Annotated in this window: 49 protein-coding genes and 1 pseudogene (1 of these 50 cut by a window edge); 20 read left to right on the forward strand and 30 right to left on the reverse strand. The window is 70.8% G+C overall.

The window, feature by feature from the left end; all coding sequences use genetic code 11:
- The first annotated feature begins 58 nt into the window (after positions 1–58).
- The 4 genes from wrbA (at position 59) to ACQP2H_RS30050 (ending at position 3966) form a co-directional block, all read left to right on the forward strand.
- On the forward strand, positions 59–667 hold the full coding sequence (gene wrbA / locus ACQP2H_RS30035; protein ID WP_219465217.1) for an NAD(P)H:quinone oxidoreductase: 609 nt from the start codon (positions 59–61) through the stop codon (positions 665–667).
- Between the two features lie 163 nt (positions 668–830).
- Positions 831–1508 carry a vWA domain-containing protein gene (locus ACQP2H_RS30040; protein WP_219465218.1) on the forward strand — a complete coding sequence of 226 codons (678 nt, stop codon included), beginning with the start codon at positions 831–833 and terminating at the stop codon, positions 1506–1508.
- On the forward strand, positions 1505–2359 hold the full coding sequence (locus ACQP2H_RS30045) for a protein phosphatase 2C domain-containing protein (RefSeq protein ID WP_363817279.1): 855 nt from the start codon (positions 1505–1507) through the stop codon (positions 2357–2359). The genes ACQP2H_RS30040 and ACQP2H_RS30045 overlap by 4 nt, the downstream gene beginning before the upstream one ends.
- Entirely contained in the window at positions 2356–3966 is a 1611-nt protein-coding gene (locus ACQP2H_RS30050; RefSeq protein ID WP_433229811.1) for a hypothetical protein, read from the forward strand. The genes ACQP2H_RS30045 and ACQP2H_RS30050 overlap by 4 nt, the downstream gene beginning before the upstream one ends.
- A gap of 832 nt (positions 3967–4798) precedes the next feature.
- On the opposite strand, the gene ACQP2H_RS30055 is transcribed toward ACQP2H_RS30050, so the two are convergent.
- Entirely contained in the window at positions 4799–5179 is a 381-nt protein-coding gene (locus ACQP2H_RS30055) for a hypothetical protein (protein WP_219465222.1), read from the reverse strand.
- Positions 5180–5262: 83 nt separating this feature from the next.
- Here ACQP2H_RS30055 and ACQP2H_RS30060 point away from each other — a divergent pair, with 83 nt between their 5' ends.
- Positions 5263–8103 (forward strand): CHAT domain-containing protein, encoded by a 2841-nt coding sequence (locus ACQP2H_RS30060; protein ID WP_433229814.1) that lies wholly within the window; start codon positions 5263–5265, stop codon positions 8101–8103.
- 29 nt (positions 8104–8132) lie between these two features.
- On the opposite strand, the gene ACQP2H_RS30065 is transcribed toward ACQP2H_RS30060, so the two are convergent.
- Both ACQP2H_RS30065 and ACQP2H_RS30070 read right to left on the reverse strand, forming a co-directional pair.
- Positions 8133–9977: a putative bifunctional diguanylate cyclase/phosphodiesterase gene (locus ACQP2H_RS30065; RefSeq protein ID WP_433229816.1), complete on the reverse strand. Its 1845-nt coding sequence runs from the start codon at positions 9975–9977 to the stop codon at positions 8133–8135.
- A complete protein-coding gene (locus tag ACQP2H_RS30070) occupies positions 9974–10780 on the reverse strand; it encodes an SAM-dependent methyltransferase (protein ID WP_208564992.1) in 807 nt (268 codons plus the stop codon). Before ACQP2H_RS30070 ends, ACQP2H_RS30065 begins: the two co-directional genes overlap by 4 nt.
- A gap of 243 nt (positions 10781–11023) precedes the next feature.
- Between ACQP2H_RS30070 and ACQP2H_RS30075 the strand changes: the two genes are divergently transcribed.
- Entirely contained in the window at positions 11024–11347 is a 324-nt protein-coding gene (locus tag ACQP2H_RS30075; protein WP_363817291.1) for a TraR/DksA family transcriptional regulator, read from the forward strand.
- A 51-nt stretch (positions 11348–11398) separates the two neighbouring features.
- Here the strand turns inward: ACQP2H_RS30075 and ACQP2H_RS30080 are convergent, their stop codons facing one another.
- The 5 genes from ACQP2H_RS30080 to ACQP2H_RS30100 all read right to left on the reverse strand — a co-directional run bounded on the left by ACQP2H_RS30080 (position 11399) and on the right by ACQP2H_RS30100 (position 17133).
- A complete protein-coding gene (locus tag ACQP2H_RS30080; protein ID WP_433229820.1) occupies positions 11399–12988 on the reverse strand; it encodes a cellulase family glycosylhydrolase in 1590 nt (529 codons plus the stop codon).
- Between the two features lie 227 nt (positions 12989–13215).
- Entirely contained in the window at positions 13216–14340 is a 1125-nt protein-coding gene (locus ACQP2H_RS30085; RefSeq protein ID WP_433229823.1) for a sensor histidine kinase, read from the reverse strand.
- A complete protein-coding gene (locus tag ACQP2H_RS30090) occupies positions 14333–15028 on the reverse strand; it encodes a response regulator transcription factor (RefSeq protein ID WP_219465226.1) in 696 nt (231 codons plus the stop codon). The genes ACQP2H_RS30085 and ACQP2H_RS30090 overlap by 8 nt, the downstream gene beginning before the upstream one ends.
- Before the next feature lie 50 nt (positions 15029–15078).
- Positions 15079–15771, reverse strand: coding sequence for a VanZ family protein (locus ACQP2H_RS30095; RefSeq protein ID WP_357538275.1), 693 nt, complete (start codon positions 15769–15771; stop codon positions 15079–15081).
- A 99-nt stretch (positions 15772–15870) separates the two neighbouring features.
- Positions 15871–17133, reverse strand: coding sequence for a serine hydrolase domain-containing protein (locus tag ACQP2H_RS30100; protein WP_363817303.1), 1263 nt, complete (start codon positions 17131–17133; stop codon positions 15871–15873).
- 312 nt (positions 17134–17445) lie between these two features.
- On the opposite strand from ACQP2H_RS30100, the gene ACQP2H_RS30105 reads away from it, so the two are divergent.
- The 4 genes from ACQP2H_RS30105 to ACQP2H_RS30120 all read left to right on the forward strand — a co-directional run bounded on the left by ACQP2H_RS30105 (position 17446) and on the right by ACQP2H_RS30120 (position 21912).
- Positions 17446–18249 (forward strand): ABC transporter ATP-binding protein, encoded by an 804-nt coding sequence (locus tag ACQP2H_RS30105; RefSeq protein ID WP_219465228.1) that lies wholly within the window; start codon positions 17446–17448, stop codon positions 18247–18249.
- A gap of 3 nt (positions 18250–18252) precedes the next feature.
- Positions 18253–20763, forward strand: coding sequence for an FtsX-like permease family protein (locus tag ACQP2H_RS30110; RefSeq protein WP_433229829.1), 2511 nt, complete (start codon positions 18253–18255; stop codon positions 20761–20763).
- A 339-nt stretch (positions 20764–21102) separates the two neighbouring features.
- Complete coding sequence (locus tag ACQP2H_RS30115; protein WP_208564995.1) at positions 21103–21243, forward strand: hypothetical protein; 141 nt, start codon at positions 21103–21105, stop codon at positions 21241–21243.
- Between the two features lie 189 nt (positions 21244–21432).
- Positions 21433–21912, forward strand: coding sequence for a GNAT family N-acetyltransferase (locus ACQP2H_RS30120; protein WP_219465231.1), 480 nt, complete (start codon positions 21433–21435; stop codon positions 21910–21912).
- 291 nt (positions 21913–22203) lie between these two features.
- On the opposite strand, the gene ACQP2H_RS30125 is transcribed toward ACQP2H_RS30120, so the two are convergent.
- Positions 22204–22653 carry a VOC family protein gene (locus ACQP2H_RS30125; RefSeq protein WP_357538282.1) on the reverse strand — a complete coding sequence of 150 codons (450 nt, stop codon included), beginning with the start codon at positions 22651–22653 and terminating at the stop codon, positions 22204–22206.
- Positions 22654–22772: 119 nt separating this feature from the next.
- Here ACQP2H_RS30125 and ACQP2H_RS30130 point away from each other — a divergent pair, with 119 nt between their 5' ends.
- The 3 genes from ACQP2H_RS30130 to ACQP2H_RS30140 all read left to right on the forward strand — a co-directional run bounded on the left by ACQP2H_RS30130 (position 22773) and on the right by ACQP2H_RS30140 (position 25029).
- On the forward strand, positions 22773–23717 hold the full coding sequence (locus tag ACQP2H_RS30130) for a helix-turn-helix domain-containing protein (RefSeq protein ID WP_433229833.1): 945 nt from the start codon (positions 22773–22775) through the stop codon (positions 23715–23717).
- Between the two features lie 116 nt (positions 23718–23833).
- On the forward strand, positions 23834–24331 hold the full coding sequence (locus tag ACQP2H_RS30135; protein ID WP_363817317.1) for an SRPBCC family protein: 498 nt from the start codon (positions 23834–23836) through the stop codon (positions 24329–24331).
- A gap of 44 nt (positions 24332–24375) precedes the next feature.
- Complete coding sequence (locus tag ACQP2H_RS30140; protein ID WP_363817320.1) at positions 24376–25029, forward strand: SRPBCC family protein; 654 nt, start codon at positions 24376–24378, stop codon at positions 25027–25029.
- 61 nt (positions 25030–25090) lie between these two features.
- Here the strand turns inward: ACQP2H_RS30140 and ACQP2H_RS30145 are convergent, their stop codons facing one another.
- On the reverse strand, positions 25091–27778 hold the full coding sequence (locus ACQP2H_RS30145; RefSeq protein ID WP_433229836.1) for an AAA family ATPase: 2688 nt from the start codon (positions 27776–27778) through the stop codon (positions 25091–25093).
- A gap of 245 nt (positions 27779–28023) precedes the next feature.
- On the opposite strand from ACQP2H_RS30145, the gene ACQP2H_RS30150 reads away from it, so the two are divergent.
- The 3 genes from ACQP2H_RS30150 (at position 28024) to ACQP2H_RS30160 (ending at position 31293) form a co-directional block, all read left to right on the forward strand.
- A complete protein-coding gene (locus ACQP2H_RS30150; protein ID WP_433229839.1) occupies positions 28024–28950 on the forward strand; it encodes a site-specific integrase in 927 nt (308 codons plus the stop codon).
- A gap of 49 nt (positions 28951–28999) precedes the next feature.
- Positions 29000–30168, forward strand: a protein-coding gene (locus ACQP2H_RS30155) for an IS3 family transposase (RefSeq protein WP_357538599.1) whose coding sequence is annotated in 2 segments (ribosomal slippage) — positions 29000–29284 and positions 29287–30168 — 1167 coding nt in all. Because the reading frame shifts where the segments join, the coding sequence is not laid out codon by codon here.
- 411 nt (positions 30169–30579) lie between these two features.
- Positions 30580–31293: a peptidase inhibitor family I36 protein gene (locus tag ACQP2H_RS30160; RefSeq protein ID WP_433229841.1), complete on the forward strand. Its 714-nt coding sequence runs from the start codon at positions 30580–30582 to the stop codon at positions 31291–31293.
- 147 nt (positions 31294–31440) lie between these two features.
- Here the strand turns inward: ACQP2H_RS30160 and ACQP2H_RS30165 are convergent, their stop codons facing one another.
- Together ACQP2H_RS30165 and ACQP2H_RS30170 are read right to left on the reverse strand one after the other, a co-directional pair.
- Entirely contained in the window at positions 31441–32001 is a 561-nt protein-coding gene (locus ACQP2H_RS30165; RefSeq protein ID WP_363817570.1) for a hypothetical protein, read from the reverse strand.
- Entirely contained in the window at positions 31998–32519 is a 522-nt protein-coding gene (locus ACQP2H_RS30170; protein ID WP_363818238.1) for an RNA polymerase sigma factor, read from the reverse strand. The genes ACQP2H_RS30165 and ACQP2H_RS30170 overlap by 4 nt, the downstream gene beginning before the upstream one ends.
- 253 nt (positions 32520–32772) lie before the next feature.
- On the opposite strand from ACQP2H_RS30170, the pseudogene ACQP2H_RS30175 reads away from it, so the two are divergent.
- Positions 32773–33327 (forward strand): annotated as a pseudogene (locus ACQP2H_RS30175) (transposase family protein); the annotation flags it as partial.
- A gap of 4 nt (positions 33328–33331) precedes the next feature.
- On the opposite strand, the gene ACQP2H_RS30180 reads toward ACQP2H_RS30175, so the two are convergent.
- On the reverse strand, positions 33332–34033 hold the full coding sequence (locus ACQP2H_RS30180) for a hypothetical protein (protein WP_433229845.1): 702 nt from the start codon (positions 34031–34033) through the stop codon (positions 33332–33334).
- A 130-nt stretch (positions 34034–34163) separates the two neighbouring features.
- Between ACQP2H_RS30180 and ACQP2H_RS30185 the strand changes: the two genes are divergently transcribed.
- A complete protein-coding gene (locus tag ACQP2H_RS30185) occupies positions 34164–36986 on the forward strand; it encodes a BTAD domain-containing putative transcriptional regulator (RefSeq protein ID WP_433229848.1) in 2823 nt (940 codons plus the stop codon).
- A gap of 176 nt (positions 36987–37162) precedes the next feature.
- On the forward strand, positions 37163–38437 hold the full coding sequence (locus tag ACQP2H_RS30190; protein WP_363817562.1) for a hypothetical protein: 1275 nt from the start codon (positions 37163–37165) through the stop codon (positions 38435–38437).
- A gap of 275 nt (positions 38438–38712) precedes the next feature.
- Here the strand turns inward: ACQP2H_RS30190 and ACQP2H_RS30195 are convergent, their stop codons facing one another.
- The 7 genes from ACQP2H_RS30195 to ACQP2H_RS30225 form a co-directional block, all read right to left on the reverse strand.
- The gene (locus ACQP2H_RS30195; RefSeq protein WP_363817559.1) at positions 38713–39171 is read right to left on the reverse strand and encodes a DUF4262 domain-containing protein; all 459 of its coding nucleotides are present in this window, start codon (positions 39169–39171) and stop codon (positions 38713–38715) included.
- A gap of 14 nt (positions 39172–39185) precedes the next feature.
- On the reverse strand, positions 39186–39554 hold the full coding sequence (locus tag ACQP2H_RS30200) for a hypothetical protein (protein ID WP_433229851.1): 369 nt from the start codon (positions 39552–39554) through the stop codon (positions 39186–39188).
- Between the two features lie 158 nt (positions 39555–39712).
- Positions 39713–41350 (reverse strand): VWA domain-containing protein, encoded by a 1638-nt coding sequence (locus tag ACQP2H_RS30205; RefSeq protein ID WP_433229854.1) that lies wholly within the window; start codon positions 41348–41350, stop codon positions 39713–39715.
- 25 nt (positions 41351–41375) lie between these two features.
- Positions 41376–42533 (reverse strand): AAA family ATPase, encoded by a 1158-nt coding sequence (locus tag ACQP2H_RS30210; RefSeq protein WP_433229857.1) that lies wholly within the window; start codon positions 42531–42533, stop codon positions 41376–41378.
- A gap of 352 nt (positions 42534–42885) precedes the next feature.
- A complete protein-coding gene (locus ACQP2H_RS30215) occupies positions 42886–43368 on the reverse strand; it encodes a hypothetical protein (protein ID WP_433229859.1) in 483 nt (160 codons plus the stop codon).
- 104 nt (positions 43369–43472) lie between these two features.
- Positions 43473–44567, reverse strand: coding sequence for a DUF4314 domain-containing protein (locus tag ACQP2H_RS30220; RefSeq protein ID WP_433229862.1), 1095 nt, complete (start codon positions 44565–44567; stop codon positions 43473–43475).
- Positions 44568–44634: 67 nt separating this feature from the next.
- The gene (locus tag ACQP2H_RS30225) at positions 44635–45297 is read right to left on the reverse strand and encodes a hypothetical protein (protein ID WP_433229864.1); all 663 of its coding nucleotides are present in this window, start codon (positions 45295–45297) and stop codon (positions 44635–44637) included.
- A 234-nt stretch (positions 45298–45531) separates the two neighbouring features.
- Here ACQP2H_RS30225 and ACQP2H_RS30230 point away from each other — a divergent pair, with 234 nt between their 5' ends.
- Entirely contained in the window at positions 45532–46371 is an 840-nt protein-coding gene (locus tag ACQP2H_RS30230; RefSeq protein ID WP_433229867.1) for a DUF4253 domain-containing protein, read from the forward strand.
- 132 nt (positions 46372–46503) lie between these two features.
- Here the strand turns inward: ACQP2H_RS30230 and ACQP2H_RS30235 are convergent, their stop codons facing one another.
- The 10 genes from ACQP2H_RS30235 to ACQP2H_RS30280 all read right to left on the reverse strand — a co-directional run.
- Positions 46504–47139: a hypothetical protein gene (locus tag ACQP2H_RS30235; RefSeq protein WP_433229870.1), complete on the reverse strand. Its 636-nt coding sequence runs from the start codon at positions 47137–47139 to the stop codon at positions 46504–46506.
- A gap of 97 nt (positions 47140–47236) precedes the next feature.
- Complete coding sequence (locus ACQP2H_RS30240) at positions 47237–48328, reverse strand: M23 family metallopeptidase (protein WP_433229873.1); 1092 nt, start codon at positions 48326–48328, stop codon at positions 47237–47239.
- A 356-nt stretch (positions 48329–48684) separates the two neighbouring features.
- Positions 48685–49725: a hypothetical protein gene (locus tag ACQP2H_RS30245; protein ID WP_433229875.1), complete on the reverse strand. Its 1041-nt coding sequence runs from the start codon at positions 49723–49725 to the stop codon at positions 48685–48687.
- Between the two features lie 54 nt (positions 49726–49779).
- Positions 49780–50175 (reverse strand): hypothetical protein, encoded by a 396-nt coding sequence (locus tag ACQP2H_RS30250; protein WP_433229878.1) that lies wholly within the window; start codon positions 50173–50175, stop codon positions 49780–49782.
- A 121-nt stretch (positions 50176–50296) separates the two neighbouring features.
- Positions 50297–50878, reverse strand: coding sequence for a hypothetical protein (locus ACQP2H_RS30255; protein WP_433229881.1), 582 nt, complete (start codon positions 50876–50878; stop codon positions 50297–50299).
- 103 nt (positions 50879–50981) lie between these two features.
- The gene (locus tag ACQP2H_RS30260; protein ID WP_433229883.1) at positions 50982–51659 is read right to left on the reverse strand and encodes a GGDEF domain-containing protein; all 678 of its coding nucleotides are present in this window, start codon (positions 51657–51659) and stop codon (positions 50982–50984) included.
- Positions 51660–51749: 90 nt separating this feature from the next.
- Positions 51750–52640 carry a hypothetical protein gene (locus ACQP2H_RS30265; RefSeq protein WP_433229886.1) on the reverse strand — a complete coding sequence of 297 codons (891 nt, stop codon included), beginning with the start codon at positions 52638–52640 and terminating at the stop codon, positions 51750–51752.
- Positions 52641–52895: 255 nt separating this feature from the next.
- On the reverse strand, positions 52896–54809 hold the full coding sequence (locus tag ACQP2H_RS30270; RefSeq protein ID WP_433229888.1) for a TniQ family protein: 1914 nt from the start codon (positions 54807–54809) through the stop codon (positions 52896–52898).
- A complete protein-coding gene (locus ACQP2H_RS30275) occupies positions 54806–56065 on the reverse strand; it encodes an AAA family ATPase (RefSeq protein WP_433229891.1) in 1260 nt (419 codons plus the stop codon). The genes ACQP2H_RS30270 and ACQP2H_RS30275 overlap by 4 nt, the downstream gene beginning before the upstream one ends.
- A protein-coding gene (locus ACQP2H_RS30280) for a hypothetical protein (protein WP_433229894.1) crosses the window boundary here: on the reverse strand, positions 56062–57671 show its 3' portion. 655 nt of this gene lie beyond the right edge of the window; 1610 of the gene's 2265 nt are visible here — the last part of the coding sequence; the start codon falls outside the window, past its right edge; the stop codon is at positions 56062–56064. The genes ACQP2H_RS30275 and ACQP2H_RS30280 overlap by 4 nt, the downstream gene beginning before the upstream one ends.

Consider the following 57671-nt stretch of genomic DNA (forward strand, 5'->3'; position numbering starts at 1 on the left):
GGCTGTGTCGTCGTATCAGTGCACCGAACACTATCCCAGCGACGGGGGAAAAACGATCATGGAACCAGTGAACCTGGCGATCATCTACTACAGCGCCACCGGCACCGTGCACACCCTGGCCGAGGCCGCGGCCGAGGGGGCGCGGCAGGCCGGCGCGAACGTACGCCTGCGCAAGGTGGCCGAGACGGCCCCGGCCGAGGCGGTCGACGCCAGGGCGGAGTGGGCCCAGCACGTCCAGGACACCGCCGACGTCGACGTGGCCAGCGGCGACGACCTGGACTGGGCAGACGCGGCCCTGCTCGGCACCCCCACCCGCTTCGGCAACGTGTCGAGCCAGCTCAAGGCGTTCATCGACACCCTCGGCCCGCTGTGGTTCCAGGGCCGGCTCGCCGGCAAGGTCTACTCGGCCTTCACCGCGTCGAACACCTCGCACGGCGGGCAGGAGTCGACCCTGCTGTCGCTGTCGAACGTCTTCTACCACTGGGGCGGGATCATCGTGCCTCCCGGCTACACCGACCCGATCCAGTTCCAGTCGGGTAACCCCTACGGCACCTCGCACGTGGCCGGCAGCGGCCCGCCCGGTGACGTCACCCTCCAGGCGGCCCGCTACCAGGCCCGGCGCGTGGTCGACACCGCAGCCGCACTGAAAGCCGGACGGCCCGCCTGAATCCCTCCCCGCCCCGACCGGGCGGATCGCCCGGCCTGAGCAGGCCGGCCGGAACGGGGGCGGTCGGGGCGGGGGCGCTCAGGGCCGTTGCGGAGCGCGAAACTCGCATAGACAGGCGGTGTTACGTTGAAGCGGTCCACCAGCGACGGTCGAGGGGGTGTGCATGGCCGAGACCATGGGGCGGGTCCTGCCGGTCTATCTGGTGGCGGACGAGTCCGTCTCCATGACTCCGGTCGTGGACGAGCTGAACGCCGGCCTCCAGTCACTCCACGACGCCCTGCTGCGTGAGCCGCTCGCAGCGGCCAAGGTCCGCTTCTCGATCATCGGGTTCTCCGAGGACGTGATCGTCCACTCCGCACTGTCCGACCTGCGCAACGAGTCGGCGCTGCCGCAGCTGTCCGTACGGGCCGGGACAGCCTACGGCGTCGCGTTCAGCCTGCTGGTCGACCGGATCCCGGCCGACGTGCGCGCCCTCAAACGGGAGGGCTTCGCGGTGCACCGGCCGGCGGTGTTCTTCCTCAGCGACGGCCAACCGACCGACCCGGGCGAGTGGGAGCCGGTCTATGCCGAGCTGACCGACCGGGAGCGCACCCCGACCGCGCCGAACATCATCGCGTGTGGCATCGGCGAGGCACGGGCCGAGACGATCCTGCACGTGGCGACCCGGCCGGAATTCGCGTTCGTGGCCACCCCCGGGGTCGAGGTGGGGTTCGCGATCGCCGAGTTCTGCACCGCCCTGACCCGCAGCGTCATCAGGTCGGGGCAGGCCGTCGGTGGCGACACGGCGGAGCTGGTCGTGGAGCGGCCGGACAGCTTCCGGATGGCCGTGGACGTGGTGTGAGCTTCGACTGGGCTCCTCCGCTGATCGGGGCGACGGGCCCGGAGCTGCCGGCCCGCGCGCCGCAGACGCAGCCGTACCGGCCGGACACCGTGCTCGACGGGTGGGCGACGGACGGCTTCGCGGTGCGGGCGGCCTCGGTGCGCGGGCCCGGCCACCGGGCGTCCGACGTACCCCGGCAGGACGATTTCGCGCTGGCCACGGCGGACGGTTCGGTGATCGCGGTGGTGGCCGACGGGGTCTCCAACGCCCCGCTGTCCCACCTGGGCGCCACCATGGTGTGCCGGACGGTCGTCGACTACCTGCTGCGCGCCGACGACACCGTCGACTGGCACGACCTGCTGCGCTGCGCGGGCTGGGCCCTGGTGGAGTACGCCGGGCGGCAGCTGGGTGAGCCCGATCCGCAGCGGGCCGAGGCGCTGCTGGCCAGCACCGTGGTCGTCGCCCTCGTCCGGCCGGACGGGCCCGGTCGGGCCGTCGCCCACCTGGTCCGGGTCGGTGACTCGGCCGCCTGGCGGTTGCGCGACGGCACCTGGGAGCCACTGCTCACCGACCCGGCCGACCCGCAGGACGAGTTGCTGCCGGACGGCGTCGCCGCCCTGCCCCGGGTGCCCACCGAGGTCGACCCGGTGGCGGTGACCCTCGTCGCGGGCGACGTGCTGGTGCTGGCCACCGACGGTTTCGCCGAGCCGCTCGGGCACGGCACCGGGGACCTCGGGCGACTGTTCGGCGACGGGCTGACCACGCCGCCCGCGCTGACCCGGCTCGCCTGGATGCTCGACTTCGCCGGCGGGGCCTGGGACGACGACCGTACCGTGCTGGCCGTCTGGCCGGTCCCGCCCGAACTGCCATGACCAGCCCACTGCCGCCCGAGGTGAGCCTGTCCGCCCTCGGCCCGCGTAACCGCATCGGGGTCGGCGGTCAGGGCACGGTCTACGCCCTCACCGAGGACCCCCGGTGGGTCTACAAGGAGTACGCGACCCGGCTCGTCGACGACGTCGACGTGACCACGCTGAACCGTTTCGTCCGACTCGCCGCCGACGCCGGACCGGACGCGGACGCGCTGCTCGGTCTCGCCGCCTGGCCCACCGCCGTCGTCCGTAAGGAGGGCGTGGTGCGGGGCTTCCTGATGCCCCGGGTGCCCGACCGGTTCCGGGTCCGGATCCAACTGCCACGCGGGCCGGACACCGTGCTGGCACAGGTGCAGTACCTACTCAACAACGACGACTACCTGCGCGGCCGTGGCCTGCACGTCGACGACCGGATGCGCCTCGAACTGCTGCGGGACACCGCCGAGGCGCTGACCCTGCTGCACCGCCTCGGGGTCTGCGTCGGTGACCTGTCGCCGAACAACCTGCTGTTCAGCCTCGACGCCCGACCCCGGTGCTACTTCATCGACTGTGACGCGATGCGCCTCGATGGCGACTCGGTGCTGGCGCAGGCCGAGACCCCCGAGTGGCACGTGCCGGACGCGGACGCCGAGGAACTGGCCACCCCGGCCACCGACGCGTTCAAGTTCGGACTGCTCGCGGTCCGCCTGTTCGCCGGTGACCAGCAGACCCGCGATCCGGCTGCGGCGCAGCGGCGGCTCGACCGGCAACTGGTCACCCTCGCCGGCCGGAGTCTCGACCCCGTCCCGGACCGCCGGCCGGCCCCGGAGCACTGGCTGGACGCCCTGGAGCGGGGCATCCGACGCACACCGCCGACGGCACCGGCTGCTTCCCCGACGGGCCCGGAGCCGCCCGGTCAGGGGTCGACGCGCCCGAACGCCCCCCGCCGGGACCCCGTACGCCGCAACGTCCCCCGGCCCGGGGTGGTCAACCCCCAGCCGGCCGGCCGGGGTTGGGGTCTGCTCGTCGCGGCGATCGCCGCGATCGCGGTGATGGCCGGCCTGATCAGCGCCAACAGCGACACGACGAGCACGGCCCCCCGGGCCCGGTCGAGTCTGCCGACGGGAGTGCGGTGGGACGCCACCATCGTGCCCTCCTACCCCCGGGTCCTGCCCACCCGCTACCCGGCAGGGGTGCCCGCAGCGCCCGTCCTGCCGCTACCGACCCGTTTCGACCTCGAAAAGCTCCTTTCCCTGGCCAGGCCCTGCCTGTTCAGCGACGTCACGGTGGGGCGCGGCCTCAACCGGACGTCCGCCCGGACGAAAGCGGCGGTCGCCGCCGTCGGCAGCTTCCTCTGCGGGATCAACATCGACTCACCACGCCTGGCCGACCGCAGCAGCACCCAGACCGCGCGCGCCGCCACGTTGGCGGACCGGGGCCCGTTCCGTGGCGCGACCATCATCGGGATCCGCACCGCGGCCAGCGGCAGCCCTCAGGTCAACGTGGTGTTCGTGCCGAGTGGTGAAGGCTCGTCATCCGATTGCTGGCGCTCCCGGCTGTCACTGGTCAAGGACGGTGCCGGATACCGCGTGGGCTCGCTCGCCGCCCCGGCCCGGGCCTCCTGCCCGTGACCGCTGGCACCCTTGTGCAGCAGGTCGTTGACGGCGGCAGCGGTGGACGGGGGCAGCGGACGACCCTCCTCGACGGGGAAGCCCAACTCGGCGACCAGGCTGCGGTGCCGCAGGTCGACGGTCGCCTCCACGGTGTCGGCGAACAGGCCCACCGCGGACCGGGCCCGCCACCAGAAGACGACACCGAGGGTCGCGCCGAGCGGTGCCGCCGGCCACCACCACGGGGTCAGCGCCAGGTAGAGCACCGCCCAGCCGGCCGAGGTGACGGCCCGGTCGAACCGGTCACGGGCCTGCATCACGTCGGTCCGGCCGTCGGCGGTGAGCAGCAGCCAGAGCCGTGGCCAGATCAGGCCCAGGCGGAGACCGTACTGCGCGGCGACCCGGTCGTCGGCGAGGCGGATCCGGTCACCGATCCACGTCGGCCGGGCCGGCAGGTACACCGTCGGGACCACCCGGTGTTGCGCGACCAGCCGACGCGCGGCAGCGGCCCGGCGGCGGGCGGTCAGCGCCGTCGCGATCCGCCCCGCCGGGCCGGCCCAGGACCCGAGCCAGAGGTGGCGGACGACCCGGCCGGCCGCCTGGGCGCCGACGGCGGCCACCGCGGCGACCGCGACGACGAGCGACCCGACCACCACGGCCAGGCTGACCCGGCCCTTCAGGTGGTCGAGCGCGTCAGCGGCGGCGAGCGCCGCGCCGGGCACGTCGAAGACACCACCGCGCCCCGGCAGTACGGCGAACGCGGCGACCAGGCACCACAGCAGGCCAGGGCCCAGCGCCCGGGTCAGCCACCGGTCGTTGAGGCGTCGGCCGACCTCGCCCAGCAGCACCTCGATCATGGCTCGGTCCGGTACGTCATCGGCGTACCGGCGAGCGCACAGTGCGGCACCCGACCCCGGTCGTCGCGGTGGGCCCGGCGTGCACAGCGGTGGTGTGGGCAGCGGTAGTCACCGTTGAGCACCACCGGCGCGAGACCCTCCAGTCGGGCGCCCCCGGCGTAGTCGGGAAGCGACGGGCCGGAGCCGATGCCGCGCTCGGTCTCGGGCTCCGGTCCGACGGTCCAGCCGAGCTGCCGGCAGACCTCCTCCACCGGCCGGCCGGCGGCCAGCTCGTCGAGCAGGTCGTCGAGCAGGTCGGTCCACATCCCCGCCTCGGCGCGTTCGCGCAGGGTCGGTACGGCGGCGCACAACGCGGCCAGCAGACGACGTTGCTCCATACACGACACTCCTGTCGATTGACGCCCGAGCTGCCGTCGAATCTACTGAATCCGTGCCATCCGAAGCAGGATCCGTCGATTCGATGGATCCGCTCATCGTCGCCTACAACGACAGTGGCGACGAGTCGCTGCTGGTCCGGGCCGAGGACGTGGCGCGGAGCCTGCTCGCGTCCGATCCGTCCCGGGTGGATGTGCTCGCCGCGCTCTCCACTGTCCTGATGTTGCGGGGCCGGGCCTCGGACCCGAAGCACCTCGACGCGGCGGTGGTCGCCGCCGAGCAGGCCACGGCGCTGACCTCGCCCGGTGATCCGTGGTGGCCGTACGTCAACGCCCAGCTGGCCCTGGTCGTCGGCTTCCGGTTCGAGCAGCGGCGTGAGGTGGCGGACCTGTCGACGGCGAAGCGGCACGCGGACGTCGCGGTGGCCGCCGTCGGCGCGGACGACCCGATCCGGATCGACGTGCTGGTCCGCTGCGTGAACGTGTACCGGCTCAGTTTCGAACGGTTCGGCCAGTTGGCGGACATCGACGCGGCCGTACGCCTCAGCCGGGAGGTCCACCGGTCCACCGACCCGGACCACGTGCTCACCGCCCGCCAACTGCTGGCGCTGTGCCTGGCCATGCGCTTCACCCGGACGGGCGGTCCACGCGACATCGACGAGGCGATCGAGCACTGCCGCAGCGGTCTGGCCGCCATGCCCGCGCGGCACGTGGACCGGGCCGCCCTCAACGGTGTGCTGGTGATCGCGCTGGTGCAGCGTTGGGTGAGCACCGACCACGCGGACGAAACCGACCTGCACGAGGCGGTCCGGGTCAGCCGGCAGGTCGTCGCGGACCTGCCGGCCGTCGGCACGGTCCGCGCGCAACTGCTGGCCACCCACGGGGTGCTGCTGGTCCTGCACGGCCTCAGCAACAACTCGTCGGTGCACCTCGACGAGGCGATCCGCAGCGCCCGGGAGGCCGTCGACGCACCGACCGCCGGCACCCAACGGGCCGGCCACCTGGTCAGCCTGGCCCACTCGCTGCTCATCCGGGCCCGGATGAGCAGCGACCCGGCCGGGGTCAGCGACGCCGTCGACACCGGTATGGCCGCCCTGGCCGGGTTCTCGCCGGGCCATCCGGACCGGGCACGGGCCCTCAACGTGCTCGGCACGGCGTTGCGGATCCGCTACCTGATCGATCACGACCCGGCCGACCTCGACGCCGCGGTCGGCATGTGGCGGTCGTCGTCGGCCTCCCGGGCGGGTGCGATCGAGATCCGGATGACCGCCGCCCGCACCTGGGCGCAGACCGCCGCCGAGGCCGGTGACGCGACGCTGGCCCTGGAGGCGTACGGCACCGCCGTGGGTCTGCTGCCGCTGCTGGCGTGGCGGGGCCTGGACCGTACCGTGCAGGAGAAGCGGCTGACCTCGGTGGCCGGCCTGGCCGGCGACGCGGCGGCCTGGGCCATCGCCGCCGGTCAGCCGCAACGCGCGGTGGAACTCCTGGAGCAGGGTCGTCAGGTGCTGTGGTCACAGGCCCTGCAGACCCGCAGCGACCTGTCCGCGCTGGCCGCGGTCGCACCCACGCTCGCCGACGAACTCGACCGGACGCGCCGGGAACTGGACGGCGCCGGGGCGTCCCCGATCGTCGCGCTGCCGTCCCGGCCCGGCTGGGAGCTGGGCCGGGACCTGCTGACCAGCGCGCTGGGTGGACCGCACCGTGCCGAGACCGAGGACGCCGGTCACCGCCGCCGGTTGGCGGAACGCTGGGAGCGGCTGGCGGCCGAGGCCCGCCGCCAGCCCGGCTTCGAGAACTTCCTGCACCCGCCGTCGTTCGCCGCCCTCCAGCCCGCCACCAGGGGTGGGGCCGCGGTGCTGGTCAACACCTCGCGGTGGCGCAGCGACGCGATCGTCGTCACCGCCGACGGGGTACGGGCCGTGCCGCTGCCGTGGCTGTCGCACGACACGGCGCAGCGGCGTGCCGCGGCGTTCCTCGAGGTGCAGCGGGCGGTGGAGGGGGGCGGCGGGCCGGCCGAGCGGGCCGCGTTGCACCAGACGCTGGTGTCGTTGCAGCGGTGGCTCTGGGACACCGTCGGGGAGTCCGTCTGTGCGGCCCTCGACGACCTGCTCGGCGTCGGGCCGGAGCGACGGCACCGCGTGTGGTGGTGCCCGACGGGGCCGCTGACGATGTTGCCGCTGCACGCCGCCGGCCGGTTCGGGGCGAGCGCCCCGCTCGCCGCGCGACGCCGGATCTCGATCGCCGCGCGTTGCGTGTCGTCCTACACCCCGAGCCTGTCCGCGCTGCTGCGCGCCCGCACCACCCCGGCGCCGCCCGGGCCGCCGCGGGCGTTCGCGGTGGGGCTCGGCACCCTGCCCGGCCAGCCGTCGCTGCCGGCGGTCAGCGACGAGCTGCGCGCGGTCAGCTCGCACGTGCCCGGCCTGCGGGTGTTGTCCGGTCGCAGCGCCACCGTCGAGGGTGTGCTGAGCGCGCTCGAACGGCACAGCTGGGCGCACTTCGCCTGCCACGGCGACCAGGACTTCAAGCGGCCCAGTGCGGCCGCCCTCCGCCTGGTCGACGGCAGGCTCAGCGTCCTGGACCTGGCCGGCCGCCTCGCCGCCCGCAGCCAGTCGGCCGGTGGGGCCGACCTCGCCTACCTCTCGGCGTGTCGCACCGCGGCGGGCGGCCGGGACCTGCCCGACGAGGCGATCCATCTCACCGCGGCGCTCCAGATGGCCGGCTTCCGGCACGTGATCGGCAGCCAGTGGGCGGTCTCCGACCGGGTGGCGGCCCAGGTCGCCGGCGACGTCTACGCCGGGCTGAGCGCCGGGGACCACCTGGACGCCGACGGTGCGGCCGTCGCGCTGGACGCGGCCATAGATCGGGTACGACGGGCGCACCCGGACCGCCCGGAACTGTGGGCGGCGCTGGTCCACACCGGCCCCTGACCCTCCGGCAGCAGCGGCCGGCGGGGGCGTCAGCGCCGCTGGACCGGGATCACCGGCAGCTCGGGGCCGGGTGGCACAGCTTCGCGGTGCTGCTGCGCGACGATGCCGGCGGTGATCTCGTCGGGTGGCACCGGACGACCGAAGTGCCAACCCTGCCCGTTGTCGCAACCGGCCGCGGTCAGCCGGTGGGCCTGCTGGGCGGTTTCGATGCCCTCGGCGGTCACGACGAGACCGAGCCTGTGCCCGAGCGACACGACGGTGCCGAGGAAGTCGTCATCCGTGCCGGGGCGGCGGGCCCCGGGCCAGCGGGCCGGCTGCGCCGACGGCCGGGTCAGACTGGCGTCGAGTTTGAGGCCGTACAGGGGCAGGGAGCGGAGGTTGGCCAGATTCGCATAGCCGACGCCGAAGTCGTCGATGACGATCCGGACGCCGAGTTGCATCAACGCCGCCAGGGTCTGCGTCACCACGCCGGTCAGGTCGATCACCGCCTGCTCGGTGACTTCCAGGTGCAGCAGGTGCGGCGGCAGACCCGTCCGGTCGAGAATCTGCGCCACCTCCCCGGCGAGGCCGGTGCGGTGCAGTTGGCGTACCGAGACGTTCACGCTCACGTACAGGCCGGGTTGGATCCGCTGCCAACTGCTGGCCTGCCGGCACGCCTGCTCCAGCAGTTGGCTGCCGAGCGCCACCACGAGGCCGGTGCGTTCGGCCAGCTCGATGAAGCGGGCGGCGCTCAGCAGCCCGAGCTGGGGATGCCGCCAGCGGGCCAGGGCCTCCACCCCGGCCAGCCGTCCGGAGCGTAGCGCGGTGACGGGCTGGTAGGCGGCGGTGAACTCGCCCTGTCGCAGCGCCGCCGGCATGGCCGCCGACAGCCGGTAACGCTCGGCGTCGGCGTTGCTGCGGTCCTGGTCGAACAGGCGCAGGGTGGCCTTGCCGTCCGCCTTGGCCCAGTGCAGCGCGATCTCACCGGCGCGCATCAGGCGCGCGGCGCCGCCGTCGGCGACGGTGCCCTCGGCCACCCCGGCGCTCACCGTCAGCGGCACCTCGGTGCCGCTGACCCGGAACGGGGCGGCGAGCACGGCGAGCGCCCGATCAGCGATCTTGACGACGTCCCCGGCGCAGGTGGTGTCGCGGACCAGGATCGCGAACCGGTCGCTGTCCAGCCGCGCCACCAGGTCGACCCGCCCGTCGGCGAGCGCGCCGAGCCGGGCGGCGATCTCGCGCAGGAGCAGGTCGCCCACCTGGTACCCGAGTACGTCGTTGACCGCCGCGAAGTCGTCGACGTCGAGGCAGCAGACCCCGACCCGGTCGGTCGGCGCCTCGGCGGTGGACAGCCGTCCCAACTGCTCGGTGAGCAGTGTCAGGTTGGGTAGTCCGGTCAACTGGTCGTGCGTGGCGAAGCGACGGAACCTGGCCTCGCTGACCCGTAACGCCTCCTCGGCCTGGGTACGGGCGGCCAACGCGGCAAGCCGGACCGTGTCCTGGGCCCGCAGGCTGTGGTCGTGCGCGGCCGACGTGAAGCCCGTCGCGAGTTCCGCCAGCAGGTCGTTCAGCCGGGCCGTCCGGGTGGGGTCGGCGGCGACGCCGAGGTCGCCGAGGAGCCGCGAGGTGAGGACCGCGATCGTCCCACCGAGCGCCTCCGGCGACCCGAAGCCGGCCGCCACCAGGTCGGCACCGATCCGACGGCCTTCGCCGGGCCCGCCCGGTCCGGCGAGGACCGCGGTGACCAGGCGGTCCGCGAGCCCGGTGACGATGCGGTGCCGTTGCTCGGCGCTGATCGGCACGTAGTGGGCCCGGTGCAGGGCCGTGGCCCACGCCGTCACGAACTCCCCGACGCCCCGGCCGTCGGCCCCGTCGGCGGCGGGCCGGTCGTTCACCTGCGGCGTCCGACTCCGACGTAGAAACTCATCCGTTCCGGGTGCTCGCCGACGTCGGCCTCCGACTCGGGACGCCACAGCGGGGACCACACCACGCCGGGTTCGACCAGGTCGAGGCCGGTGAAGAAGTCCTCCACCTGGGCGCGGGTCCGGGCGGTGACCGGGGTGTTCGTCCGGCCGCTGAGCCGGGCGCCCTCGCCCATCTCGTCCGGCCGGCTGTCGGTGGTGACGTGGCTGATCGCCACGCAACTGCCGGGGGCCAACGCGGTCCACAGCCGCCTGATCAGTCCGTACGGGTCGTCGTGGTCGGGGACCGCGTGGACCACCGAGACGAGCAGCAGGCCGACCGGTCGGTCCAGATCCAACAGCCGGCGGACCTCCGGATGGTCCAGGATGGCCTCCGGATGGCGCAGGTCCTCGAGCAGGGCGACCGCGTTCGGTTGGCCGGCGAGGATGTGCGTGCTGTGCGTCACCGCCACCGGGTCGATGTCCACGTAGGCGACCCGGGAGTGCGGGTCCACCTGCTGGGCGATCTCGTGCACGTTGCCCACCGTCGGAATACCGGACCCGATGTCCAGGAACTGACGGATCCCCTCGTCGAGCATGAACCGCACCGCCCGGTGCAGGAACTCGCGGTTGGCCCGCGCGACCAGGCGGAGATCGGGCACCGCAGCCAGTGCCTGGCGGGCGAACTCCCGGTCGACCTCGAAGTTGTGCGAGCCGCCGAGCCAGTAGTCGTAGGCTCGGGCCACGCTCGGCCGGCTGAGATCCACATCTGCTGGTGCCCATTCCGGCCGTTCCATCGCCACCCTCCAGCACCACACATTGACGAACCGCCGCCACTATAATCGGAACTTTGCCACCATTGCACCGCGCCGAGATCCCTACGCCGGTCCGCAGGTCGACGGGTGTGTCGATGTCGGCGGGAGCCTGACCGTCGGCGTGGTGCTGCCCAACCGGCCGGCTGATCCCGGCGTCGGAGACCTCGGTGCACGCCCGCCCACCGGGAGCCGTACGACCGCCACGTCCGGCACCAACCTGGGCAGATGATCCGGGAGGCGCTGCTGCGGTTACGGGCGGGTGCGGAGGTCGAGGCGGCGACGCTGGCGCGGGATCTGGAGGCGCTGTTCGCGGCATCGCGGGATTCGAACGCCGACGACGAACACGATCCCGAGGGTGCCACCGTCGGCTTCGAACGCGCCCAGCTGATCGTGCTGCTCGCCGCGACGCGGGCGCGGATCGCCGAGGTCGACGACGCCCTGCTCAGGCTGGCGGCGGAGACCTACGGGAGCTGCGAGCGCTGCCAGCAGCCGATCGGTGCGGAACGACCCCCCGTGCGGCCGTCCGCCCGCCACATCTCGTGTGCGTAGGACCGACGGGCCGGGCGTCCGTGACGCCCGGCCCGTCGGCTCACGGCCTGCTCAGCTCGCCGCGCAGGACAACGCCGGTACGCCGTTGACGGCACCCGACGATCCGAGGAAACCGAAGGTCGTGCTGCCACCGGCACCCAGCGCCCCGTTGTAGCCGACGTTGCGGGCGGTGACGGTCGAGCCGCTGGTGGTCAACGTCGCGCTCCACGCCTGCGTCACCTGCTGCCCGTTCCCGAACGTCCAGGTCACCGTCCAACCGTTGATCGCCGAACTGCCGGCGGTCACCCGCACCTCGGCCTGGAAGCCACCCTGCCACTGACCGGTCACCGTGTACGACGCCGCACAGGACCGCCCGGTCGACGGCGGTGGGGTCGTGGTGGGCGGCGGCGGGGTGGTGGTCGGCGGAGGCGGGGTGGTGGTGGGGGGTGGGGTGGTGGGCGGCGGCGTCGTGGGGGTGGTGCCGCCGACGGCGCTCATGATGGCGTCGATGATGCCCTGCTGGGTGACCGTGGCGTTGCTGCGGTTGAACAGCCCGAACCCGTACGCCCCGTTGTAGCCGTTGTCCCAGTAGGCGGTGGCCGCGCCGTACTTCCTGGCGGCGGCCACCAGGGTGCGCGCGTAGTCCGCGCGGTACCTGTTGTTCGTCGGGTCGGCCGACGTCTTGTCGACCGAGCCGTACTCACCGACGAAGACCGGGTAACCACGCGAGACGAAGGTGTCGCGCACCTTCTTCAGCTGCCCGTCCATGTGGTCCTGCTGACCCCAGGTCGACTTCCGGGACGGAGTGGTGGCGTTCGGCCCCCACTGCGTGATGGTGCCGTTCTCCTCACCGGCGAAGTCCCAGGGGTCGTAGTAGTGCACCGAGATCATCAGCCGCTGCTCGTTGGCGGGCACGGACGACGACCGGTACTGGTCCGTCGGCAGCGTGAAGCCGTAGTTGCCCACGGTGTAGTCGATGTTGGTGTTCCAGCCGGGGACGAGCAGCCAGCGGGAGGTGTTGTTCCCGCCGGTGCGGCGGACCGTGTCCACGAAGATCTGGTTGTAGGCGTTGATGTTCGCGTAGCACGGCTGGGTGGGATTGCCGTACTGCCCGTCGAACTCCTCGTTCATGGATTCGAGGATGAGTCGCTCGCTGTAGCTCTGGAACCTGGTCGCGATCTGCTGCCAGACCTTCTGGTACTTGTCCCGGATCGTCGTCTGGTTGGACGAGTCGCAGATCAGCCACGAGCCGTTGACGGTCTTGAAGCCGTCGCCGTGCATGTTGATCAGCACGTACAGGCCGCGGCCGTAGGCGTAGTCGACGATTTCCTTGATCCGGTTGAGCCAGGCGGAGTTGATCGTGTAGTTCGGGGCGGACCCGATGTTGCCCAGGTAGGACACCGGGATGCGGATCGTCTTGAAGCCCGCCGCCTTGACCCGGTCGATGAACGCCTGGGTCACGACCGGGTTACCCCAGGCCGTCTCGCTGGGGATGCCGTTGGCGTTGGCCTCCAGGGCGTTGCCCAGATTCCAGCCCGCCCCCATGTCGGCGACGAGTTGGGTGGCGTTCACCTGGGCCATGCTGTCGGCCGAGGCGGAACTCGTCAGCACGGCGGTGGAGCCGGCCAGCGCCAGGACGCCGGAGAGCACGGCGAACTGCACCTTCCTGAGGGTGGATTTCACAAGAGTCTCCCGTCTTCGAGCCCACAGTCACACTGGGTTGTCGAAGCGATTCGACGATATTTCGACTGCCTGTCCCGGCAGCCGACGGGCCGCCAAATGATAGATGCATGTGCATCAATAAGGCAAGGTCGTCGCCGTACGGCCGCTCGTCAGGGGCCATGGCGGACGTCCGACGGGCACCACCCGGGCCGCAGGGAAGGGGCGCGTCACGGCGTGCCGGGCAACCGGACCGTGACGACGAGACCTCCGTGCGGGGGCGGGACGAGGTCGAGCGTCCCGCCGTGGGCGCGGACGATGCTGTGCACGATCGCGAGACCTAGGCCCACGCCGGCGTGTTCGTCGGTGCGCACGCGTTCCGTTCCGCGCCGGAAGGGTTCGGTGAAGGTCGACACCAGAGCGGGTGGGAGCCGCCGGCCCGTGTTCTCGATCCGCACCATGCTCGTGGCACCGCACGCCTCGGTCAGGACCGTCACGGTGCCGCCGGCGGGAAGGTTGTGCACGATGGCGTTCTGCACGAGGTTCGTCACCATCCGCAGCAGGAGTTCGGCGGAGCCGCTGGTGAGTGCCGCCCCACCGCGGACGTCCAGGGTGATCCGACGCCGTTCGGCGAGAGGAAGCAGCGTCTCGGCGGCCTCCTCGGCGAGGAGGGAAAGGTCGACGCGCTCGCGGGTGAAGGCGCCACGGTCACCACGGCTGAGCAGCAGCAGGGCCTCGGTGAGGTCGATCGCCCGCTGGTTGACGGTGTGCAGTCGTTCGATGAGTTCGCCCCCCGCACCGGTGGGTTCCCGGCGGGCCACGTCGAGGAGCGCCCGGGAGATCGCAAGCGGCGTACGCAGCTCGTGGGACGCGTTCGCGGCGAACCGCTGCTGCTCGGCGACGTGGGACTCGAGCTGTTCGAGCATCGAGTCGAACGTGTCCGAGAGCTCCCGGAACTCGTCGTCGCGGCCCGCGAGCCGAATCCGGTGGGACAGCGACCCGCCTGCGGCCATCCGGGTGGCGTGGGTGATGCGGTTCAGCGGCGCGAGCATCCGGCCGGCGAGGATCCACCCGCCCAGCAGGCCGAAGAACAACAGCAGGGCCAGCACGGCGGCTGCTCTCGGGGCGAAGGCACGGAGCAGGTCGGAACGGTTCGGCACGAACATCACGGGGGCGGGGAGACGGGAACCGTCGGGTGCCGGCGCGGGCAGTCGGGCGTCGTCGATCACCTCGGGTACGTACCGCAGCAGGAACACCCACACGGTGACCAGCAGCAGGCCACCGACCAGCATGACGAACCCGGCATAGCTGAGGGTCAGCCTGAGGCGGACGCTCGGACCGGGCCGCCTATCCACGGTCCGCCCCGCCACCCCCGGCACCGGGCGCGGTGTCGATGCGGTAGCCGACCCCGGGCACCGTGGCGATGATCCACGGTTCGCCCAGCCGTTTGCGCAGCGCGGAGACGGTGATGCGCACGGCGTTGGTGAAGGGGTTGGCGTTCTCGTCCCAGGCCCGGGCCAGCAGTTCCTCGGCGCTGACCACCCCACCCTCGGCGGCGACGAGGACCTCCAGCACGGCGAACTGCTTGCGGGTGAGCGCGACGTGGCGTCCGTCGCGGAAGACCTCCCGGCGGAACGGGTCGACCCGCAGGCCCGCCGTCTCGCGGACCGGGGGCCGGGCGTACCCACGCCTGCGGTCGAGGGCCCGGAGCCGGAGCACCAGCTCCCGGAGTTCGAACGGTTTGGTGAGGTAGTCGTCGGCACCGAGCTGGAAGCCGGACGCCTTGTCGTCGATCCGGTCGGCCGCGGTGAGCATGAGGATCGGCATGCCGCTGCCGGAGGCGACCACTCGCCGGGCGACCTCGTCGCCGGAGGGGCCGGGGATGTCGCGGTCGAGGATGGCGAGGTCGTAGTGGTTGACGCCGAGCAACTCCAGGGCGGTGTCGCCGTCGGGAGCGACGTCGGCGGCGATCGCCTCCAGCCGCAGACCGTCCCGGACGGCTTCGGCCAGGTAGGGCTCGTCCTCCACGATCAGTACCCGCATACGCGCAGCCTATGGTCGGCGACATTCGACGGACACATCCCGGACGTACCTCAGCCGACCGGCACCGACGTGGGACCCGGCCGCTCCGACGGTACCTGCCACCAGGGGCGGGACGCCAGCGCGGCCAGCACGGCACCGGTGGTGTTGACCAGCACGTCGTCCACCGAGGACACCCGGTCCAGCCACAGGACGTACTGGGCGGTCTCCACCAGGACCGAACAGCCGACGCCGAGCGCCAGGATCCGTGGCACCGAGGCGAGCGCCGCGAACCGCATCGGGGCGAAGAACCCCAACGCCGCGAGGACCAGCAGGTTGCCACCGATACCGACCGGGCCCATGGTGACCAGGTCCCGTAACGGGACCAGGCTCACCCGGCCGGGGCCGACGCCCGGCGCTGCCCCCGGCATCAGGGTCATCCAGACGAACGGCACCGTCCCGTAGACCATGCCCACCTCGGCCAGCGACGTCCGCCACGCCTGGGCTACGCCGACGGCACGCCGGGAGTGCGCCAGCGCCCACATCACCAGGGCCGCCAGCGGCAGCCCCACCAGGGTCATGAACACCACCCCGTTGAACGTGTCGTAGCAACCCTGCCACCGCCCGGCCAGACACCTCGGAGCGGACATCAGCAGCGGCCGCCGTACGACGAACGCCGCGCCCGCCAGCCCGAGGAAGAGCAGGCTGGCGAGCACGATCCGGCGGGTGGGGCGGAACGCCCCGGACGGGTGTGCACCGTGTTCCATGCCCCCATCGAAGCCCCCGGCCCGTTGCGACGGCGTATCCGATTCCGCATACGCCCGCGATACACCGAGGCCCGACGGAGCGCACCGTCCGGCCGGCCCTCAGCCACCACCGCCGGGTGGGCCGACCGGTCCGCCGGTGACCGCCTCGGCCTCCCGCAGGCAGATGTCCAACATGGGTACGCCGTCGCTGTTGCCGAGGATGACGCCGACCCAGCCGGTGTCCGGGTAGATGCTCCAGTTCGCGCCGACACCACCGGCCCCGCCGCCCCGGCCGATCACCCACTGGCCGTTGACGATGCTGACCGGCATCGTGTACCCCTCGTACGCCGTGGGCACCGGGCCGGGAAGCTTGGCCCCGGCGAACAGGTCGGCGTAGGGACGGTCGAGCAACGTACCGTCGCGCAGCGCCTCGGCGAACCGGACCAGGTCCGGCGCGGTGGCGAAGCCGTCACCCGAGGCGTACCCGATGAAGCCCCGACCCGGATTGCGGCCCAGGATGTTGGGGTCCAGGCTGCCCTTGTCCAGGTTGCGGACGGCATCCACCTGGCTGCCGTCGGCCTGCTGCAGGTACGGGTGCGCGATGTGCCCGTCGGTGAGCCACTGCTCCCTCGTGTAGAACGCCGAGCCGCTCATCCCGCAGCGCCCGAAGACGTGCTCGTGCACGTAGTCCCAGAACGTCATGCCGGAGACGGCCTCCACGATCTGCGCGGCCATGGCCAGGCCGACACCGCCGCCGGGAAGGTGGCCGTTGGACCCGGCACCCGGAACCCCCACCAGCGTCGCCTGCCGGGCCCACTGCTCGTGGTGGTCGTGCACCTCCTCCCGGCTGTGGAAGACGCGTTGCCAGTCCGGCATCGGGGCGTCCAGCCCGGAGGTGCTGGTGAGCAGGTGGTGGATGGTCACCCGCTCGGCGATCTGACCCGCGAGCCCCGTCAGGTGGGTGCCCACCGGGTCGGACAACGTCACCCTGCCCTGCTGCACCAACTGCAGGATGGCCACCGACAGGAAGGGCTGGCTGCCCGAGGAGAGGTTGAACGCGGTGCCCTCGTGGTTGCGGATCCCCCGCTCCCGGTCGGCCATGCCGTAGCTGCGCGACAGCACCGTCCGCCCCCGGTGGGACAGCAGCACCACGCCGGAGAACCTGCCCTCGGCGGCCAGCTGCGCCACGTACCGGTCGTAGGCCCCGCCGGGCCGGGTGTCCGGCCGGGCCGGGTCGCGCCCGGACGGGCCGGTGCGGGCCGGGGCGGCGTGCCCCCGCCCGGCACCCACCAGCGGGGAGCCCGCCACCAGCCCGGCGGCGGCCATCCCACCCCAGGTGACCAGCCGCCGCCGGTCGACACCCCGTGTGGCATCCGAATGCATGATCATGCTCCTTGCCCGGTCGACGATTCATGCGCTGACAGTGCTGCGCTCCGGTTCATCGCCGTAGTCAAGATGCACGCACGTTGCGGGGGCGTATGCGTTTTCCGATACGCCCCCGATACAGCGCCGGTGACCCGACCGGCGTACGGACAGCACGCCCGGACGGGTCCGTGCCGATCGCCTGACGACGGCACCGGGCCCTGACGGTACAGCCAGCGCTACCTCGGTCGGCCCGCCACCTGGATTGCTGGAGGCGATTCCCAAAAATATGGTTTCTCTGCGGAAGAAATCAACGAAAATTGGAGTCCGGCGATGTCGGTTAATAGCGCACGACTCGAATTCGGGTCGACAGTTACGAGAGAGACGCCGGTGGCGGCGGTGCGGGTCCAGCAACTGCGCAAGGTCTATGGCGGGGATCGGCAGGCGGTAACCGCGCTCGCCGGAGTCGACGCGACCTTCCAGCGCGGGACGTTCACCGCGGTGATGGGCCCGTCCGGCTCCGGCAAGAGCACGTTGCTGCAGACCGCGGCGGGGCTGGACCGCCCGACCAGCGGCCTGGTGTGGGTCGGCGACACGGAACTGTCGAAGCTGTCGGAGACAAAACTGACCAAACTGCGGCGATCGGAGATCGGGTTCGTCTTTCAGGCGTTCAACCTCGTCGGAGCGTTGACGGTGCAGGAGAACATCACGCTGCCGTTGCGGCTGTCCGGAAAGCGGGCGGACCCCCTCTGGATACAGCAGATCGTCAACCGGGTCGGGCTCACCGAGCGGCTGTCCCACCGCCCTTCGGAACTGTCCGGCGGGCAGCAGCAACGCGTCGCGATCGCCCGGGCACTGGCCACCCGGCCGGAGGTCATCTTCTGTGACGAGCCCACCGGCGCGCTGGACACCCAGACCGCCGGTGAGGTGTTGGCCCTGCTGCGCTCGGTGGTGGACGAGGCGGGACAGACGGTCATCATGGTCACCCACGACCCGGTGGCGGCGTCCTACGCCGACCGGGTGATGGTGCTGGCCGACGGACGCATCGTGCAGGACATGCCGCAGCCGGGCGCGGAGCGGATCGCCGAGCACCTCGCGACGCTCGGGCGTCGTCCGCAGCTGACGCAGGAGGGCTGACCCGTGCTGAAACTGGCCGGACAGATGCTGCGTCACCGCAAGGGCAGCGCGACCGCCACCCTCCTGGCGATGACCGCCGGGGTGCTGATCCTGATGTCGCTGGGCGTCCTCGTGGAGTCCGGCCTGCGCTTCACCGCCGCCCCACAGCGTTACGCGGCCGCCGACGTCGTCGTCGCCAACCGGGACATCACCCTCACCTCCACCATGCTCGGCGAAAAGGAAACGAACACCGTCGCGCTGCCCGAGGGCGGAACAGTCCCGGCCGCGATGGTCGACCAGATCCGGCAACTGCCGGGGGTGGCCACCGTCGTCGCCGACCGGACGGTGCCGGCGATCCTGCCGAACGGTGCCGCCACCGGCCACGGCTGGAGCAGCACCGCCATCACCCCGTACCAGCTGACCAAGGGTGCCCGACCCACCCGCGACACCGAGGTCGCGCTGGACGAACGGCTGGCCGCTTCGGTGGCTCCGGGCGACGAGGTGCCGATCCTGGTGAACGGCAGCGCACGGACGTACCGGGTCAGCGGTTTCGTCCGCCACGCGGGCCCCCGGCCCGACCCGCACGCACCACCCGCGGTGTTCTTCACCGACGCGCACGCGGTGGTCATCCACCCCCGGCTGGGACAGGTCGACGCGGTGGCCGTCCTGGCCGAACCCGGTGCCGCCCCGGCCGTGGTGGCCGACGTGCGCCGGCTGGCCGCCGAAGCCGGCGTCAAGGCCTACGCCGGCGACGAGCGGGGGCTGCTGGAACAGTCCGCGGACCAGGCGGCCTCCCTCATGCTGGTCCAGCTGGGCAGCGTGTTCGGCGGCTACGTCGCGCTGCTGGTCATGTTCGTGGTGGCGGGCACCATCGGGCTCGCGGTCCGGCACCGCCGCCGTGACCTCGCCCTGCTGCGCGCCGTCGCCGCCACCCCCGGCCAGGTCGCCCGCCTGATCCTCGCCGAGGTGGGACTGCTCAGCCTGTTGTCGGTCGTCATCGGTGTGCCCGTCGGTTGGCTCGCCAGCCGCTGGCTGCACCAGGAGTTGGTGGACCGGGCGTTCATCCCGGACACCTTCCCGGTTCGCGGTGGCGGCTGGGCGGCGATCGCCGTGGCGGTGGCAACGGTCACGGTGGCGACCGGTGCGGCGTTGCTCGCAGCGCGTCGGACGGTGCGGATCCGCCCGACGGAGGCGCTCGGTGAGATCGCCGTGGAATCCGGCCGCAACAGCGTACTCCGCCTGATCTCCGGATTCGCCGCCCTGGCCGGCGGCTTCATCCTGATCGCTCTCACCGGCGCGGCGAAGGGGACCGCCGCCCTCGGGCCCGCGATGGGTCTGCTGTGCCTGTTCGTCCTCGCGGTGGCCCTGCTCGGGCCGTGGATCAACCGGGCCGCCGCCCGGCTGCTCGCCCCGGTGCTGCGGCGGGTGTGGGGCGACAGCGGCTACCTCGCCGCGGCGAACCTGCGCGCCAACGCCCAGGGCATGGTCACGGTGCTGACCGCACTGGTGCTGTCCGTCGGTTTCGGCGGCTCGGTCTGGTTCCTCCAGGACAACCTGGACAAGCAGATCGTCGCCGAGAACCATGGTGGGGTGCTGGCCCAGCAGACCGTGGTTTCCGCCACCGGACTGCCCGACACCATGCTGGCGCAGATCCGCGACATCCCCGGTGTGCTCGCGGCCACCGGCGTACGAAACACCTCGATCATCCCGGACGGAGCCGTCGAGAGCGCGGATGCGCAGGCGATCGACCCGGAGGGCGTCGACCTCACCATGGACCTCAAGGTCCGCAGCGGAAGCCTGGCGGACCTGCGCGGGTCGGCCATGGCAGCGTCGACCCTGCAGGCCGAGTCGAGCGGCTGGCGGGTGGGCGACCAGGTCACGGTGCGGCTCGGCGACGGCACACCCGCCGACCTGCGCGTCGTGGCGATCTACGACCGGGGCTTCGCGTTCGGCGCTGTCACCGTCGTCAACGACGTCGTCGCCGGGCACACCGCCGTCGCCGGCTACGAGCGGATCCTGGTACGCACCGAGCCCGGCAAGGACATCTCCGCCGCGTTGGGCGAGGTCATCGGCCAGTACCCCGGCAGCTCGGTGACCAGCACGGCCGACATCAGCGGTCAGCTCGCCGACGACCTCGCGCTGAGCGCCTGGCTCAACAAGCTCCTGATCGGCATCATGGTCGGCTACGCCGCTCTCGCCGCAGCGAACACCATGGTCATGGCCGCCCTCGCCCGAGGCCGCGAGTTGGCCCTGCTGCGCCTGGTCGGTGTCACCGGCAAGCAGGTCAAGCGGATGGTCCACGCGGAACAGACCGGCCTGCTCGGCGTCTCGCTGCTCATCGGCGGAGCCATCGCCGCCGTAACCCTGGTGTCGATCGTGCACACGCTCACCGGGCAGCTGGTGCCCTACGTGCCGACGCTGGGATGGGTGTCCATCATCGGCGGCACGACGCTGCTGGCGCTGTTCACCACGATCCTGCCGGTTGCCCGACTGCTCCGCGTCCCTCCGGTCGCCGGCATCGGCATCAAGGAGTAACCGGCCACGGCTGGCCGGTTGGGCGGATCGGCCGAACACGCGCGACGGGCGGGCCCGCAACACGGGCCCGCCCGTCGACCTCAGGGCGACGACGGGCCTGAGCACATGGCCGCAGCGGTGCCACCCTCATCGTCCTTGCCGAAGATGCCGGGAAGGCCGACAGCACCAGGACCGCCAGGACCGCCGGGACCGCCGGGACCGCCGGGACCGCCAGCCCGGGCTGCGGCCCGATACCGTCGAGACGAAAACAGGGAGACGACCTCAGCTATGACGAGCGACAGGAACACGGGCCGCCGGGGGTGGATCGCCGCTGCGATTGCCGTCCTCGCGGCAGCCGTCGTGACGGAGGAACTGCTGCGCTCCGGCACGCTGGCCGACGGTCTGCTGGACCATTGGTGGGGTCACGTCGGCAGCACCGCACTGCTGCTCGGCGGTGTGGGTGCCGGGCTGTACTTCCTGCATCGCGCGTACCGCAGCTGAGCCACCCTCGAAGCAGGTACGCCCTGACCGGGCCCTTCAGACCAGGTCGGCCTGCGCGGTCACGACGAGATCCTCGTCCGTAGCCGCGCCCGTCCTACGCTCCACCGCCTGCCCGGGAGGCCGACCGCCGCAGCCACGGCGGGCCGGCCGGTTCGGCGTAGCCGCAGGGAGCAGGGAGCAGGACGAACAATGGCACGACCACGTAGGGCCGGCCCCGACGACGCGGCTGCGCTGGTACGACTTCGCGTCACCATGCTGGAGGCGATGGGGGCACCCGTCGGCGACGCCACGGCACCGTGGCGGGCCGCCGCCCTGGACTGGTTCACCCGTTCGCTGAGCGATCCGCAGACGTTCGCCGCCTTCGTGATCGAAGACCCCGAACACGGCATCGTCAGCAACGCCTCCGGCCTCTGCGACCGACACGCGCCGGGACCCGGCAATCCAGGAGGGCTACGCGGTCACGTCTTCAACATCAGCACCGTGCCCCACGCACGCGGACGCGGCCACGCCCGGGACTGCCTGAACGCGCTCCTGCGCTGGTTCGCCGACGACACCACGGTCAGCGTGGTCGACCTCAACGCCACCCCGGGCGGCGAACGCCTCTACCGAACCCTCGGATTCGCACCACCACGCCACCCCGCCCTGCAACTACGCCGGGACCAGATGTAGGGCTGCAGGTGCAAGGACGCCAAACGGGTCCGGAGACGACCACCCGTCGGGGCGTACCAGGACGTCCCACCAACAGCGTCGAGGCGTCGTCCTGACGTACCGCGTAAAGCTGCTGAACAGTTCGACACCGTGATGTCACCATCGGTGCAGCAGACCCGTGCGTGCGCCCGACCGGGCCGGATCAGGGTCGGTGCGAGGGCCGTAGCCAACCCTCGATCCCTGGATCGGGTTCGGGGCGTTCCCGAGCCTGCGGCGGTCGCCCTACCCGTGGCTGAGTAGCGCACCGTGTGGTCACCGAGGGAGTTCGAAGAGCTCCAACTGGATGCCGTCCGGGTCACGCAGGTACAGGATCTTGGTGCCGGCGAGCTCACCAGCGTGGATTCCGTCACCGCTGGCCAATATCACCGGGTCAGCGTTGAGGTGGACGCCGCGCTCCCTCAGGTGGCGTACCGCCGCGTCCATGTCGTCGACCTCGAAGCAGAGATGCATCACCCCAACGTCGCAGTTGCGGCCCTCGAACGGCTTCGGCACCGGCCGGTCATACTGGATCAGTTCCAGCAGGACGTTGTCTCCGGCGAGCGAGAACACCGCTCGCATCGCGGGGTTCTCCACTTCCACCACGGCGCCGAGCGCAGCGTTGTCGGCCGAAATGGTCACGCCGTTAGCGGCGACCCCGAGAACATCTTCGTACCACCGCACCGACCGGTCGAGGTCGCTGACGGGCACGCCGATGTGGTTCATTCGCGTCACTTTGAGCATCCATCGATGCTCCTACACCGATACGTTCCGAGGGAGTCAGAGATCTTCCTCGTACTGCTGGTACCAGGACACGGGCAACCGGATGCGGGATCATCAAGAGGATGAACCACCTTGGTGCCGCGCTCCGCGCCTGGCGAGACCGACTGGAGCCGGCCACCGTCGGGCTGGTCCACCACGCACCGCGGCGGGTCGTCGGACTGCGCCGCGGTGAGCTGGCGATGCTGGCGGGCGTCTCGGCCGAGTACGTCGCGCAGCTCGAGCAGGGCCGAGCGAAGACCCCGTCGGCTCAGGTGTGTTCGGCGTTGGCTCGCGCGTTGCAGTTGAACGACGAGGAGCAGGCCCACCTGCTGCGTCTGGCTGGGCATACCGCCAACCCGGATCGCATTCCCAGGTTGATCCCGATCAGTGTGCGCCGGGTTACCGACCAGCTCAGCGCCAGCCCTCTGGCCGTGTACGACGCCGCCTGGCAGTTGCTGCACTGGAACCTCTTGTTCGCGGCGACCTGGGGTGACCCGCGCCGAGCCAGCGTTGAGGACCGGAACGCCATGATCACCCAGTTCGAACGGCGGAACGCCCGGGTCCGACAGACCGCGGCGGAACGGGTGTGGTTCGAGCAGTCCCTCGTCGCGGACCTGCGGACCACCACCGGCCGATACCCGGACGATCCCGATGTCGCATCGTTGATCGATCGGCTGAGCCGCACTGCGCGGTTCCGCGAACTGTGGGCGAGTCCGACCGTCGCGGCTCACGAAAGCGCGCACAAGACTGCTGTCCATCCGGAGGTTGGTGAGATCGCCCTGGACGCCAACATTCTTCCGACGCAGGACAGCGATCTGCGGGTCGTGGTGCTGACGGCGCGACCGGGCACTGACGCCCGAAGCAAACTGGACCTGTTGGCCACTATCGGTGTCCAGGAAATGGCTCTTCGCCCCGATCAACCTGGCACGCCGGGGCGTGCTCCGGCCGCGAACCCGTCCGCTGTGGCGGCCTGCGGCGAAAGCTGGCCACCGCGCCAGGGGGAGAGGGGCCACACCAGGAGTAGGTAATCCTTGCCGATGCGGGCGAGGCGTGCGCCTTGGCAGGATCGTCTCCGTTGTGCGGGGTCAGCCCCGCGAAACGGTGGCGGCCAGCGGGCCGCCGCTCACCGTAGAGAGGTAGCGCGATGGAGAACGGGCAGGTCATCGGCGCGGCAAACGAAGGTTTGAGGATCGACGAGACGGCACCGGTGATCAGTCGACACAGGGTCACGGTGCAGGCGTCGGCTGAGATCGTGTGGCGCGTTCTCACCGACATTGACGCGTGGACGACGTGGCTGCCGGAGCTTCCGTACGCGCGGGTGGAAACCCCGGGGCCGCTCGGGTCGGGATCGGTGTTCCGGTGGTCCGCATCTGGGCTGGACATCGTCTCGACCATCGCCGAGGTACGGCCCTACGAGCGCCTGGTCTGGTCCGGACACGCCAACGGACCGGACGGCATCCTGGGCGTCCACGTCTGGAACCTGGCTCCTGGCGACCGCGGGCTGATCGTGTCCACCGAGGAGTCCTTCGCGGGCCCGCCAGTCGACGCCGATCCTGGCCCCATCCAGGCAGCTCTGGACGAGAGTCTGGTCACCTGGTTGCAAAGGCTCAAGGACACCGCCGAAGCGGACGCCGCCGGATAGCGACAACCCTTCATCGTGCGACGAACCCAGTGAGAGGAACAGCTTTGACCGTCTTCCCTCCAACTTGGCCGGGTATCAAGCGCATGCTGGCGGCCTCGCTCGCCATGACCACCATTCTGGGGGTCCTGGCCACGTCGGCGCACGCCTCCACTCAGAGCAGCGGCGCCAACTCCGGAGCACCACGTTGCGCGGGGGAGAGCGTCGACCCGAACGCCAAGATCCGCTACCGCACCGAAGCCGTCATCAACGCATCGCTCCGGACGGTCTGGAAGCTGCAGACCGATGTCGAGCGTTGGCCGTCCTGGCAACCGCCGGTCCTGACCAGCAGGCGTCTCGACTCCGGTCCGCTTCGCGCCGGCTCGTCGTTCCGGTGGACGACTCCGGTGCAGGAGACACACCTCAACCCCGCCACCACTCTCGTGGTCACCTCCACCGTCCACCAGCTTCAGCGGCAGAAGTGCGTGCGGTGGAGCGGTCCAGCGGTCGGCGAAGGACTGCGTATCGACGAGGGAGTCCACGTCTGGACCTTCACCGAGGTCGGGGGCCGGGTTCTCGTGCGTACCGAGGAAACCTGGCGCGGTCGCCAGGTCGAAGCGGACGTCGAATTCGCCACCGCCGCGCTCGGGGCAGGTCTCGAGGTGTGGCTACGAGACCTGAAGACCACGGCTGAACGAGACTGCGACCGGCACCGCCGCTGACAACGCTGAAAACCCCCGATGCCCCGCCACCGGCCCCCGGTGGCGGGGCCAGCCGTCTCCGCTACAGCTGAAGCTCCCGGAGCTGGCGTCGCGACGTTATCTCCAGCTTTCGATAGATGTTGCGCAGGTGGGCATCGACCGTGCGAGGACTGACGAACAGCAGCGCGGCCACCTCCTTGGTGCCCGCCCCGGACGCGACCCTGCGAGCGACAAGCAGCTCCCGCTCCGTCAGTGCGTTGAGCGGGTCGGTCTCGTCCGCCCCCGGATGCTCACCGATGGCCGCCAGCTCCCGCGCGGCCCGGTCGGCGAAGGCCCGCGCGCCGACCGTCTTCAGCAACTCGTGCGCGGCACGCAGCTCCACCCGCGCCTCGGCACGACGGCCCACGCTGCGTAGCCACTCCCCATGCAGCAGGCGAGCCCGCGCGTAGTGCCCACGTACCCGGGTTTGGGCGAACCGGTCGATCGCGCCAACGTACAGCTCGTGAGCGCCCAGGCCCGGTTCGAGCAGCGCTCGCGCGAGCAGGTGCGCGCCGACCGCCCACGAGGTGGGGCTGGCACGCGCGAGATCCTCAAGCCAGGCGGCTGAGACCTTGCCCTCCTCCGGCCGGCGGGCACGCACGGCGGCCTCGACGAGTTCACTGTGGAACGCGGAGACGACGTACGAACCATGCTCCTGCCGATCTCGCGCGACCAGCAACGCGTCGAGCGCGTCCTCGTAGCCGCCGAGCCCGTTGTGCAGCACGCCGGTCGCGTAGAAGACAGCGGTGAACTCCACACCGGCCCAGTCGCGCAACGCCTCCCGAACCTCGCGGAACCGTTCAGTGTCACCACGCCAGGCGGCGAGTGTCAGGTCCGAGCCGAGGAGATTGGTCGTGCCTGCCGCCTCGTCGACCGCGCGTGCCTCGATGATGCTGGCGGCCGCATCATCAATCCGGCCGACCATGACCCTGGCGGCCGCCTGAAAACGCAGCGCATGCGGCAGAATCGCATAGGCTCCCTGTGCCCGGGCAAGTTCGACCTGACGGTCGGTCAGCTGCTCCATCGCGACCTCGTCGCAGAGGTCGGCGCTCAGCACGCAGGCGCGCTCCATCCACCACGGATTCGCATCAAACCCCCGGGTCTGATCCTGAAACGCCTCGACCGCGCGGCGCATCGCGGGTGCCGCCTCGTCGACGGGCAGCAGGTTCTGGGCAAGCAGGGCGTCAAGTAGAAGGTCAACGGCGCGGGGCGGACGCCGTCGCGGTAGCCGCTCCTGGATGCGTAGGGCGAGACGGCGCAGCCGGCCAGGCTCATCGATGCTGAACATCAGGGAGGCGAACGCCTCCAGGTAGGTTTCGCGGGCTCGGTCGGGATCGAGACCCTCGGCCGCGTCGGCAAGTGCGAGCGTCGCCGGGATACTGCGGGACACGTGGTAGTCGATCATCGCATCCAGGAGGCGCAGCTCAGCGCTGTCAGCCGTTCCAGGCCGGCCGAGCCGCGCCTGATTCACCAGTTCCCGCGCGGCTTCGGGCGCCCCGGACTGCAACCGCGCTCGAGCGGCCGACAACAACCGACCTGCCCGCCGCGAAGCGTCCGGCGTCAGCTGAGCGGAGCGTTCCAAGAACGCCGATGCCCCGGCGAAGCCCCCACGTTCGTGCGCGCGCACAGCCGACCGCTCCAACTCCGCCGCTATCGACTCGTCAGGAACGGCGACCGCGTTGGCTCGGTGCCACGTGCGACGGTCCGCATCCGTATCGGCACTGGTCGCCTCGGCCAGCGCCGCGTGTACCTGCCGGCGTGTCCGGGCATCGGCCGACCGGTACACCGCCGAACGAGCCAATGGATGCCGGAAGTACAAGCGGGGACCGGCGACCACCAGGCCCTCCTCCACAACCGGAGTGAGATCGGCAGCTTCCAGCCCGAGAACCGTCATGGCGCGGCGTAGCAACATGATGTCGCCCAAGGGTTCCGCCGCAGCGAGCACCGAAACCAACCGGGTCCGCTCCGGCAACCGCAGGATCCGACGGGTGAACTGCGCCTCCAACGCGCCTTGCACGCCACCGGTCACCACGTTCGGCAGACCCAACGGATCCGCGTCCCGAGCGAACTCCACCAGCGCGAGCGGATTGCTACCCGCCTCGGCGACAATCCGTTCCAGTACCGGGCCGTCCAGATTGGATAACGCTGACAATCGCAGCAGGTCAAGGGCTTCGCTGGCCGCAAGTCCGGCAACGGCGAGCCGAGGAAGACGATCGAGCTCCGGGACAGAAGCGACTTCCCGCGCGACGAACACCATTGCGACCCGATCGGCACCGACACGGCGCGCGACGAACGCCAGCGCCTGCCGCGACGCTTCATCACTCCACTGCGAGTCATCGAGCACGCAACACACCGCAACGTCCTGCGCCGCAGCGCCCAGAAGGCTCAGTACAGCCAGGCCGACCAGCATGGGACTCGGTGCGGCACCTGCGCCGAGCCCGAACACCGTCTCCAGTGCGAGCCGCTGAGGCGCCGGGAGCTCGCGGCGGTACTCCAGTACCGGAGCACAGAGGTGGTGCAGCGCCGCGTAGGGCAGCTCACTTTCGAACTCGACGCCGCTCGCGCGCAGCACCCGCCAGCCGTCGAGCGACTCGACCGCGGCCTGGACAAGAGTCGACTTGCCGATGCCCGCCTCGCCGACGATAAGCGTCGCACCTCCGCGCCCACCCGCCGCGGCCGCCGCGAGCGCGCCGAGCCCGCGCAACTCCGACTGCCGAGCGACGAATCGCATTCACACCCCATCCCGATGTCGTCCTCGTCGCAACCTTAACGCCGGCCACGCCGATCAATATTCGGCGCGGGCGGCATGACCTGCGCACCACGCTGCGCGCCGCGCTCAACCTCGCCGTCCGCGAGGGGCTGATCGACGGCAACCCCGCCCGACACATCGAGGTCAGCGGCTACCAGCAACCCCATGCGAAGGTATGGACCGACGCCCGCGTCGAACAATGGGAACGCACCGGCGACCGGCCACCGGTGGCGGTCTGGACCGCCGACCAACTCGCCGAGTTCCTCGGCGGCGTGACCGACGACTCACTGTTCGCATTCTGGTGGCTCACGGCTCTGTGCGGCCTGCGCCGCGGCGAGATGTGCGGGCTGCGGTGGGCCGACGTCGACCTCGACCAGGGCGTGCTCACCATCGAACGCAACCGCACCACCGCCGGTTACACCATCGTCGAAGGCGACCCCAAGACCCCCGCCGGCCGCCGCGCCGTCGCCCTCGACAAACGCACCGTCCAGGTCCTGCGCGGACACCGTCGCCGCCAACTCGACCAGAAGACCGCAGCCGCCGAGAACGGCAAGGCATGGACCGACACCGCGTATGTGTTCACCCGCGCCGACGGCCTGCCGATCAACCCGAACTACGCCACGACCCGGTTCCGCAAACTCGTCCAACGCGCCGGACTGCCCCCGGTACGGCTGCACGACCTGCGCCACGGCGCCGCGTCCCTCGCCCACCAGGCCGGCGCCGACCTGAAGACCCTCCAAGATCTGCTCGGCCACTCCAGCATCGTGATCACCGCCGACACCTACACCAGCGTCCTACCCGACGTACAACGGCACTGTGCCGACGCCACCGCCCACCTCGTCCTCGCCGCAGCCCGCCGCACCCGGAAAAAGATCAAGAACAAAGCCCGAGAGAATCGACCCACCCGCCGACCGAAAACAGGCGCTCCGATCCCCAGCGCCCCCGGCACGGCGGCGAAGCCACAGGCCAGAACCGCAAAGCGCGAGAAGAACTCAAAATCAAGGGTGGCACCCACATCGCACCCACGTGACACCCACCATCCACACAGGCCGAAAAGCAAGAAGGGTCTGACCGCCGTTTCGGCAGGTCAGACCCCTCATGATCTTGTGCGCCCGAAGGGACTCGAACCCCTAACGGGTCTGCTGCACCGATAGGTGACATCTGAGATGGCTTGCCCTGACGGTGAGCTGGAAGGATGTTGCTGTGCCCAAGCCCTACCCTCGTGAGTTCCGCGATGACGTCGTGCGGGTGGCCCGTGACCGTGATCCGGGCGTGACCGTCGAGCAGATCGCGAAGGACTTCGGAGTCCACCCGATGACGTTGTTCAAGTGGATGCGCCAGGCTGACGTTGACGCCGGAACCAGACCGGGTGTCAGCGGCGGCGAGTCGGCCGAGCTGCGGGAGGCCCGTAAGCGGATCAAGCTCCTCGAGCAGGAGAACGAGGTCCTGCGTCGGGCCGCGGCCTACCTGTCGCAGGCGAATCTGCCGGGAAAAGGCTCTACCCGCTCGTGAGCGAGCTGGCCGCCGACGGGATCCCCGTCGCGGTGACGTGCCGGGTATTGAACATCGCTCGTCAGCCCTACTACCGGTGGCTCGCCCAGCCCGTCGGCGACGCTGAACTGGCTGCGGCGTACCGGGCGGACGCGTTGTTCGACGCACATCGCGACGACCCGGAGTTCGGCTACCGGTTCCTGGCCGATGAGGCCCGCGCTGCCGGCCAGCCGATGGTCGAGCGCACCGCCTGGAGAATCTGCTCTGGCATGGGCTGGCGGAGCGCGTTCAGCAAAAAGAAGCGTCGGGGCAAGGGCGGCAGGGTCGGTCCGCCGGTGCACGACGATCTGGTGCGCCGCAACTTCACCACGGACGGCCCGAACCGGTTGTGGCTGGCCGACATCACCGAGCACCGCACCGGCGAGGGCAAGCTCTACCTGTGCGCGATCAAGGACGTGTGGTCCCACCGGATCGTCGGCTACTCCATCGACTCACGGATGAAGTCGAGGCTGGCCGTCAACGCCCTGCACAACGCCGTAGCCCGCCGTGGTGACGTGGCCGGCTGCGTGCTGCACACCGACCGCGGGTCGCAATTCCGAAGCCGGAAATTCGTCCACGCCCTCAACCAGCACCACATGATCGGGTCGATGGGCAGGGTCGGCGCCGCCGGCGACAACGCCGCCATGGAATCCTTCTTCGGCCTGCTCCAGAACAACGTCCTCGACCGGCGAACCTGGACCACCCGGCAGCAGTTGAGGACCGCGATCGTGACCTGGATCGAGCGGACCTACCACCGCCGCCGACGCCAACGATCCCTGTCCCGGTTGACCCCCATCGAGTACGAGACCATCATGACCCCACCGGCCAGTCAGGCCGCGTGACTACACCTGTCACCTATCGGTGCAGCAGACCCTTCAATAACACGTGACTATGCGACGCGCATCGATATTAAAGATATGTTTCAATTTGGCCACGTAGCGTAGTTTTAGCTGGAAACTAATTCCCGAAATGGGTGTTAAGTACGTATGTTCCATCACCCTATGGGGTCAGTCTGTTGCCTAGGGGTGCTGTTGGGGCGGCGGCGGTGGTCGTTCTCGTGATAGAAATTCAGGACATTCTTCAGCTGGAGAACTGACATTGTAGGGGTGTAAATAGGAGTATGGAATGGGGGCTCACTGGCTTTATTCGTATGTCACAAAAACGGATGAAAGTCTGGGTCGGCGATTCAGCAGCCCTGATCTGGCTGGATCGTCCTTAGCGTCCGGTGTCTTTCTTCTAGCAAGGAGAATCTGTTGCTTCTCGGTAAGTCGTCCCTCAGCCGGGTCATGCTGGCCACCCTCGCCTCGGTCTCTGCTGTCCTGATGTCTGTACCTCACTCTGCGGCGGCGTCAACCGAGGGAGGGGTATCCCCGTCGCCTTCATCCTCTTCGCCAACGGCCAACACATACGACTGGAAGAACGCGACCGTAGCTCCGACGAAGGAGCAGTTGCAGAAGGGCATCGAAGACGTCCTCCGCAGGACTTCCGGCGCCCGCCAGATCAGCGCGACGACCATCGAGATCGCACCCGGGCTCCTCATGAACTTCCGTAGTCCGGTAAAGGACGGCGCGAGGCAGGCCGACTCTCCAATCACCGCGCTGGCGAGCTGCAACATCTACTACGTGTGCGTCTACACCAACCGCCAGTACGGGGGTGAGGAACTTGTCTTCACCACGTGCGGCCGGGAATGGAACCTCGGGAACGTCGCCTACCCGGGCGGTGGTTACTGGAACGATCGCATCTCCTCCATCACCAACCAGCAGTCGTCCGGCACCACCTCATACTTCTATAACCACAACGGGTCGAATTCCTGGAGTAAGGTAGTCACCGTGGCATCCGGCAACTACCGCTCGAATCTCGCGCTGGACACACGGGAGGACGGCGGCTCCGGTAGCCCGAACGACATAATCGACGGTGTCCACGTGTGCGGCGCGGTGCCGTCGCCGTGGAAGCCGAACTGGCCGTAGCCTGAAGGACCACGCAGCCAGTGCCGGTAGCGCGGGCGCACCCGGCCCGCTCGACCATGGCACGGGCCCGTAGCCCGGAGGACCACGCAGCCCGAATGACAGCCCGCAGCCCGGGAGAAGGCTCGCCTTCTCCCGGGCTGCGGGCTGTCATTCGGCGATCGGGGCCACCATCATCCCGACCGCTCCGCAGGTTTGGGGTGCGTTGGCGAACTGGTCTCCGTCGAGGACGTATAGCATTCCATTCCACCTATGTGTCGACGGAGATGCGCTGGCCTCAGGGGAGGGGCTATCGTCCATCGCCTTCACGCAGGGGTACAGGTGGCGGGGGGCCTCGTCGTCGAAGAGTTCGCTCCACGCTCTACGGCAGGCATCCAGGGGGGACGCGTCGGCGGAGGCAGCAGTATCACCCATGCGCTGCAGCCCAGCCGTGGCGCACATGAAGGCCTCCCCATTCGCAGGGAGGGCCTCCCGGGGAGCGGTGGGCGCGTCGTAACCGCCGATCGCGGCGGTTGCACCACCAGTGAACAGCACGCCTGCCGCCACTGCGCCGGCGATCCCCAACGCCCGTCGGCGGGAGCGTTGTGCGGGCTGCCGCGTGGTGTCGAGGACTGCTGCGAGCATCGCTTCTCCTTGCACACTTGTGGTGAAACCAGACGGATGGTCGGGACGCGCCTCCCGGATCGACTGTTCGGTGTCGTACCGCTTCACTGGAGCCCCCTCGTGTAGGCCGTCAGACTGGTCGTGGACGGCGCCGGTGTGTCCGCTGGTTCCCGCTCGTAGGCGGCCTGGAATCGCCGGCGGGCCCGGTGTAGCCGTACGGCCAGGGTTGCTGTGGAGCAACCCAGCACTCGGGCCGCCTCGCCGCCGCTGAAGTCGTACCAGTACCGCAGCAGCAGCACCTCCCGGTCGCCCTCGGCCAGGACCGCTAAGGCCCGGAGCACATCGGTTCGCTGCGCGGCCTCCGGCCCCAGACGGTCGCCCTCACCTGGAGTGGGCTGGGCATGCAGCCGTGCCTGCAGGGCCACGTCGCCTCCGCGCAGGCGCTGGTGTTGCAGGACCAGCCGCCGGGCCACCCCAAACAGCCAGGGCCGTTCCTGGCCGTCCCTGACCGTTCCCAGCCTCCGCCATGCCACCACGAACACCTCGGCCACGAGGTCCTGGGCGTCATGGACGCCCAGCCGGTAACTGGCGTAGGCCAGGACCGCATCCCCATGCCGCCGGAACATATCGGTCAACCGCTGCCGGTCGGCGGCGGCCCGCTCCGAATCGCGAGTTGGTGCTGTCACATCCGTACTTGTCGCCCCACGACGAATTCCTTACCGATCCCGGGGAACTTTTCCAAGGGCCTCCGCCATACCGCTGACGGCAGGGCTGCCCCGCCAACCAGTCAACTCGCCCGGCTTTGGCGACTGACAGATGCAGGTCTACCTAAAAGACGTCTCGTAACTCGGTGGGCGGTCCATGGTGGATCATGTCGGGGTGCAGGTGATCTCGGCGGCCTACCAGGAGTGGATCTTCCCGTTCACCGGGCTGCAGCCCGTCTAGTTCCTTAGGCTGGTCAGGTTGGTCGCCGAGCGTGGTGGTGACGCGATCGTTGACGGTCGACCTCGCCGACCGGGTTTTGCTAGTCGCCGCGTACTGGCGCACGAACCTGACGATGCGGCAGATCGGACCACTGTTCGGAGTGTCGCACTCCGCCGCCCACGGGGTCATCGACACCCTCGGCCCCTACTCGCCCTCACCCCGGGACGACGGCGTCGGGTCGAGCAGATCACCATCGTCGACGGCACTCTCGTCCCGACCAGGGATCACCGCCTGGCCGCGCCGAGCAAGGACTACCGCTACAGCACGAACCTGCAGGTCGCCATTGACGCCCACACCCGCCTCGTCGTGGCCCTCGGCGATCCACAGCCCGGCAACCGCAACGACACCATTGTCTACAGCACCTCCGGCATCAACCAGAAACTCACCGGGAGGCTCATCATGGCCGACGGCGCTTACCGAGGCAACCCCGAAGTGGTCATCCCGTACCGCAGCGTCACATGATCAAGGCCGTCGACACGGTCGGCGTCAAGGACGACCCGGTGAGCGGCTGGGCCTGTCCCGCTACAGAGACCTTCTGTGCGTGCCGGTTGCGGACGGCCCAGGCCAGGAAGGTCTGGGCCAAGACGCGCAGCCAGGCCGTGCCGGTCAGCCATTCGTCGATGTCGTGCTGACGGCAGCCGGCGAGGGTGGTGCCGTGCTGCCGGAGCCAGTTGACCAGTTCGGCGGCGGCCCTGATCTCGGTCCGGGCGCTGTTGATCTGCTCGTAGGAGGCCGGCTGCTTCCGGCACCGTAGCCGGCGAAGGTGGTGCCAGGTCGCGAAGCTGCGGACGGTCCGCCGGTCCCCTGGGTCGCTGACCCGGGCGGCGATCCGCAGGACCTGGTCCTCCAGCCGGGCGAGTTGTTCGTCGCGGGGCGGCAAGGCGCCGGCGGTGACGAGGGCGGCGCGGATCAGCTGGACGGTGCCGTAGGGCTGCATCCGGTCGAGGATCTCGTGGGTGACCGCTCCATGGCCGGCGGCGAGGTCGAGCAGGGCGCCCTGGGGTGAGGGGTTGCGCAGCCAGTGCATGGCACTCGTCGCGTCGCCGTTCTTCAACACGTCGAGCAGCGGCTCCAGCTCCGGTCGAGTGACTCCGGCCGGGCCGGTGAGCAGAGCGCGGAGGCGGCGGTCGACGGCCCAGTTCGGGCAGAGCCCCACAGCCCACTGACCTGCGTTTGTAAGGTCGTGTGAGGTGCTGTGACCTTCTGTGAACCGCTGAAACCGTCCCACCGGCCTGTCCGCGCTTAGCGTTCCCCGCACACCTCATCGGGCGGCAGGAAGGGACATCATGGGCCTCCGGACCACCGCGCGCGTCGGCAGGGCACTGACCGGCGGAGCCGTCATCAGTGCCCCCGCGCTCCTGCTGTACGGCCTCGGCCGCTCCCAGATGCGATGGCCAACCGGCGACGAGGCGCGGGCGTGGATCGCCCAGCCGCTGACACCGAACTTCCTCGCCATCCTCGCGATCGCCGTCGGATGGGCGATCTGGGCGCTGCTCGCCACCACCATCCTCACCCACCTGCCTGACCGTGTAGGCCGCCGCCTGCGCCGAGTCGCCCCCTTGCGTCTTCCCGGGCCACTGCAAGGGCTGACCGCGGCCCTGCTCGGAGCCACCGCGGTGACCGCCGGTGTCAGCGGCACGGCTCCCGCCGTCCTCGCCGCCACGGCCACAGACTTCCCGGACAGCACCCCACCACCTGCCAGCAGCGACCGCGACGCCCGGACCGCTCATGCCTCAGCGAAGCCGCAGGACGGTGACGCCTCGTCCCGGCGAACCGTCACGGTGCGCCGGGGCGACACCCTGTCCGCGATCGCCGCACGCCGTCTCGATGACGCCGACCGGTGGCGGGACATCTACTCCCTCAACCATGGCGCACGGTTCACCACCGGCAGCCTGACCGACCCCGACCTCATCCAACCCGGCTGGAAACTGCGTCTGCCCACCCCAGCGAACGCTCCCGCCCCACGCCCGTCCTCCAGGCCCCCGCGACCCGCACCTGACACCACGCCGGACAAGGCACCGAACCAACCGGACACGAACAGCCCTTCGACCGCGCCGACCACCACCCCGGCAACACCGATCGCCACCGGCTCCGACGAAGTGTCCGCCGACTGTGACCGGCCCGGGGTGTCCCTCGGCGACCGGGGATGGATCGACGCGGCGTTGGCCGCCATCCTGCTGGCCGCCGGCACTCTCGCCTACGCCCACCGAGGACACCGCCACACCCCGCCGCGCGACCCGTCACCCGGAGCCCTTGGGCACGATCCGCAGCGGCCACCGCTGCCGCCCCTCTTGGCCCACATCCGCCGCGCCCTGCCCCGCCTCACACCCACGTCCACCCCTGCCCCCAGCAGCGGAACCCTCGACCGCCCCTCCCGCCCGACCACACCAACAACCGTTTCTGCGGCGGCCTCCGCCGACCTACCCTTCGTCGACACCGGCCCTGTCTCGACCAGTGCGTCTCGCAGCGACCGACACGGATCCCCGGGTGTGGTCGCGGCCGTCCCCGCTCCTACCGGTCAGGTGGCGTCCGGGGTGTGGCCGGCGGCGGGACGTGGTCTGACCGGACCGGCTGCGTACGCGGCGGCACGCGGTTACCTGGTGTCCGCGCTCGCCACCGGCACGCCAGATCGGCCAGGCCACGTGGTCATCCCGGCCGCGACCCTGGCCATCCTGCTGGAGGACCACACCCACCTCGTCGGGGACCTGCCTCACCTGACCGTCACCAGCAATCTCTCTGACGCGCTGACCGTGGTGGAGGAGCAGATCCTGCACCGCACCCGGATATGCCTCGACTACCAGGTCGACACCATCACCGTCCTGCATGAAGCCCACCCGTCGGCCGAAGCACTGCCCCCGCTGTTGCTCATCGCCGACACCACCGAGGCGCACGAGCGCGCCAGCACCGCCGCGCTGCTCACCCAGGGACAACACCTCGACATCCAGGGCGTCCTGCTCGGTGCCTGGCCCCACGGCGACACACTCGCCGTCGACGTTGACGGAACCACCACAGCCGCCGACAGCGACAGGAGTCAGGAGGCAGACCTGGCGAAGTTTGACCGGCTGACAGTCCTGACCGCCGCGGACACCATCGACCTACTCACGACGCTCACCGACACCCACCCCGGCCCGCACCAGTTCACGGCGCGGAGCCAGTATGCCGATACCCAGGAACCACGAACCATTCCTCCAGTGAGCCGGCCGGAAGCGGACGCCGACCCGCCCACCGGCGACGAAGCCCCACCGGTGCCCGTCGCGACACCTGTGGCCCCGACGAACGCCAACCTCCCGCAGGCCCCATCGCCCGCCGCCGACGGGCAACCGGAGCTCCGTGGCGGGCAGGTGGGAGTACAGATCCTCGGCGGGGCTCAGATCGTGGGCAGAGACACCGGCATGCCGCTGCGGGCGAAGGCCCTCGAACTGCTGGTCTACCTCACCGTGCACGACGGCGAAGCGACCCAGGACGCGATCCTCGACGACCTGCTCCCCGACGCGCCCGCGGCGAAAGCGCCGCACCGGCTGCACACCTACGTCTCCGCGCTGCGCAAGACCCTCACCCGCACCGGCGGCCACGGCACCTACCTCACACACCCCACCCACCGGTACGCCCTCAACCGGCAGCACATCGACACAGACCTGTGGCGCATGCGCGCCGCACTGCGCGACGCCGCCCTCGCCACCGATGACGCCGACCGACTCGACGCGCTGCGCCGCGCCGTAGACGCCTACGGCGGCCCCCTCGCCGACGGCTTCGACTACGAGTGGATCGAAGCCCACCGCGAAGGCATCCGCCGACAGGCACTCGACGCCCACCTGGCCCTGGCCACCACGACACCAGACCCGGACGAGGCCCGCACGGTCCTTCAGGCCGCCATCAGACACGACCCCTACGCCGAACCGTTGTACCAGCAGGCGATGCGGACCCACGCCGCCCTGGGGCACCTCGGCGAAGTCCACGCCCTACGCCAGAGCCTCACCCGCCGCCTGGCCGAGATCGACGCCGAACCGAGCACGGACACCCTCGCCCTCGCCGACCAACTCACCGCCGGCCCACCACCCCACCGGCCCGCAGACCACCCGCGGACCCGAGGCAACGGACCCCAGCGATGACGTCACCTCCCACCCCGCAGGGCCTAGCCGGTTCGTCCGCCACCACCCTGACCAAACCTGCGACACCCGCCACCGGTGGCTGTCCCGACCTCCGCGCCACACCCCCGTCCGGCGACACAACGTCACCCGTCACCGGTCAGGGGCGGGCCGACGTCCGGCCATCCCACGCCGTCCCGGTGACCCGCGACGACCTCGACGCCGAGGTGCTCCAAGCCATTAGGCGCGCGACCCGGACCCGGCAGGCGTTCTACGTCCTGGTCCTGGCCGTGGCCCTCATCGGTCAGGTGACCGGCGCCGCCCAAGCCCTCGGCATTCCGCTGGCCGTCGCCGTCCCCGCCGTCGCCACCCTGGAACTCGGTGGCGTGGTGGTGATGGCCGACGCGGACGTACGCCGCCGGCTCGGCGAGCGGGCACTGGCCTCCCGCCTACTCTCGGCGGCGATCGCCGCCGCGGCGGTGACGTTCAACTGGACCGCCCACCCCGACCACCTCCTCGGCGGCTTCTACGCCGGCATGTCCGCCCTCGGATACCTCGTCTGGCTCATCCACGCCGGCAACCAACGCCGCGACCGGCTCCGCGCCACCGGGAACCTCCCACCCACACCACCGGCCTACGAGATCGTCGGACACTGGATCCGGCATCCCGCCCTCACCCTGCGAGCCCGGGCGATCGCCAAGACAGACGGTCTCGACCTCTACGAATCCCTGAAGGAAGCCCGCACCGCGCTCAGCCGCGAACACCGCAACACCGCGATCGCCCGGCTGCTGCACCGCAAGATCCGCGCGGCCCTGGACCCCACCACCGCCGACATCGCCGTGCGCGTGTACGACCTCGACGAGATTGCCACCCGCCTCACCGCCACCGCCGACTACCACGGGCTGACCACACTCCTCGCCACGGACCTCACCCCAGAACGCATCGTCGCGGCCAACGCTGCTGGCCGCCGCCGTCGCTGGCACCGTCGAAACGACTACACCGAGATGACGAGGGCAGCCCAGCCCCTCGCGTATCCGCCAACCGCCTCCGCCCCGCCCGCAGCGCACATGCCGGCGGACGACGGATGGGAGCCGCAGCCGGAGAGGGATCCCGAGCCCGCCCCTCACAACGAGCAACACCCGCCTGATGTACGCCACGACGGTGTTCCGCCACCATCGTCCGCACCGCCGGACGAACCGGCTGCCGTGCCCCCGGAAGATCGCAACGAGACCGGTACAGACGTCGCCGGCGGTGAGGGGGAATCCGAGGCTCCTCGGGGAACCGCAGAGGCAGTGGCCTACTGGCTGCGCAGAGAACCGAACATGGACCCCGAGCTGCTTGCCGAGAAGGTCGGCAAATCGCTGCGTTCGGTCTATCGACACCTGCCAGCGGACTACCCCCGACGACCGGGAATCGCAAGAGACCGGACGCGACAACACCCCCGCCCCGTGCGGCGTGCCGGCCAGCACGAGTGACGCCTGCCGAAGTGACATCCATCGGCGATACAACGCAAAAAGGGACCGGCTTCCTCCTCGAAGCTCAGGGGTGGGCTGGGCGGCCGCCCGCTCAGCCCACCCCTGATGATCTACGGAGGCCGCTCCGCACCCGTATCGTGGCAACCGTGCCTGCGTCCGACCCCGGTGCGGTCACCCCGGCCATCGGGGGGTGAGGGCGATGCGAGGCGTGCGGTGCCCGTCCGGGGAAGCCTGCGGGGCGTCCGGGCTCAGGCGACGCCGGCAGGATTGTCCGACTACAGGCTGGCGATCAGCGGCTGTGTCTCGGAGTCGAGGCTGTACCCGGCTTCCCAGGGGAACAGGCCTTGCTGGTCGGGCCACACCATCTGCTGCAGGCGGACGCGAGCGCGGCCGTAGCGGGCGATCGCCATCCCCGGTAGCAGGTCGTCGGTGGGTGGGCCGTCGATGATGATGGCGTCGTAGCCGGCGATGAGGTCGCGGATGCGCTGGCCGTGGGTGAACCGTTCGGCTCTGTCGTAGACCCGGCGGGCGAGTTCGTTGAGCAGGCTGTGGGCGATCTCGGGGGACAGCCCGGCGGCGATCAGCTCCGGATGGTCGTGGGCGGTGAGCCCGACGGTGTAGGTGAACGGGGCGGTGCCAGGGTCGTCCTCGGTGGGCAGCACGTGCGTGACGGCCCAGCCGGTGGTATTGATGAGGTGATCCTGGCGTCGGAGGACGTCGTCGATGCTCGGCATGTGCTGTCTCCTGATCATTCGGGGGTACGGGTGGAGTCGCGGTCGGGCGGTTCGATTTCGACGAAGCCCCAGAGCCGTTGCATGACCTGCAGTTGCCAGGTGCGGTAGCGGTCGGCGAAGCCGCGGCAGACCGCGGGTGGGATCGGGCTGCCGGCGTACGGCAGGGTGGAATGGCAGATGATGTAGCCGGCGTTCCCGCAGGCCTCGGTCACCATCTGTTTCAGGCGGCCCGACTCGAGGTGCATCGGGTTGCCGGGTCTGAAAATGCAGGTGGCGCACTCGCGGGCGAGCAGCCGGGTTTTGCCGAGGTCCGGGTCGCCAACGGTGAGGCGGGCCGACGGGTCGGCATCTGGTTCTTCTGGTAGGTGGGTGGGGTTGTCCATCGTTGATTCCTTGTCGTCGGGTGGTCGGCCTTGCGATCCCCGTGGACGGGTACGCCGCGGGGCGGGGCCCGTGGCGCTGCGACAGCCGTAGATGTCGCAGCGCTGCGGCGCGGGATGCGGACTGGTCCACCGCCCGGCCGGGCACGCACCGGCGGTGTTCAGGCCTGGGTGAGGGCGGTGACGGCGGCGTCGGCGATCGCTGTGATGGCCTCGACCGGGTCGGTGACGGTCAGCGTGGTGGCGTGGGTGAAGGTGTTTCCCCAGACCTCGTCGGGGTTGACCGGTTCGCCGTCGGTGGGTGGGTCGGCGGGGTGGAGCCACAGCACGGCGCAGCCGGCGCGGTGCAGGGTGGTGATGAGTTGTTGGCCGGCGGGGATGTCGTCGAGGTAGCCGTCGGAGACGACGGCGAGCATCCGCAGGGTGCGGCCGTGGCGCAGGTCGAGGAGTTGGTCGGCGACCTTGACCGCTTCGGGGAAGGTGGCGGTCGCGAAGTCGGTGCGCATGTGCAGCACCTGCTGGGGGTAGGTGCGTGGGGGTATCAGGACGGTGGTGCGGTCGCCGAAGCCGATGGTGGTGGTCGTGGCGTCGGCGCGGTGTGCGGCGTGGGCGAAGATCCACGCGGCGGAGGACATCGCCTGCGTGTAGCGGTCCATCGATCCGGACAGGTCGACCAGGATCGCCAGGTGCAGGCGGGGTTTCTCCGGTGGCAGTGGGGCGCGTTGCTGCCACGGGGCGGCCGTGGGTAGTTGCCCGGCGGCGGTTTGCGCGTCGGCGGTGATGGCGTGGCGGGTGCGCAGCCGCCCGGGTGGGATCGCCGAGGGCCGCCGGCCGGGTTCGGGGTGGCGGGTGCGGGCCTGTCGTAGCCGGTTGGCGAGGTCGCGGGCCGCGCGGTGTTCCTGCTCGGTCGGGTCCCGCCGGTCCCACTCTGCTGGTGGGCTGTGCCGGTGGGCCAGCATCGCCGCGGCGTATGCGGCCGGGGTGACGCCGGCGGCGACGGCGAGGTAGTCGACGAGGGCCGCGGCGAGGCGGCCGGGGAACAAGCCCGGGTCCGGTTCGGGGGTGTCGTGCTGCTGGTCGGGGTCGATGTCGAGGACCTGACACCACCGCCGGGCCAGGGTGATCATGGTGTCGGCGTCGGTGTCGTCGCAGGTGTGCGCCTCCCGCCAGATGTCGCGTAGCTGTCGTAGGCGTGTGCGGCCGAGGACGCCGGTGACGGCGGCCCGGACGGGGCGGACGTCCTTACTCGTGACGATGCGGGCGTCGACGCGGGCCAGGAGCAGGGCGGCGAGTTGCCCGGCGTGCCACGCGTCGTCGACGGCCGCGTCGTCGGGGTCGAGGAGGGTCGTCACGACGTGGCGCAGCCATCGGCGGTCGCCGCGGCGGCGGGCGCGTTGGCGTCCTTCGGCCCGGGATTCCTCCAGCATGTCGGCGACGGCGGCGAGGATCGGCGGGGTGCCGGCTGGGGTGTTCCAGTGGCTGTGCGCGGCGTGCGCGGCGCCGTGCACGAGCAGCCCGTAGCCGGTGGGCACGAGGCGCTTGTGCCGTGGCTTGGCCGGGTCGGTGATGCCGGGGTTGTCGGCGATGTAGGTGGCGTCGACCTCGATGCGGTTGAGGTCGGGGTAGAAGCACTCGGGCGCGTCGCCGGCGGCGCCGGGGGCGACCAGGACGGTGAGGTCGGTGCGGCCGGTCAGCAGCGGGACGTGCTGGGTCCACGCCGCGGACCAGGCGTGCCAGTCGCTGGCGCCGGCCGCCGGCGGCGGTGCGCCCTGCCGGAGGTGGGTGCTGGGGTGTGACACGGGGTTGGCTCCTTCCAGAACGGGGTCAGCGCTTGCCGAGGGCGAGCGCGGTGATCGGGGTGCCGGTGTGTCGGGACAGGGCGGCGGTGACGTCGTCGCGGGCGTCTTCGGGGGCGATGCCGGCCAGGTTGGCCAGGGCGGCGGTCATGCCCAGGTGGTCGCGGACCTTCACGAAGCCGAGCAGCTCGCGGAGCTGCGGCGCCCACACCGTCTTGCCGGCGGCGAGGTCGGCGTTGAGGTCGATCGCGGCGGCCACGACCTGTTTGGGGACGCCGAGTTGGCGGGCGAGGTCCCAGTCGGTGGTGACGTGCAAGTGCACGGTGAACCGGGAGGCCAAGGCCTCGGTGAGGACCGCGCCGTGTACGCCCGGGTTGTGGCCGGCGACGATGTAGAACCCGTCGACGGCTTCCACGGTCTCGTTGCTGTTGGCGGGGATGGTGATGACGCCGCGGCCGTCCATGGCCGGGTACAGCACGGCCAGGACGCGGGGCGGGATGAGGGTGGCGTCGTCGACCAGCAGCACCCGCCCCTGGCGCATCGCGGTGACGAGGGGTCCGTAGACGAACTCGTAGCCGCCGCCGAGGATCGGGGTGTAGGAGCCGAGGAAGTCGTCGACGACGGTGTCGCCGGTGCCGGCGACGGTCAGCAGGTTAGGAAACGCCGCCTCGACCATGGCGGTCTTGCCGGTGCCGGGCGGCCCATACAGCAGCACGGGCACCTGCTGGGTGCGCAGCCGTCGCAGTTCCTCGACGTCCCAGCCCCTGCCGAGCCGCCGCGGGTGGTACAGCGTCCCGTTCGGTCGCGGTACCGGCGCGGGCCGCGACTGCCGCCCACCGCCGCTGGAGCGGGTGCGGGGTGCGGCGGGTGGGAGGGTGCCGGCGGCGTCGATGCCGGCCGGGGTGATCTGGAAGCGGTGGTGCGGGTCGCGATGGTGGGTGGCGTGCCCGGCGGCGGCCATCTTCCTCAGCGCCCCGAACACCGCCCCGGACGACGGTGCGCCGATCGCCTGGGTGATCTCGCCGACCTTGAGAATCTGGTCGGGGTGGTCGGCCAGGTGCAGAGCGACCTTGCGGTAGAGGTAGCCGGACCGGCCGGAGCCCGCATCGCCGGTGGGAGTGCCGGCGCCGCCGGGCGGGGCCGGGTCGTTCTGCGGTGCCCCGGCCGGCGGGTGTGGTGTGGTCATGGGGTTGCCTCGATTCAAGGGGTTGGGCCCGCGCACCCGTCTCCGGGTGCGCGGGCGGTGGGTACCGCACAGCGGAGACGGGCGGGGCCAACCACTACCGGCCCGCATCGGGCCGGGCAGGTGGGCGACCACACCCCGGTGGTGCTGAAGGGTCACGGCGACACGTCAGGTCGCCGCTGGTGCGTACTGGTCGGTGTCGTGGCCGCGCGGGCGGTGTCGACGCCGACGATGGAACCTCCGCCACCCTGATCGATCAAGTCGAATGGGTGTGGCGGGTGCGGGAGTACGGGTGCGCCGGCTGACTACCCGCGCACGGTGAAGGCCGGGAGTGATGCTGTCGGCCTGGTCGTGGTCAGTCGGCGCAGCCCCGTTCGCAGCCCTGCGGGTCGCACTGCTGTCCCTCGGCCATCCGGGCCAGGGCCGCCCTGGTCTCGCCGTCGAGGTCGTCGAGGAACGGCCAGCCGAACCCGTCGGCGAACGCCTTCACCTTGGGCGCCCCGTACATCGGGTAACCGACGTGGTCCATCGTCGCCGCGATGTCGTCGCAGCCGAGAAGCCAGGCGAGTTCGCCGAGCTTGTCCACCGACCGGCTCGCCGAGTTACCGCGGTGGTCGAGGATCTTCCCGATGGCGAATCGCAGGTAGTCCCGGGCGTAGGTCTCGTGGTCGACCCGCCGGGTCCACGCCTCGGAGTGTCGGGGGGTGATGACCTGGCGGGCGTGGTCGAGGTCGAGGGCCTCCACGAGCACCTCCTCCCGGAAACCGAAGATGTCCTCGCGGTTGGCCCGCAGAGCCCAGACGCGGGTGACGATTTCCTCTTGGGTACGGATGGTCACGGGGGTTCCTTTCTGTTGGTCTCATCTGTCGTGGTGGTGTCGGGTGTCGCCGCCGCAGCCGGGGCGGTTTTCGGCGACGCGGCGGGGCTCGGCCGGGACGCGGCCTATGCCTGGTCGGGGTCGGGCAGGTCGCCGATGATCCGGTCGCAGGCGTACGGGTCGACGGCCTCCCAGCACCAGGTGCGGCCCATCACCACGTACCGGCCGTCGCCGTCGGGGGTGATGCGGTCGACGGCGTCCGGGTCGTCGGCCATGGCGCGTTGGTCGGCGATGATGACGTCGCCGTCGAAGGACAGGTCGGCCAGCGCTTCGTCGACCCGCCGGTCCAGCTCGTCGGCCGGCACTCCCTGCTCGCGGAGGCTGTCGCGGTGCTGGTCGCGGTGGCGCTGCTGGTCGGCGACGATCGCCTCGGCCACCGGGCGGGTGCAGGAGAACACCGCCCACCCGTTCCAGAAGTCGATCAGGGTGCCGACGAACCCGACCGCGATCCGGTCGTCACCGTCCGGGCCGGTGATCCGCGCCCAGTCGCCTGCGAACACACCGACGCCGCCGACCCGGACCCGATCGGGGTGCAGGTGGGACACATCGGCGCCGGTGGGGCTGGCCGCGAGGCGACACCGTTCGGCCACGCGGTCGGTGACGGCGGTGTCGAAGGCGTCGCGGTAGACGGTCATCGCCTCGTCGCGCTGCGGGGTACGCAGTCCGAACCAGGCGGAGACGTCGCCGGTGGCGTCGGCGAACAACTCCCACCCGATGGTGTCGACGGACTCTCCGGCTGAGGTGAAGTGGGGCAGGGTGTCGAGGACGGCGGGGTCGCCGTCCTCGACACCGGCCAGGATCCGACGCGCGGCCAGGCGGGTGTCACCGCCGGCCCGGGCGCCGATGGTGTCCTGCGCCCACCATTCGGCGGCGGTGCGTCCGGCCTCGGTGCCTGCGGCGCGCATTTGCTTCAGCGCGGTGGCCCATCCGGTGGCCTCGTCGACCAGTCCACCGGTTGACGGCCCGGTGGTGGTGGCCGGTGCGATCCGGTCGCCGGTATCGAGGCACATCGCGAGGGTCGAGCCGCTGTCCCAGGTGACCTCGACGGTGTGGTGCCGCTGGTCGTGACGGTGGACGGTGCCGGTGTCACCGGGCCGCAGCCGGGTGTGGGGGTCGTCGGTGTGGACCAGGGTGACGCGCTGGCCGGGCTGGTAGTTCATGGTGTGCTCCGATCAGTGAGTGGACAGGACAGACCGCCGGAAGGCGACGGCCTCGGGGTGGGCGTGCTCATGGGGTGCCGCCTGTCGTGCCACCCGTCGGGGGCTGCGGCGGCCAGGGCTTGCGGACGAGGTGGTCGCCGAACATCGGGTCGGTGGCGATCGAGGAGCCGCAGCGGGTGCAGCTGGTGACGGTGTCGTAGCCGTAGCCGGCCATGGACGGCACCTCGACGTGGTCGATCTCGTCGACCGCGCCGCAGACGGTGCACACCGTCATCTCCGGTCCGCCGCCGTCGTCGGCGGGTTCGGTGACGAACAGTTCCTCGACAGGGTCGAGGTGGTGGGCGCTGTGCCGCAGCCAGCGGCCGTGGACCGTCGCCTCGTACACCACCAGCCGCCGCTGGTCGAGGTGCAGCAGGTACATCCACTCGACGACCCCGTCGAGGTCCTCGCGGAGCGATCCCTGCCGGACCGCGCCGTATTCGGTCGGGTAGCCCAGTCCCGGTACGGGCGGCAGCCGGTCCCACCGCCGACGCTTGGGGTTGACGGCGAGGGTCCACCAGTCGTGGGCCAGCAGCGCGACGCCCATGGCGTCGGTGTCACGGCCGAACGTGTCGGTCCAGATCCGGCGCAGCACCGGCACCAGGGTCTCCGGAGCCTCACCGAACTGGAGACGGCGGGCGGTGTACCTGCCGCGTAACGCGGCGACACCGATCAACGTGGGGGTACTCATGTGCCTTTTCCTCCTCAGGAATGTGGATGGGGTCGCGGTGGTCGCCCCGGGGCGGGACGATCACCGAGCTGTGGTCGACCGCGGCACCGCGCCGGTATCCGCGATCGGGGTCCTACGGGGAGACGCGGTGTTCGCCACCGCGCGGGATTCCTTCGTGCCGAGCGTTTCCGCCGGGGACGCGGAGCCGCCCCGGTGCGGGCGGGTCTGTCGGTGGTCGGCACTACCGTGCGGGGCATGGCGGCACCCATGAGGCGCGCGAAGCACATCGCGGCCGCCCTGCGGGGGACCTACCTGCAGGGCCACGTGATTCGGCCGGAGATCGGCGAGACGTTCGTGGTGAGCGGGGTGGATCCCGCGCACCTGCTCGAGGCGTGGCAGGCCGCTCACGCGGCCATGCCGGTGACCGGCCGGTGGCCTGTCTTCACGTTGCCGGGCGAGCTACACCACGGGCCGTCCGCCGCGGAGATCGCCGAGCTGCGCCGGGCGGCGCAGACCCTGGATCCGTGGCCGGTGTTCACGCGGTACCGCGTCGACGAGCCACGGCACCATGCCGACGTGGAGCGCTACGTGGGGGCCTTCCTGGGCGATGAGATGGTCACCCCGGCGATGGAGCAGCTGGGGCTACCGACCACCGCGAAGGCGCTGGCCCGGTGGACCTACGACACTCTTCTCGCCCATCCGCACCTCGCCGCCCGGGTGGTCCGCGGCTACGAGCACCTCATCGGCACCCGGCAGTGGCACACGTTCTCCGAGGTGGAGTTGGTGCTTCTGCCGACGACGTCGCAGTGGCTGGCTCCCGCCTGGGTGCAGTACTTCGGCACACCCTGCGAGAACGGCGTCGCGGCGTGGGCGGCGGCGATGCGGCAGTGGGAGCAGCGGTGGGGCGCCGCCCTCATCGCCGCCTGGGGCACCATGCTGCAGTTCACCGCGCAACGCCAGCCCCCACCCGGCCCGCAGGCATGGGAACTCGCCGGACAGCTGATGGCCGTCGGCGGCAGCCTGCAGTGCCAACAGTGGCAACTCGCGATCGCCCTCACCCACAGCGACGCCTGGTTCCTACACGACCGCCCCTGAACGGTGTCGGTGGTCTTGCTCCCTTCGGCCTGGCGGCCAATGCACTCCGGGTTCGTGGACGGCCAGGGTTGCGAATGGGCGGTCGCCTCGTGACGCTGGCTGTTGCTGGCTGGGTGCCTCAGGTTGGTTTAATCACTCGGTCGCGGGGAGATAGCGCAGCTGACCCTCTCTGGGGATCAGGTACCCGATGCTGTGGTGTGTGGGTGGATTGGCGGCGAAGGTGGCGGCGTCGATCTGGCCGGAGACCTCGTTGCCGATGAGACCTAGGCGGAAGTCGACTGCGGTGTAGACCCGAGCGCCCAGGTCAGCCAGCCAGTCGTCGATCGGTCTGCGCCAGGCCAGGGAGGCCGAGTTTTGATCGGGATCGCCGGCCATGTGCTCGTGGGAGCGTGGGTCTGCCCGGCCCAGGGCACCCAGCGGCAGATAGAAGTCGAGCCAGTCGGGGCCGTTGTCCTCGCGGACGGCCACGACGCCGCAGACCATCGGTGCGCCGTTGGGCAGCCGTACCACGCCGTACAAGTGGCTGGACCGCTCCAGCGATGCCAGGGTGCAGGGAACAACCTCTTGGTCGGCCGCTGGAGTCCAGCGGCTGCCGTAGCAGCCCTCGACCCCGGCGGCCGACCACAGGACGCCAAGCGCGGCCTCCAGCCGTACGTCGCTGGTGTCGCCCAGTTCGAGTGCCAGTTCGTAGAAGCCGCCGCACCAATTGTCGGCGAGGGTGAAGTCTGCGGACTCGATCACCTGACGATCATCCATCCGCTCCAGCAAGCCGGGTACCCCCATTCGGCAGTGACACGGTCACCGCGGGCAGCCGCTATACACGCAGGCGATCCTGTCCTCCTGCCCGCTGTCCGGCCGTGCTCTCTCACCGGGCAGGGGGAAGCGGAGCGTTCCGTGCGGCCATGAAGGGCACCGGATCCACCGCGCCTTGAGGGCCGGGGTCGCCATGGTGGTGCACCTCGTAGTGAAGGTGCGGGCCGGAACTGTGGCCGGTGGAGCCGACGACGCCGATCGGTTGGCCGACGGCGACCTGTTGCCCGACCGTCACCATCGGCGGCTGGTCCATGTGGCAGTAGCGGGTGAGTAGGCCGGCGGCGTGGTCAATGTCGACGTACCAGCCGCAGCCTGCGGTGAGGATCGGGTCACCGTCGCGGTCACACCCCCACTCCGCTCCGGTGTTGGCGTGGACGGCGTTGCAGCGCACGGTGCGCACGGTGCCGGCGGACGCCGCGCGGATGAGGGTGCCGCGTGGGGCGCTCAGGTCGACGCCGTCGTGGCCCGGCCGGCCCGAGGTGCGGAACCCGGATCCGAGCGGGGCGAGCACGGGCTGGGTCCACGGGCCGACGGCAGCGTCGCACGCGGCCAGGCTTGCAGTGGGTTGGCCGGTGGTGTCGGTGATCGCGGTGACGAGGTCGGTGGCCGGGGTCTCCCAGGTGGCGTAGGCGTCGGGGTAGGCGCTGATCTGCACGGCCTGGGCGGCGTCGGTGAGCGGCATCGCCTGCCAGCCGCTGATGGTGACCAGCTTGCCGAAGAACCTCTCCGTCGCGGAGACGGGATCCCGGAGTTGGGCCGGGGTGCCCCAGCCCTGGCTGGGACGCTGCTGGAACAGGCCGACCGAGTCCCGGTCACCGCCGGGCAGGTTGCGCAGGGTGCTTTCCTGCATGGCGGTGGCGACCGCGATCACCCATCCACGGGCCGGCACGGCGAGTCGGACGCCGGTGGTGACGATCGCGGCGGCGTTGCCGACCTGGTCGCTGTCCCAGCCACCGATCGCCGGCCACCCGCCCGGCGGCACGGAGGGCGACGTCAACGGCGACGAGGCGGCGGAAGACGCGGCCACGGGGACGCATCCGGCAGCGGCGTTACCGCCGAGGAGGAATCCACCGAGACCGCCGGCGCAGAGGATGAACACGATGGTGAGCGCCACCGTCAACGACACCAGGGATCGAAGTGTCATCCGCGCCTGCGGCGACCGGCGGTGAGGCGGCGGGTCCGGTGCGGACGCCAGCGGACGGCCCGAGCGGTCCCGGATTCCCGCCGGCCCACAGGGAGCGCGGGACAGGTCCTTCCGGGTCGTTCCCGCAGGTCCGCGTCACGGTCCGGGATACCTGCCCGAAAGCCCGGACCTCGGGGTACGAGGGGTGAGCGGTGGAGGGAGCGGGCGGGCGGCGGCGCAGCGACGTCGCCGGTGTCGACGTGGCGGGTTGCTCCCACGGTGATCTCCTTGCGTTGGCGGGATGCGGGCGCGCCGGCGGCCCGGCCGCCCGTGATGGGCGGTCGGATCACCGGCGGGGCGGGTGGCTGGGTGTTGGTTCAGCGGGCGAGGACGGCGACCTTCTCGCCGTGCAGCAGTGGTGCGCCGTCGGGTCCCTTGATGTGGGCGTGGATCCAGATCCGGTACGCCTGGCCGTGTCGGTCGGTCAGGCGGCGCCAGTGGCCGCGGACGACGAACCGGACCCGGTAGCGCCACCTTGCGGGTCCGTCGCCGGGTTCGGTCAGGCCGGAGGTGCGCCGCAGCATGACCACGCGGGTGTCGTGGACGATCGATGCGCGTACGGCGCGGCGGCGGGCGGCCCGGTCCAGCGGTGCCGGGGTGGCGACGGCGATGGGTTGGGCTTGGATGCGCCAGAAGGCGTAGGCGATCGCGGCGCACACATGCGTGCGGGCGGTGGCGTCGGTGATGACGTACCGGCCGTCGGGCGCGGTCTCCCAGTCCCGGTCGGGTTCCTCCACATCCCGTGGATCGAGGGCGGGCACGGGTTGTGCGATGGGCAGCACGTTGACGTCGGTGAGCACGTACGGGCCGAGCCGTGACAGCAGGGTGGGGTCCTGCCGGGCGTAGGTCTGGATGCGGGCGGCGTGGGGGTCGTCGGGGTCGTCGCGGTGGGCCCAGCCGCAGATCAGCCAGGAGCGCCCACGCGGGGAGGTGATGGTGGTCCAGGTGAGCGCGGCGATGCCGCTGACCCGGCCTACCAGGGTGCGGTGGTAGATGGGTTCGGGAAGGAACAGCACGCCCGCGTCGGTGGGGGCGGCGTCGGCGGTGAGCAGGTCGCCGGTGAGGTCGAGGGCGTCGGCTCCGGCGGCGACGACGGCGGTCATGGCGGGGGCGATCACGTAGGCCTCGCCGTGGGCCCACACAGCGCTGTTCGCCCGGTTCAGCATGTGGATGAGCTTGTGGTTCGGGTCCGTCCCGCCGGCGTTGTCAGGCGGAGTCAGGGCTGCCCAGCGGGTCTCGACGAACGCCTTGTGGTACTCGTGGCCGGCGATGCTGGCGCAGTACTCGTGCATGCGGGTCTTCATCGCGACGGCGGCACGCGCGTAGCCGGGAAGCGTGGATTCGGTGCGCAGGTTCATGCGTCCTCCTGGATGGGTCTGGGCGTCGTAGGCCGTACAGGTGTGGGCTGGGGATCACGCGGCGTGGGCGGCGGTGAGCGTCGCGCCGGGGATACGGCGCGGCAGCCGCTGCGGGATCCGTGACCGCAGGTGTGTGGCGGTGGCGGCGAGTCCGGCGGTGAACCAGCCGACGAAACCGCTGGCCGCGCGCCGCTGGGGTGCCTGTGGGCGGCTGGTGACCGCCGGCAGCGGCGGTGACGGTGCGGCTCGGGCGGTGCGCATCGCGTGTTGTGCCTGCCTGGCGGCGACGCACGGGCCAGTGCCCTGGTCGGCGCACCGCAGGTTGACGCACCGGTTGTCGGGTCCGGGTTGGTGGGCGGTGAGGACGTCGACGGCCAGCCGCCACAGCAGCCGGTCGGTGACATCGTCGGGTACCAGGGCGCGGCGGGACGGGCGGCTCCGGTCGGACATGGCGGACGACCTTCCTTCGGATTCGGGCGGGGGTCATCGCCCGACCGAGGTCGGCGGTGTCGTGCCTGATGAACGGTGCAGACGATGACCAAACTGATCGACGCTTATCTCTGCATGAAGGTCAAGTCGTTCGCTTCGGGGTGGATCGGCCGGTGGTGTAGACGAGGCGTGTCAGCCCGGCGCGGATGGTGGGGGCGTTGTCGTGGCCGACGTGGTCGTCGACGCGGACTGCGGGACGCGGTGTGTTGCGCCGCCGGGTGATCTGGTAACTGCGGCGGTCGACGTCGACGGCGTCGATCCGGCGGATCTCGTGCATCTCGTCGGCGGCGATGCGCACGTCCTCGTAGCGGATGCCCCAGGCCAGCAGCCGGATTCCGGGGGTGGGATCGGCGAGCAGGTCGGCGATGAGGCAGGTGTCGACGCAGGTCGCCAGGGTGGGTCGGCCGACCGGGCGGTCGGCGTGCAGCGTGTGGGCGAGGTCGGGCAGGAAGTCCACGAGTCCGGCGCGGTAGCGGCCCAGGCGGCGGTCGTCGAGCGGGAGGTGGGCGACGCGCATCTGGCGTCGTGTGCCGCTCGCCGCTGAGGGGGCGGGCCGGTCCTGGGCGAGCAGCAGCAGGGGCGGCTGGCCCCAGCCCTGGAGGTCGGCGTCGGCCTCGACGTCCAGCAGGCATCCGGTGAGGGTGCGGACGGCGTTGAAGGTCATCACGGTGATCGGCTCCTTGACGCGTGCGAGCCCCGCAGACCGACCGGCCTGCGGGGCTCACCTTGGTGGCAGAAGGACTTCCTGTGGGGCGGGTGCGGGCGCGTTACCGCAGGTCGCGGTAGCGGGTGCCGCCGCCTGGAGCCGGGGTGCGGCCCGGGTCGTGGGCGTGCGGGCCGCCGCGGGCGCGTTTGGCCAGGTACATGGCCTGGTCCGCGGCATGCAGGAGGTCGCGGGGCAGCATGTGCGGCTCGGCGGCGGCGTAGCCGACGCTGACGGTGAGCGCGACCTGTTGACCCGCGATGTCGTACAGGCTGTCCGAGACGCACCGGTGAGCGGCCAGAGCGGCTGCCTCGACCTCGGCGTCGTGGCCGTGAACGACGAGGGCGAACTCGTCGCCGGACAGATGCGCGGCCAGGACCACCGCCGGTCCGAGGGCGACGAGACGCCGGCCGACCGCGTACAGCAGGTCGTTGCCCGCCTCGTGGCCGTGGGTGTCGTTGACCTGCTTGAACCGGTCGAGGTCGATCAGGACGAGCCCGAGCGGCTCCCCGAGCGAGAACATGGCCTCGAGGACGGTGCGGAGCGCACGTCGGTTCGGCAGGTCACTGGTGTCGCTGTGGGTGGCCAGGTGGCGCCAGTGGGACCGGTCCTGTTCACGGTCGTCCAGCGTCCGCCGCTGGTGGTCGATGATTCGCCGCTGCCGCATGAGCGGCAACACGGCGGCGGCGAGTCCGGCGAGCACACCGCCGGTCGCTGTCAGGTAGGGGTACAGGTGAGACACTCGGCATCACTCCTTGTTGGTGAAGGAGCACCGGGGTGGGCGTGGTTCCGCCAAGTTCGACGCCCACCCCGGGCTACCAGGGGTGTGGGATCAGCGGTTGGTCTGCGGGGCGAGTTGGAAGGCCGCAGGCCTCTCGACGACCTGGACCGCCAGACCGTCGGCGACGAGCTTGTGCACGGCGTTGACGACCGCGCCCGCGCTGGCTTTCGCCGCGCCGCTGCCCGCGTTCGCCTCGTCGATGGCCTTACACAGCTCGCTGGTCCGCAACGGCTGGTCGGGATGGGCTTCCAACACGTCGCGGATCGCGCCGCGCAGGCTGCCCTTGGACCGGCGTGGGCTTCCGCCGGTCGACGCGCTCGCGGTCTCGGCTGGCCCGTCGGCCACACCTGCTGTCTCGCTGCCCACCGGGTCGTCGCAGGCCTGCCCGGGCTCCGCCCCACCGACGGTCTCGGCGGCGACCCCGTCCTCGGCATCGCCTGGGGGGCCGTCGCCGTCGGTTGCGGTCGCGGCCTGTTCGCTGCCGCCGGTGTCCGGCTGGGGTGGCGCGTCCTGCGGCGACGGCTGGTCCGCACCGGCGTGCGGTGTCGGTGATGGCACCCCGGCAGGAGGGGTGCCGGTCGTCTCGTCTCCCGGTCCCGCCGCGACCGCGGTACCCGCGCCCTGATCTGGCGGTGCGGGGGGCTCGTGCGGATTGTCGGGCTCGGGGTGGTCGGTGCCGGTCGTGCTGGCCGGCGGGCCGCCGTGGTCGTCGCGTCCTGCCGGGTTGGTGGGCTGCCGCCAGAGCGTGCGTCCGTCGTCGGCGCGGAACGTCTCCGCCTGCCCGGCTTCCTCCAGCAGTCGCAGGCGTTTGGTGGCGGTGGAGTAGCCCACCCCGGCTCGCTGGGCGATCGCGGCGGCGGTGTCCTCGTCGAGTGCCGCCAGAGCGGCGGCGACCCTGTCGAGCGCGCTCGGCGGTGTGGTCTGCTCCGGTTCGCTGTCCATCGTGTCCTCCTCGTTGGTTAGGTGCGTTACGTGGTGGTGTGGCGTGCACTGATGCACGCTTCGACAGCGCCCGTGATCAAGTGCGGTGACCGGATCTCGGGACGCCGCCGACGCCGCGAGGTGTGATTGCCAGCGATAGATGGCGGCTGCCAGCGATAGGTGGCGGGATCGGCCGTTAACCCCTCCGGGTGCGCCGAAGCCCACGAGCGGCAGCGGAAGCCCGAACATCGCCATGCCGGCGGCGGCTGGGCTGAGTTACGGGTGCTTCGGGGCCGTGCTGTCGATTTCGCCGGCGAGGTGCTGGACGAGCACGTCGAGGCGTTTTCGGAGTTGGCCGAGGTGGCCGGAGGGTGACGGGCGTTCGAGGTGGCGCCAGCGGGTGTGGACGTAGTGGATGTCGTAGCCGCCGGGCCGTGGTCCTTGCGGGTCGGGGCGGACGGCGGGAGCGTAGATGTGGTCGCCGTGGGTGACCTGGGTCCAGGCCCAGGTGCTTGCCAGGCGCCGTTTGCCGTCGCCCCAATGGGTGTTGGGCACGAGGCGGTTCTTGACGAGCTGTCCGGGTAGGCCGTCGATGAGGTTTTGCCACTGCTGTGGCGAGATCTCCCATGCGGCGAGGGTGGTGCGGCGAGAACCGTAGTGAATCAGCCCGGTAGCGGTGTTGAGGTGCTGGATGAGGTTGTCGACGGCGTGGTCGAACGCCTCGTGTCCGGAGGTGGCGTGCAGCACTCGGTGGACGACGCGCAGGGCGTTGTCAGCGGCAGGCCGGGGGATACCGAGCTGGGCTGCGGCGTCGATGGGGGTGCCACCACCGACGGCGGCGTGGGCGAGCCGGATGACGAGGACGTGTTCGAGCAGACGCTGTTTGATCTCGGTGAACTCGTGGACGAAGTCCATCCACTGTGGGGGTGGCCGCTGCGGTACATGCCCGACGGTGAAGTGCACCGGCTGCGGTAGGGGTAATCGCCGCCGGCGGGTTGAGTAGTGCGGCACGCCGGTGCGTTTGATGATGTGCAGTGCACCGACTTCAGGACCGAGGGCGGCGTGCATACCTGGTGAGCAGTGACCGTCGCCGGGCAGGAATGTTCTGATCCAGGGGCGAGTGCCGGGTGCGGCCTCGATCAGTTGTGCTGCAGCATTTCGGGCGCTGTCCGGGTCGGCGACGTCGGTGATGCGCTCGGCGGCGGCCAGCAGCGCTGCGGTGGTGGCGGGGTCCGGCGGCGGCTTGTCGTAGAGGGCGTTGTCGCGTCGCCGATGCCTGTCGCGATGGTCGTTGCTGATCTGGCGGTGAAGATCTTCGACGTGCCGGTCGATGAGCAGGGCGTCGGACTCGGTGTCGACCAGGTGCCGGCCGGTGGGCCATGACGCGGTGATCACGCAAGTGAGGATGCGAAGGTCGGTGACGTACTGGCTGCAGGTGGCTGGGCCGCCGACACTGGTGGTCGTTCCGCCGGTGACCAGCAGGTCCAGGAGCCGGTGTTGCAGAGTCAGGGGCGCGGTCAGATCGTGGATGTCCGCTGTGTCCGTGGCCTGGTCCAATCGTTGGCCGCAGGCACGGATGCCCGGCCCGGACTCAGGTCGGTGCTGGCGGCAGGTGGCGGGATGCAGGACACTGTCGCCGCCGCGCGGCACCATCGCCGCGCCGGGGCCGCGCGACAGAGCGGGCTGCCCGCAAGCGGGGCAGGTGTGGGCCAGCAGCCGCCGGTGGGTGGGGCAGGCGAACATGATCGGCAGCCGCCATAGCTTGTTCCAGCCACCGCCGTGGCGTTGCTGGATGGCACTCGTGTCGCCGGTCAGGCACTGCGGGCAGTATCGGCTGAACCGGGCGAACACCCACGTTTCGCGGACGAATAGGCCGTGCGCGAGGCGACGACGTTGCCGTTGACCGGCTCGTGCGAGGTCGACCGGCGGGTAGCGGGTGGCCAGGCTGTCCAGCGTCAGGGCAGCGACCTCGGCGGTGGACAGCCGGGTGGCGTGGGCGAACGCGCTCGCTTTGTCCGGCGCGAGGGTGAGCATGCTGCTGGCGCGTGCCCGGCTGTTTGGCCGGGCGAGCCCGGTGATCTGTTCCACCTTGGCAGGCGACAGGCCGAGACGGTGCGCCAACCGCAGCACGTAGCCGGGCAATGACTCGTCTGGCAGCGGGACGAGGCTGCGCGGCAGCGGTGTGCTCATGCCGGGGATGCTGTCGGTTGGTGCGGGCTGACACCGCCTCGGTGGTCATCGAATACGGTATTGCGGCGCCTGCCTTTGGCCGTGCGTTGCGATCGTGGCGGAACCGTGGGGACTTCTCCGGCGGTGTGGTCCCGGCCGTTGCCGAGGGTGATATCGATGCTGTCGAGCAGTTCGGTGGTCAACTGTTCGGCGCCGGTGTCGATGGCGTGCGAGGCGCCGTCTTCGATGAGCCGTTCCAGCAGGCCGACGATGCCGCCGGTGCGGCGGAATAGGTATTCCGGCATGGCTCCGTCGGTGAGCATGCCCGGTTCGGCGCGCAGCAGCCGCAGGTTGTCCTCGATGCCGGTCAGGTGGGTGACCCAGGCGGCGATCGCGGACGGGGTGTCGTAGCGGAACGGGTCGAGGTCGACCATGTCGAAGCGGCGTTCGGTCTGGGTGGCGGCCTCGTCGGTGAATGTCCGGGCATGCCGGGGCTGGGCAAAGACGATCTGCCCGGTGGCTCGATCGCGGCCGCCTTCGCGCAGCAGCCCGGAGGCGGGGATGCCGACACCGACCAGGACCAGGGTGACGTGCATGCTCATCAACGCCCGGATCAGATCGAGGGCGTCCTGGTCGGCCTCGCGGTGCATACGCAGCCGGGTGATGTCGTCGAGGATGAGGACCTTGGTGGCGTGGTCGTAGAGGGAGCCGCGCACGGCGTGGACGAGTTGCGGCAGGGTCATGCCCTTGTGCGGTGCGCCGTAGAAGTCGAGGATCGCCTGGGAGACGCTTTTCGGGGTGGCGGTGACCGGGGTCTGGACGTAGGCGACGGTGGCGTGCAGGTCTCGTGTGCCGGGCACCGCGTGCGGGTTGACCTGCTGGTGCAGCTGCAGCCACTGGTCTTCGAACGCGGCGGCGATCTCGCAGACGGTTTCGGTTTTGCCTTGGTAGCCGCCGCCGTTGACCATGAGCCCGGCGCGGGTGGTCGGTTTGTGTTTGAGTGCGTTGTTGAACAGCCGCGAGCCCATCACCCGGGCGACCGCGGCACTCATCGGGGTTTCTTGAATGGGCAGGTTCGCGTGGGTGGCGGCCCGGTGCAGGTCGTGCAGGACCCGTTGTCGCGGGCTCAACGTTCGCCACTGCGCCAGCGACAACCGCGGCGCCGGCGTGAAGCTGTGCCGGGCGGATCGCCACTGGCTCCAACCTTCGGCGGTCTCCCGGGCGATTACCGGACCGGGCAGCGTAAACGCCGCGGTGTCCGGCAGCTCGCCACTCATCCGGCCTGTCCCGGCTCGTCCGGCTCGTCGGCGGGAAGCAGGAACAGGCTGCGCCGCCGGAACGCATCGCCCAGACGCGGCGGAGACTTCGGCCGGTCCGGCACCGCGGCCTCGCGGCGCCGTCGACGCTCGGCGTCCACCGCGGCCTGCACCTGCGCGACTCTGCCCGCCGGACGGATCGGTACCACCGACCCCACGTCCTGCCCGAACCCGGGCTCGGCCGCCGGAGGCTCCTCGGGTCGGTCGGCGTGCACGGCGGCGGCCTGCGCCACCTCCCGGGCGTGCTCGGTGCGGTGCCGTTTGCCCGTCCCGGCTGGGCCGGCTTGGGTCGGCCACTGGTCTACTGGAGTTACGTCGCTGAGCAGGTCGAGCAGCAGCGGCAACAGCTCCGCGTCCGAGCGTGGTTTCAGGCCGACCTGACGGGCGTGCTCGAGAAGCTGCCGTGCGCGGGCGTCGGAGAACGACGGGATCTCGCTCTCGGACGGCAGACCGGTCCACCGCAGCGTGTGCCACTGCCCGCCGGGGTCGTTGAAGAACACGGTTCGCCGGTCTCGCGGATCGGAGCGCACGACCCACTTGCCTTTGTGGATTCCACCACGCGTCGATGGCTCGTGGCGGTAGTCGTCCAGGCCGGGCCCGTCGTACCACAGTCCACGGATCTTAACCCCGCGCCGGCCGTGAACGCTGACGTGGTGCGCCGGCAGCAGCTCGTAGTACAACTCCGGCGCGGGAATCTGCAACGCGAACCCGCCTTGGGCCATCGCGGCGGCGAACAACGTGTTCGGGCTGTGCCGACCACCCGGATCCCAAGCCGGGGCGTACTCGCCCAACACCCGGTTCTGCCAAATCTTCACCGACCAGGTCGCGACCAGGTGTTCCATCGCCTCGACCGTGAGCACCGCGTCGGCCTCCGGGTCGACACCCCGATCCGCGACATCGACGCCCTGATAGCCCAGCAGATGCTCGAACAGCAGGCTCTGTATGGCGCCGAACGCCCGTTCGACCGCCTGCTTATCCGTCGGGCGCAGCACCCGAGCTGGGAGTATGTTCGCGCCGATGACCCGCTGCACTTCCACCAGATTGTGGTTTTTATAGACCGAACCGTGGTCGGTTGTGACGGTCTCCGGGGTGAAGAACGGCAACGCCGCCACCGGGTATCCCGCGAACTCGGCCACCACCGCGGCGGGCACTCCCGGGTAGGGCCAGATCATGTCCTCGCCCCACCCGTCGCGCAGCGGCAGCGGCGTCATCACGTCCCGCAGCAGCATCGCCACGTCCACCGACGTGTCCGACACCAAGGTCAGCCGGAACGCCACCAACGAATGCGTGTACACGTCCAACGCGATCGTTAAATGTGCCGATACCGGGTCGCCGAACACGCTCTCGCGGACCTTCACCGGCAGAATCGTGGTGTCCAACGCGATGACCTGCCCCGGCCGGTGCACCACCACATGGGTCCCGGTGGCCTCGACCGCGGCGGCCGACCGTTGATAGCGCTGCCGGGCGCCGCCGGGACCGAACCATTCCCGCCACACCTGCCGCAGCGTCTCGTAGCACGGCACCGGGACCTGCTCGTCGTACTTCTCCCGCACGTACTGGCAGATCA

The organism is Micromonospora sp. CA-248260, from assembly GCF_050942205.1.
Lineage (GTDB): Bacteria > Actinomycetota > Actinomycetes > Mycobacteriales > Micromonosporaceae > Micromonospora > Micromonospora antibiotica.

What these genes read in the sequence shown, in the direction of transcription:
- ACQP2H_RS30240 (WP_433229873.1), bottom strand. Translation starts at nt 48,328, where the DNA reads ATGACACTTCGATCCCTGGTGTCGTTGACGGTGGCGCTCACCATCGTG.
- ACQP2H_RS30220 (WP_433229862.1), bottom strand. Translation starts at nt 44,567, where the DNA reads ATGAACTACCAGCCCGGCCAGCGCGTCACCCTGGTCCACACCGACGAC.
- ACQP2H_RS30040 (WP_219465218.1), top strand. Translation starts at nt 831, where the DNA reads ATGGCCGAGACCATGGGGCGGGTCCTGCCGGTCTATCTGGTGGCGGAC.
- ACQP2H_RS30075 (WP_363817291.1), top strand. Translation starts at nt 11,024, where the DNA reads ATGATCCGGGAGGCGCTGCTGCGGTTACGGGCGGGTGCGGAGGTCGAG.
- ACQP2H_RS30200 (WP_433229851.1), bottom strand. Translation starts at nt 39,554, where the DNA reads ATGGACAACCCCACCCACCTACCAGAAGAACCAGATGCCGACCCGTCG.
- ACQP2H_RS30055 (WP_219465222.1), bottom strand. Translation starts at nt 5,179, where the DNA reads ATGGAGCAACGTCGTCTGCTGGCCGCGTTGTGCGCCGCCGTACCGACC.
- wrbA (WP_219465217.1), top strand. Translation starts at nt 59, where the DNA reads ATGGAACCAGTGAACCTGGCGATCATCTACTACAGCGCCACCGGCACC.
- ACQP2H_RS30130 (WP_433229833.1), top strand. Translation starts at nt 22,773, where the DNA reads ATGAACCACCTTGGTGCCGCGCTCCGCGCCTGGCGAGACCGACTGGAG.
- ACQP2H_RS30090 (WP_219465226.1), bottom strand. Translation starts at nt 15,028, where the DNA reads ATGCGGGTACTGATCGTGGAGGACGAGCCCTACCTGGCCGAAGCCGTC.
- ACQP2H_RS30120 (WP_219465231.1), top strand. Translation starts at nt 21,433, where the DNA reads ATGGCACGACCACGTAGGGCCGGCCCCGACGACGCGGCTGCGCTGGTA.
- ACQP2H_RS30050 (WP_433229811.1), top strand. Translation starts at nt 2,356, where the DNA reads ATGACCAGCCCACTGCCGCCCGAGGTGAGCCTGTCCGCCCTCGGCCCG.
- ACQP2H_RS30095 (WP_357538275.1), bottom strand. Translation starts at nt 15,771, where the DNA reads ATGGAACACGGTGCACACCCGTCCGGGGCGTTCCGCCCCACCCGCCGG.
- ACQP2H_RS30250 (WP_433229878.1), bottom strand. Translation starts at nt 50,175, where the DNA reads ATGTCCGACCGGAGCCGCCCGTCCCGCCGCGCCCTGGTACCCGACGAT.
- ACQP2H_RS30135 (WP_363817317.1), top strand. Translation starts at nt 23,834, where the DNA reads ATGGAGAACGGGCAGGTCATCGGCGCGGCAAACGAAGGTTTGAGGATC.
- ACQP2H_RS30100 (WP_363817303.1), bottom strand. Translation starts at nt 17,133, where the DNA reads ATGCATTCGGATGCCACACGGGGTGTCGACCGGCGGCGGCTGGTCACC.
- ACQP2H_RS30210 (WP_433229857.1), bottom strand. Translation starts at nt 42,533, where the DNA reads ATGACCACACCACACCCGCCGGCCGGGGCACCGCAGAACGACCCGGCC.
- ACQP2H_RS30275 (WP_433229891.1), bottom strand. Translation starts at nt 56,065, where the DNA reads ATGAGTGGCGAGCTGCCGGACACCGCGGCGTTTACGCTGCCCGGTCCG.
- ACQP2H_RS30170 (WP_363818238.1), bottom strand. Translation starts at nt 32,519, where the DNA reads ATGTTCCGGCGGCATGGGGATGCGGTCCTGGCCTACGCCAGTTACCGG.
- ACQP2H_RS30070 (WP_208564992.1), bottom strand. Translation starts at nt 10,780, where the DNA reads ATGGAACGGCCGGAATGGGCACCAGCAGATGTGGATCTCAGCCGGCCG.
- ACQP2H_RS30105 (WP_219465228.1), top strand. Translation starts at nt 17,446, where the DNA reads ATGTCGGTTAATAGCGCACGACTCGAATTCGGGTCGACAGTTACGAGA.
- ACQP2H_RS30265 (WP_433229886.1), bottom strand. Translation starts at nt 52,640, where the DNA reads ATGGACAGCGAACCGGAGCAGACCACACCGCCGAGCGCGCTCGACAGG.
- ACQP2H_RS30230 (WP_433229867.1), top strand. Translation starts at nt 45,532, where the DNA reads ATGGCGGCACCCATGAGGCGCGCGAAGCACATCGCGGCCGCCCTGCGG.
- ACQP2H_RS30125 (WP_357538282.1), bottom strand. Translation starts at nt 22,653, where the DNA reads ATGAACCACATCGGCGTGCCCGTCAGCGACCTCGACCGGTCGGTGCGG.
- ACQP2H_RS30145 (WP_433229836.1), bottom strand. Translation starts at nt 27,778, where the DNA reads ATGCGATTCGTCGCTCGGCAGTCGGAGTTGCGCGGGCTCGGCGCGCTC.
- ACQP2H_RS30270 (WP_433229888.1), bottom strand. Translation starts at nt 54,809, where the DNA reads ATGAGCACACCGCTGCCGCGCAGCCTCGTCCCGCTGCCAGACGAGTCA.
- ACQP2H_RS30195 (WP_363817559.1), bottom strand. Translation starts at nt 39,171, where the DNA reads ATGCCGAGCATCGACGACGTCCTCCGACGCCAGGATCACCTCATCAAT.
- ACQP2H_RS30060 (WP_433229814.1), top strand. Translation starts at nt 5,263, where the DNA reads ATGGATCCGCTCATCGTCGCCTACAACGACAGTGGCGACGAGTCGCTG.
- ACQP2H_RS30255 (WP_433229881.1), bottom strand. Translation starts at nt 50,878, where the DNA reads ATGACCTTCAACGCCGTCCGCACCCTCACCGGATGCCTGCTGGACGTC.
- ACQP2H_RS30185 (WP_433229848.1), top strand. Translation starts at nt 34,164, where the DNA reads ATGGGCCTCCGGACCACCGCGCGCGTCGGCAGGGCACTGACCGGCGGA.
- ACQP2H_RS30245 (WP_433229875.1), bottom strand. Translation starts at nt 49,725, where the DNA reads ATGAACCTGCGCACCGAATCCACGCTTCCCGGCTACGCGCGTGCCGCC.
- ACQP2H_RS30225 (WP_433229864.1), bottom strand. Translation starts at nt 45,297, where the DNA reads ATGAGTACCCCCACGTTGATCGGTGTCGCCGCGTTACGCGGCAGGTAC.